Annotated in this window: 41 protein-coding genes (1 of these 41 only partly in view); 18 read left to right on the top strand and 23 right to left on the bottom strand. The window is 54.5% G+C overall.

Annotated features, from left to right (window positions below):
- Positions 1 to 203 precede the first annotated feature (203 nt).
- From ACAW75_RS20405 to ACAW75_RS20375, 7 genes are all read left to right on the top strand, one after another.
- Complete coding sequence (locus ACAW75_RS20405; protein ID WP_370730595.1) at positions 204 to 542, top strand: MerR family transcriptional regulator; 339 nt, start codon at positions 204 to 206, stop codon at positions 540 to 542.
- Positions 543 to 666: 124 nt separating this feature from the next.
- Positions 667 to 1,617: an aldo/keto reductase gene (locus ACAW75_RS20400; protein ID WP_370730594.1), complete on the top strand. Its 951-nt coding sequence runs from the start codon at positions 667 to 669 to the stop codon at positions 1,615 to 1,617.
- Between the two features lie 172 nt (positions 1,618 to 1,789).
- The gene (locus ACAW75_RS20395; RefSeq protein ID WP_370730593.1) at positions 1,790 to 2,635 is read left to right on the top strand and encodes a hypothetical protein; all 846 of its coding nucleotides are present in this window, start codon (positions 1,790 to 1,792) and stop codon (positions 2,633 to 2,635) included.
- 47 nt (positions 2,636 to 2,682) lie between these two features.
- Positions 2,683 to 3,372 (top strand): response regulator transcription factor, encoded by a 690-nt coding sequence (locus ACAW75_RS20390; RefSeq protein ID WP_370730592.1) that lies wholly within the window; start codon positions 2,683 to 2,685, stop codon positions 3,370 to 3,372.
- Positions 3,369 to 4,709 (top strand): sensor histidine kinase, encoded by a 1,341-nt coding sequence (locus ACAW75_RS20385; RefSeq protein WP_370730591.1) that lies wholly within the window; start codon positions 3,369 to 3,371, stop codon positions 4,707 to 4,709. Before ACAW75_RS20390 ends, ACAW75_RS20385 begins: the two co-directional genes overlap by 4 nt.
- A 34-nt stretch (positions 4,710 to 4,743) precedes the next feature.
- Positions 4,744 to 5,115: a DMT family protein gene (locus ACAW75_RS20380; protein ID WP_370730590.1), complete on the top strand. Its 372-nt coding sequence runs from the start codon at positions 4,744 to 4,746 to the stop codon at positions 5,113 to 5,115.
- Complete coding sequence (locus ACAW75_RS20375) at positions 5,109 to 6,368, top strand: MFS transporter (RefSeq protein WP_370730589.1); 1,260 nt, start codon at positions 5,109 to 5,111, stop codon at positions 6,366 to 6,368. Before ACAW75_RS20380 ends, ACAW75_RS20375 begins: the two co-directional genes overlap by 7 nt.
- A 120-nt stretch (positions 6,369 to 6,488) precedes the next feature.
- Here the strand turns inward: ACAW75_RS20375 and ACAW75_RS20370 are convergent, their stop codons facing one another.
- Positions 6,489 to 6,725: a GlsB/YeaQ/YmgE family stress response membrane protein gene (locus ACAW75_RS20370; RefSeq protein ID WP_370730588.1), complete on the bottom strand. Its 237-nt coding sequence runs from the start codon at positions 6,723 to 6,725 to the stop codon at positions 6,489 to 6,491.
- Between the two features lie 205 nt (positions 6,726 to 6,930).
- Between ACAW75_RS20370 and ACAW75_RS20365 the strand changes: the two genes are divergently transcribed.
- Positions 6,931 to 7,452: a hypothetical protein gene (locus ACAW75_RS20365; RefSeq protein ID WP_370730587.1), complete on the top strand. Its 522-nt coding sequence runs from the start codon at positions 6,931 to 6,933 to the stop codon at positions 7,450 to 7,452.
- A gap of 114 nt (positions 7,453 to 7,566) precedes the next feature.
- On the opposite strand, the gene ACAW75_RS20360 is transcribed toward ACAW75_RS20365, so the two are convergent.
- Positions 7,567 to 8,160, bottom strand: a complete 594-nt coding sequence (locus ACAW75_RS20360; RefSeq protein ID WP_370730586.1) for a fasciclin domain-containing protein — start codon at positions 8,158 to 8,160, stop codon at positions 7,567 to 7,569.
- Between the two features lie 209 nt (positions 8,161 to 8,369).
- Between ACAW75_RS20360 and dprA the strand changes: the two genes are divergently transcribed.
- Positions 8,370 to 9,491 carry a DNA-processing protein DprA gene (gene dprA / locus ACAW75_RS20355; protein WP_370730585.1) on the top strand — a complete coding sequence of 374 codons (1,122 nt, stop codon included), beginning with the start codon at positions 8,370 to 8,372 and terminating at the stop codon, positions 9,489 to 9,491.
- Between the two features lie 144 nt (positions 9,492 to 9,635).
- The gene (lysS, locus tag ACAW75_RS20350; protein WP_370730584.1) at positions 9,636 to 11,423 is read left to right on the top strand and encodes a lysine--tRNA ligase; all 1,788 of its coding nucleotides are present in this window, start codon (positions 9,636 to 9,638) and stop codon (positions 11,421 to 11,423) included.
- A gap of 157 nt (positions 11,424 to 11,580) precedes the next feature.
- Here lysS and ACAW75_RS20345 read toward each other — a convergent pair whose 3' ends face one another.
- On the bottom strand, positions 11,581 to 11,775 hold the full coding sequence (locus ACAW75_RS20345) for a cold-shock protein (protein ID WP_085410498.1): 195 nt from the start codon (positions 11,773 to 11,775) through the stop codon (positions 11,581 to 11,583).
- 177 nt (positions 11,776 to 11,952) lie between these two features.
- On the opposite strand from ACAW75_RS20345, the gene ACAW75_RS20340 reads away from it, so the two are divergent.
- Positions 11,953 to 12,216, top strand: coding sequence for a PspC domain-containing protein (locus ACAW75_RS20340; protein ID WP_370730583.1), 264 nt, complete (start codon positions 11,953 to 11,955; stop codon positions 12,214 to 12,216).
- A 16-nt stretch (positions 12,217 to 12,232) separates the two neighbouring features.
- Here the strand turns inward: ACAW75_RS20340 and ACAW75_RS20335 are convergent, their stop codons facing one another.
- Positions 12,233 to 12,745, bottom strand: a complete 513-nt coding sequence (locus tag ACAW75_RS20335; RefSeq protein ID WP_370730582.1) for a DUF2480 family protein — start codon at positions 12,743 to 12,745, stop codon at positions 12,233 to 12,235.
- A 121-nt stretch (positions 12,746 to 12,866) separates the two neighbouring features.
- Entirely contained in the window at positions 12,867 to 13,298 is a 432-nt protein-coding gene (locus tag ACAW75_RS20330) for a DUF2141 domain-containing protein (RefSeq protein ID WP_370730581.1), read from the bottom strand.
- Between the two features lie 155 nt (positions 13,299 to 13,453).
- Between ACAW75_RS20330 and ACAW75_RS20325 the strand changes: the two genes are divergently transcribed.
- The 5 genes from ACAW75_RS20325 to ACAW75_RS20305 all read left to right on the top strand — a co-directional run bounded on the left by ACAW75_RS20325 (position 13,454) and on the right by ACAW75_RS20305 (position 17,633).
- Positions 13,454 to 15,178: a GMC oxidoreductase gene (locus tag ACAW75_RS20325; protein WP_370730580.1), complete on the top strand. Its 1,725-nt coding sequence runs from the start codon at positions 13,454 to 13,456 to the stop codon at positions 15,176 to 15,178.
- Complete coding sequence (locus tag ACAW75_RS20320) at positions 15,175 to 15,765, top strand: gluconate 2-dehydrogenase subunit 3 family protein (RefSeq protein ID WP_370730579.1); 591 nt, start codon at positions 15,175 to 15,177, stop codon at positions 15,763 to 15,765. The genes ACAW75_RS20325 and ACAW75_RS20320 overlap by 4 nt, the downstream gene beginning before the upstream one ends.
- Positions 15,766 to 15,835: 70 nt before the next feature.
- Positions 15,836 to 16,765, top strand: coding sequence for a helix-turn-helix domain-containing protein (locus ACAW75_RS20315; protein ID WP_370730578.1), 930 nt, complete (start codon positions 15,836 to 15,838; stop codon positions 16,763 to 16,765).
- A 53-nt stretch (positions 16,766 to 16,818) separates the two neighbouring features.
- Positions 16,819 to 17,286, top strand: coding sequence for a hypothetical protein (locus ACAW75_RS20310; protein ID WP_370730577.1), 468 nt, complete (start codon positions 16,819 to 16,821; stop codon positions 17,284 to 17,286).
- Between the two features lie 35 nt (positions 17,287 to 17,321).
- Positions 17,322 to 17,633, top strand: a complete 312-nt coding sequence (locus ACAW75_RS20305) for a DUF3817 domain-containing protein (protein WP_370730576.1) — start codon at positions 17,322 to 17,324, stop codon at positions 17,631 to 17,633.
- Positions 17,634 to 17,686: 53 nt separating this feature from the next.
- Here ACAW75_RS20305 and tsaB read toward each other — a convergent pair whose 3' ends face one another.
- The 4 genes from tsaB to rpmH all read right to left on the bottom strand — a co-directional run bounded on the left by tsaB (position 17,687) and on the right by rpmH (position 21,152).
- Positions 17,687 to 18,406 (bottom strand): tRNA (adenosine(37)-N6)-threonylcarbamoyltransferase complex dimerization subunit type 1 TsaB, encoded by a 720-nt coding sequence (tsaB, locus tag ACAW75_RS20300; protein ID WP_370730575.1) that lies wholly within the window; start codon positions 18,404 to 18,406, stop codon positions 17,687 to 17,689.
- A 158-nt stretch (positions 18,407 to 18,564) separates the two neighbouring features.
- Positions 18,565 to 20,220 (bottom strand): S41 family peptidase, encoded by a 1,656-nt coding sequence (locus tag ACAW75_RS20295; protein ID WP_370730574.1) that lies wholly within the window; start codon positions 20,218 to 20,220, stop codon positions 18,565 to 18,567.
- Positions 20,221 to 20,298: 78 nt separating this feature from the next.
- Positions 20,299 to 20,856: a ribonuclease P protein component gene (locus ACAW75_RS20290; RefSeq protein ID WP_370730573.1), complete on the bottom strand. Its 558-nt coding sequence runs from the start codon at positions 20,854 to 20,856 to the stop codon at positions 20,299 to 20,301.
- Positions 20,857 to 20,984: 128 nt separating this feature from the next.
- Positions 20,985 to 21,152, bottom strand: a complete 168-nt coding sequence (gene rpmH / locus ACAW75_RS20285) for a 50S ribosomal protein L34 (protein ID WP_207328580.1) — start codon at positions 21,150 to 21,152, stop codon at positions 20,985 to 20,987.
- A gap of 216 nt (positions 21,153 to 21,368) precedes the next feature.
- Here rpmH and pyk point away from each other — a divergent pair, with 216 nt between their 5' ends.
- A complete protein-coding gene (gene pyk, locus ACAW75_RS20280; protein WP_370730572.1) occupies positions 21,369 to 22,808 on the top strand; it encodes a pyruvate kinase in 1,440 nt (479 codons plus the stop codon).
- A gap of 5 nt (positions 22,809 to 22,813) precedes the next feature.
- Here the strand turns inward: pyk and ACAW75_RS20275 are convergent, their stop codons facing one another.
- From ACAW75_RS20275 to ACAW75_RS20215, 13 genes are all read right to left on the bottom strand, one after another.
- Positions 22,814 to 23,191, bottom strand: a complete 378-nt coding sequence (locus ACAW75_RS20275) for a LytR/AlgR family response regulator transcription factor (protein ID WP_370730571.1) — start codon at positions 23,189 to 23,191, stop codon at positions 22,814 to 22,816.
- Positions 23,192 to 23,422: 231 nt separating this feature from the next.
- Positions 23,423 to 24,934 carry a DUF1593 domain-containing protein gene (locus ACAW75_RS20270; RefSeq protein WP_370730570.1) on the bottom strand — a complete coding sequence of 504 codons (1,512 nt, stop codon included), beginning with the start codon at positions 24,932 to 24,934 and terminating at the stop codon, positions 23,423 to 23,425.
- Between the two features lie 13 nt (positions 24,935 to 24,947).
- Positions 24,948 to 26,411 carry a nucleoside hydrolase-like domain-containing protein gene (locus ACAW75_RS20265; protein ID WP_370730569.1) on the bottom strand — a complete coding sequence of 488 codons (1,464 nt, stop codon included), beginning with the start codon at positions 26,409 to 26,411 and terminating at the stop codon, positions 24,948 to 24,950.
- A 114-nt stretch (positions 26,412 to 26,525) separates the two neighbouring features.
- Positions 26,526 to 28,016: an FGGY family carbohydrate kinase gene (locus ACAW75_RS20260; RefSeq protein ID WP_370730568.1), complete on the bottom strand. Its 1,491-nt coding sequence runs from the start codon at positions 28,014 to 28,016 to the stop codon at positions 26,526 to 26,528.
- A gap of 90 nt (positions 28,017 to 28,106) precedes the next feature.
- Positions 28,107 to 29,087 carry an ABC transporter permease gene (locus ACAW75_RS20255; RefSeq protein WP_370730567.1) on the bottom strand — a complete coding sequence of 327 codons (981 nt, stop codon included), beginning with the start codon at positions 29,085 to 29,087 and terminating at the stop codon, positions 28,107 to 28,109.
- Between the two features lie 133 nt (positions 29,088 to 29,220).
- Positions 29,221 to 30,768 (bottom strand): sugar ABC transporter ATP-binding protein, encoded by a 1,548-nt coding sequence (locus ACAW75_RS20250; RefSeq protein ID WP_370730566.1) that lies wholly within the window; start codon positions 30,766 to 30,768, stop codon positions 29,221 to 29,223.
- 65 nt (positions 30,769 to 30,833) lie between these two features.
- Positions 30,834 to 31,508, bottom strand: coding sequence for a DUF2291 domain-containing protein (locus ACAW75_RS20245; RefSeq protein WP_370730565.1), 675 nt, complete (start codon positions 31,506 to 31,508; stop codon positions 30,834 to 30,836).
- The gene (locus ACAW75_RS20240) at positions 31,505 to 32,494 is read right to left on the bottom strand and encodes a D-ribose ABC transporter substrate-binding protein (RefSeq protein ID WP_370730564.1); all 990 of its coding nucleotides are present in this window, start codon (positions 32,492 to 32,494) and stop codon (positions 31,505 to 31,507) included. The genes ACAW75_RS20245 and ACAW75_RS20240 overlap by 4 nt, the downstream gene beginning before the upstream one ends.
- A gap of 51 nt (positions 32,495 to 32,545) precedes the next feature.
- Positions 32,546 to 33,964, bottom strand: coding sequence for a DUF1593 domain-containing protein (locus tag ACAW75_RS20235; protein WP_370730563.1), 1,419 nt, complete (start codon positions 33,962 to 33,964; stop codon positions 32,546 to 32,548).
- Between the two features lie 8 nt (positions 33,965 to 33,972).
- A complete protein-coding gene (locus ACAW75_RS20230; RefSeq protein ID WP_370730562.1) occupies positions 33,973 to 34,938 on the bottom strand; it encodes a transketolase family protein in 966 nt (321 codons plus the stop codon).
- A 123-nt stretch (positions 34,939 to 35,061) separates the two neighbouring features.
- Entirely contained in the window at positions 35,062 to 35,871 is an 810-nt protein-coding gene (locus ACAW75_RS20225) for a transketolase (RefSeq protein ID WP_370730561.1), read from the bottom strand.
- A 179-nt stretch (positions 35,872 to 36,050) separates the two neighbouring features.
- Positions 36,051 to 36,938: an alpha/beta hydrolase gene (locus ACAW75_RS20220; RefSeq protein WP_370730560.1), complete on the bottom strand. Its 888-nt coding sequence runs from the start codon at positions 36,936 to 36,938 to the stop codon at positions 36,051 to 36,053.
- Positions 36,939 to 36,947: 9 nt separating this feature from the next.
- Positions 36,948 to 38,369, bottom strand: coding sequence for an L-fucose/L-arabinose isomerase family protein (locus ACAW75_RS20215; protein WP_370730559.1), 1,422 nt, complete (start codon positions 38,367 to 38,369; stop codon positions 36,948 to 36,950).
- A gap of 380 nt (positions 38,370 to 38,749) precedes the next feature.
- On the opposite strand from ACAW75_RS20215, the gene ACAW75_RS20210 reads away from it, so the two are divergent.
- Entirely contained in the window at positions 38,750 to 39,148 is a 399-nt protein-coding gene (locus ACAW75_RS20210) for a response regulator (protein ID WP_370730558.1), read from the top strand.
- Between the two features lie 167 nt (positions 39,149 to 39,315).
- On the opposite strand, the gene ACAW75_RS20205 is transcribed toward ACAW75_RS20210, so the two are convergent.
- A protein-coding gene (locus ACAW75_RS20205) for a family 78 glycoside hydrolase catalytic domain (protein WP_370730557.1) crosses the window boundary here: on the bottom strand, positions 39,316 to 41,224 show its 3' portion. The gene runs 1,712 nt beyond the window's last position; the window shows 1,909 of its 3,621 coding nt (coding positions 1,713-3,621); the start codon falls outside the window, past its right edge — the gene reads right to left on this strand; the stop codon is at positions 39,316 to 39,318.

Raw genomic sequence — 41,224 nt, 5'->3', positions numbered from 1 at the left:
GCCGCCCGGTCTTCTGTTACGCTGCTTATCAGGACCCATTGGCCTTAGCAGCGCAACAGAAGACCGGGCGGCGTTCCGCGAAGACAGAGGACTGACTAACTAAAGTGAGGTCCTGCAAAATTACGTTATTTTCGCCGTTGGGTTGGTATTTGCAGCGCACATTCGTGGGCCACATCGGCCTTAAACCACATTGTAACGTCACTATGGAATCGGGCGAAAAGCGATATTACAGCATTCGGGAAGTGGCTGATCTGTTCAACGTGAACATATCGAAACTGCGTTACTACGAGAAGGAATTCCCCACGCTTAGTCCAAAAAAGAACCGTTCCGGCGATCGGGTATACACCAAAGCTGAAGTCGATCACCTGCGCGAAATCCTTGATCTGGTCGAAAATCGGGGCTTCAAACTGCAGGGCGCCCGCGAATACCTGAACAGGAAACAGACGGCCCAAAGCGACACCGCCAAGATGATCGATAGGCTCCGCGAGATCCGTCAGTTCATGGTCGAGTTGCGGGATAAAATAGACACTTCTGCTGAATAGAAGTTGGGCAAAAACGCCAAACAGCTGTATGGCGGCAGGTAACTTTCTCTAAACTGTTCGTTGTTCCAGCCGGTTTTGACGGTGAGCAGCCCGCCGATTTGTGCTGCCGGTTAACAACAACCTCATGGAACAACGTACCATTGGCAGCTCGTCGCTGTCTGTAGCACCGCTCGCTTTTGGCGGTAACGTATTCGGCTGGACGGCCGACGAAGCCACTTCTTTTCAACTGCTGGATGCCTTTGTCGATGCCGGATTCAACCTCATCGACACGGCCGACGTGTATTCGCACTGGGTGCCGGGCAACCAGGGCGGCGAATCGGAAACGATCATTGGTAACTGGCTGAAGAAAACCGGCAAACGCGATCAGGTTGTGCTGGCTACCAAGCTAGGCTCCAAAATGGCGCCGGATAAAAAAGGGCTCTCAAAAGCCTATATGCAACAGGCCGTCGAAGACTCGCTCCGCCGATTACAAACCGACTATATCGACCTGTACCAATCGCACTACGACGACCTGGATACGCCGATTGAAGAGACGCTCGAAAGTTTTAGTCAGCTGATCCAGGCCGGGAAAGTGCGGTTCATTGGCGCGTCGAATTTCACGCCCGAACGCCTCCGGGAATCGATGGAGGTCAGCGCCAAACAGGGCTACCCAGCTTACCAAAGTTTGCAACCCGAGTACAATCTGTATGACCGCGAGAAGTACGAACAGCAGTACGAGCCTATTGTGATGCAATACGGCCTGGGCGTGATCAACTATTACGCGCTGGCCAGTGGTTTCCTGACGGGCAAGTACCGGTCGGAAGCCGATCTGTCGAAGAGTCCGCGCGGGCAGGGCGTGAGGAAGTACCTGGATGATCGGGGTTTCCGCGTCCTGAACGCCCTTGATGAAATAGCCGAGCAGTATTCAGCCACACCCGCCCAGGTGTCGCTGGCCTGGCTCATGGCGCACCGGGGCATTACGGCACCTATTGCCAGCGCTACCAGTGTTGAGCAACTGCACGACATTGCCAAAGCCGCCGAGTTGAGGCTGGATAATGAAGCAATCGATAAACTGACAACGGCCAGCGAGGCGTAAATAATTTTGCTTCGCTCTGTAGGTTGCTAACGCGTGGCCCTTCGACTAGGCGTAAGCAACCTACAGAGCCAGGCCAATCCAACATGAAGAAAAATTAATGTTGGCTTCAGATCGGCCTTAACTGGCGCAGGTAGCTTTGTTTCACAATCAACCAGTAAAACAAACGCTATCAATGAAAACGAATCTCATCATCACCTCACTCCTGCTGGCCGGACTAGCCACCGCCCACGCACAAACCAGCAATACACCGCCGCCACCACCGCCCGTCAATCCCCAGGTGGCAGATGGACCGGGAACAGGCGTTCGTGGCTTCGCCAAAGGCGACCGGAAAGGCATGAGGAAATACAAAGGCGACCGCCTGCGCGACGGTTTTGGGCCACAGGATGGGCCGGGTCAGGGTGGGCCGGGGCGACCAGGGAAAATAGGCCGTAAAGGCGGTCCAAATGGTCGTGAAACAGGTCTGCTTCCGCTTACCACCGTAACCGGTTCCGTTGGTGAACTGACGGGCAATGATGACTACATCCTGAACGGCTTTACCCTCACAGGCGGCAGCAAACCAATGACCGTACAGTTTGCGCCACATCTGGGCAAGCAGGTTCAGCAAACCATAAAAGCCGGTAGTTCGGTCAGTGTAACGGGCTTTGCAGATACCCGGCCAGATGGCGAATCGCGCTTTCACATGACCAGCCTGACAGCCGGTAAAACAACCATTACCGATGCACCGCCCGCCACACCGCCAGCGCCCGTTGCGCCTGTCATGAGCACCATAACGGGTAAGATCACCGACTATAAGCTGGACCGCAGTGGCCGGGTTAACGGGCTGGTTATCAATGACAACCTTGTTCATGTTCCGCCGCACATTGCTTACCAACTGACGAATCTGGCCAAGAAGGGCACCGACATAACCGTACAAGGCTACACCCGTACACTGGGCGAAGGACAGGTACAGCTCCAGAAAGCGAATATCCTGCGCGCCTCGGTCCTGACAATCAACGGACAGCAGTACCTTGTTCGCTAATCGTTAATCAGTTGGCCCTCCTCCTGCGTGAGGGGGGCTTTTGCCACATGAAAATTTTAGTCATTGAAGATGAGCGTAAACTGGCCCGGTTCATTCGGCAGGGGCTGGAACAGGTAGGGCATGTGGCCGATCTGGCCTATTCCGGTTCGGCAGGACTCGATCAGTTGGCGGGTGGGCTCTACGATCTGGTGCTGCTCGATTTGATGCTACCCGGCCAAACCGGTTTCGATGTGCTGAAGAACATGCGCGCTTATGGGCTGAACGTACCTGTGGTCATCCTGTCGGCCCTGAGCGATGCCCCTACCATAGTGCAGGGGCTGGACCTGGGCGCGGTCGACTACCTGCGTAAACCGTTCGACTTCGAGGAGCTGCTGGCGCGAATCAGGGTGTGGCAACGCAAAACTACCACGGGCGACGCCGTAGTGCTGCGGGTGGCCGACCTGGAAATGCGATTGACCAGCCGGGAAGTGCTACGAAACGGCACCAAACTCGACCTCACGAACCGCGAATTTGCCCTGCTCGAACTGCTCATGCGCCAGGCGGGGCGCGTGGTAACCCGTACCGAAATTGCCGAGAAAGTGTGGGCCGTCGACTATGACCGGGGTAGCAACGTCATTGACGTACACATGTATCAGCTTCGCAAAAAGCTCGATGCGGCTGCACCAACGGACGCCGGCAAAGAACCGGAATTGATTGAAACGCTGATTGGGCAGGGGTACCGGCTCCGTACCGCATGAGCCTGCGCAGCCGCATTGTACTGGCTGTGGCAGCCGTGTTTGCCCTGGTGAGTGCCGCCACTGGTAGTTTGATGCTTGGCCGGGCCGAGCAGAGCCTGCAAACGGCGTTTGACCGAGCCACCCAAACCCGCGCCAACTGGTTGCTCTCGATGGTCAGCATCGACCCGGTTGTACTCCCGTTGCCCGGCCTTCGCGAACAGATGCGCCTCACGGCCTCATCGGCCTACTTCCCCACGCGTGAACTGTTTAAAAGCCCTGATTTTCCGAACGACGATGGCTCCCCACGGCAACGACGCTTTAAACAGCCAGGTACGTTGCCACCCGTCGCCAGCAACTACCGTTTGGTCACCGTTGAGTCATCAGCCGATCAGTTCATCGACAGTCAGGTTCGTCTCACGCTGGCCATGCCTGATGGGAGTCTACAACGCGACATTCAGGAGCTCAGGTGGGTTTTCGGACTGGGCTGGCTCTCAAGTCTGCTGTTGGCGCTGGCAGCGGGCTACGGCGCGGCAGGCTGGTTACTACGGCCCATTAAAAGCCTGGTGGCTCAGGCAGCTCAAATTGGTAAGGCAACCCGGATAGAACCGCTCACACCACCTAAAAGCCGCGACGAGCTCTACACACTGACCGTAGCCCTGAACCAGATGCTGGAGCGTATTCAAACGAGTATTGATACGCAACGGCATTTCTTCGGGGCCGCCGCCCACGAGCTACGTACCCCGCTGGCCGTTATGAAAACCGGATTGGAGGTTACGCTCAGTGGGGGTCAGGCCGGAAACGGATTGCGCCCTTTTCTGGATGGGCAACTAGACGAAGTACGTCGCCTGAGCCGACTCATCGACGAATTTCTCACGCTGAGCCGACCAGACGAATCAGCGCCCCTGCTTCAGCTATCGTCGGTGAAAGTAGATGCACAAGTGAGCCGTTGCCTGCAGCAGTTAACAGCAATTGCCGCCGATTATGAGGTAGCTACTCAGCTGGCTATTCAGCCGGGGCCAGGGCTGGACCTGACTACCGATGCCGTGAAGCTGGATCATATCCTGCTTAACCTGATCGAAAATGCCATAAAGTATGGGGTAGCTGACAGCACCGTTACCGTAACCATCGACGGCACGAACCCTGCACTGGCAGTCGTACAGGTTCAGAACAGAACCTCGCGTGAGAGCGGACCTACGCTTGAACTGACCGAGCCTTATTTTCAGGCCGACCCACTGAAAGAGGGGCATGGACTGGGCCTGTGGATAAGCCACCGCCTAACAAGCTTACTGGGCGGTCAGTTATCCCTTAGCTGGCAGGCTTTTACGTTTACCAGCACGCTTCATATTCCCATACGATAGCCAACACACCCGGCAAGGGCCACTCAACGAACGAATGAAATCGCTTTACTGCATCTTGTTGCTTACGCTCTCCAATATCTTTATGACGCTGGCCTGGTATGGCCACCTTCAGTTGAAACAGTACCCACTGATTGCCAAACTGTCCCTGTTTGGCGTCATCATGCTCAGTTGGGGCCTGGCCTTTTTCGAATACATTTTTCAGGTGCCCGCCAATCGCATTGGCTCTACCGAAACGGGTGGTCCTTTTTCACTTTTTGAGCTAAAAACCATTCAGGAAGCTGTCTCACTGACGGTCTTCACCCTGATTACCGTCTACGTCTTCAGGACCGATAAGCTAGCCTGGAACCATCTTGTCGGTTTTGCCTTCATGGTCGTGGCGGTCTTTTTTATTTTCAAAAAATGGTAGCGGCATCGGCTCGCTCCACTGATCGCCAGCCATCGGCAGCCAGTTTGCGGGCTCTCGACCGGGCCAATTTTTTCCTGGCCGACGTGCGTGATGGTCTGGGGCCATACCTCGCCATTTACCTGCTCACCACCCGCCACTGGCAGGCGCAGGATATTGGCCTGGCCATGTCGGTAATGGGGATAGCAACGGTGGCCAGCCAGACCCCCGCCGGGGCGCTGGTCGATCGAACGCGGCGCAAACGGCTCTACTCGATCGTGGCGTCGCTCTTGATTGCCACCGCCTCATTGGGCACAGTATTGCTCCCTACCTTTTCGGTTATCATCGGTGGCCAGGTGCTAATGGGTCTGGCGGCGGCCTGGTTTACGCCCGCCTTAGCGGCCATTACCCTGGGATTGGTAGGCCACAAGGCCCTCGACGGACGCATTGGGCGCAATGAAACCGCCAACCACGGCGGCAATGTGTTTGCGGCCTGTATGGCGGGGCTCATCGGCTATTACGTCAGCACCGAGGGCATCTTTGTCCTGCTTGCAGCCATGTCGGTCCTCAGCAGCCTGGCTATCTGGCGCATTCGCGAATCGGAAATTGACCATGAACGCGCGCGGGGCGACGGCGACAAACCAACTGACGATGGCCACCAGCAAACAGGCTGGCGGGCACTGGCAGCCAACCGGGATATCCTGTTTTTTGCGCTGGCCTGCGTGCTCTTTCATTTTGCCAACGCCGCCATGTTACCGCTCCTTGGGCAGCAATTGGCCAAAGGAAACGGCGCAGGTACGTCGTCGGCCTATATATCGGCCTGTATTATTGTGGCGCAATTAGTCATGATTCCCGTTAGTTACTGGGCCGGGCAACTGGCCCCACGAGGGCGTAAACGCCTGTTGCTGATTGGGTTCGCCGTTTTACCAGTAAGGGGCCTGTTATACACGCTAACCGACGACCCGATAAGGCTGGTCAGCATCCAGATTCTTGATGGTGTAGGGGCTGGTCTTTTCGGGGTTTTGTCGGTCCTGATCGTTGCGGATCTCACGCAGGGCAGCGGCTTGTTCAACACCACGCAAGGTGCCATTGCCACCGCCGTGGGGCTGGGGGCTTCATTAAGCAGTGCCTTTGCCGGGGCCATTGTGCAACAGGCGGGGTACACGTATGCTTTCCTTATTCTGGCTGGTATTGCGGTAGCAGCACTGGGCGTGTTTGGGCTGCTGGTGCCCGAAACACGCAACTACAAGCCAGCAGACCGGCGGCAAATAAACTGACCTAATGCACAGGCGTAATGGTGGGTTGCTGCCCAGGTACGTTGTTGATCCGGCCCTTTATAGCAAAAGCCCGACCAGTGCTAGCTGAGTCGGGCTTTTGCTACAGTCTTCTGTTGTGCGCTAGAACAATCGCCCCAGGAAGATCAGGACGATGGCGCCACCAACCGAAATCAGCAGATTCATGACCAGACCGTCATTTTCAGGATCGTTGCCGAGGCGCTTAGCAATGAAACCGCCAACCAGACCACCCACGATGCCCAAAATAATATTGATCAGCGCGCTGTTGTGGCTCCCCATAAAGGTACTGGCCAGATAGCCAGCAATGCCACCGATGATAATTGAATACAGGAAACCCATAGCTGTTAGTAGTTAAGTGAAAAGGATGATTGTTTAAGTAATAACGCCCAAGGTAGAAATTAAGGCAGACAATATCGAGTGAATGGCCCGTCTTAAACCAGTGACCGTTCAGAATTAGCCAGTCATTACAATATGCTGCTGGTGACTCAATAGAGATTGATTCTGCTCCGTTTACTCATAAGCTTGCCTACATAGATACTCTCGTATGAAGACGAAAATCTGGTCTCCTGTCATTCAGGCGACCCTATTGCTCATGCTATTGCTGGGCTGCAAAAAAACGGTCGACCCCGTAACGCCACCTTCGGCCGTGGGTAATTGGAAAATCACGGCCCTCACATTCGATCCTGTTTGGGCGGCACCATCCGGCGCCACTACCATCAACGTACCTGATTGGGTTCCCTACCTGAAAGCCAATGGGGAAACCTGCCTCTCTGATGTGACACTCACCTTTGGCGCCGACGGCACCGCCACCACCAATGCCGCCAGCACTGCCACGTGCACAAGTGCCAGCAATTCGCGCGGCTTTCTCGATTTCCTGTTCGAGCCAGGTGGTACGTTTACGGAAACCGATACGCAACTGATACTCTATGGCAAAGACAAGCTGGCAGCGCTCCCACTAACCAAATCGGGAGCGGGCAATACGATGAACATTGCCTTTCAGGACGATGTAGATTTCAGCAACCGCCCCATCAAAACCACCTATACCCTTAAACTGGTGAAGCAATAGGCTTTTATCAGTCCGGTTCTCCCAAACAGACACAGTCCTGCGGGCCCACAGTCATTTTTATAACGACTATGGCCCCGCAGGACTGTGTCTGTTTGGGAGAACCGGACTCTCCGTTTATTTCGGCATCAACACGCTGTCAATGGCGTGTACGGTTCCGTTGGTCGCCTGAATATCAGGCGTTGTCACCATAGCCGAACCCCCTTTAGCATCCGTCAGCATCACGGCGTTGCCCTGCTTGCGAACAGTTAAAGTGCCCCCGCCCACTGTCTTCAGCGTCTGACCGTCTTTCAAGTCCGATGCCATCACGTTACCCGATACGACGTGGTAGGCCAAAATACCGGCCAGCTTACTCTTATTGGCGGGTTGGGTCAGGCTCTGCAACGTACCGGCCGGCAGTTTGCTGAACGCAGCATTAGATGGCGCAAAAACGGTGTACGGGCCGGGTGTCTTCGCCTGGTCGGCGAGCCCAGAGGCTACCAGTGCCGTTTGGAGGGTTGAAAAGTCGCTGGCCCCGGCCAGATTAGCCGCCAAATCTTTATCGGTTGCTTTTGACGTACCCCCGCCCGTTGGTCGGGTGACCGATGATGACCCCATCGTTGTGGGTGCTGTTCCTGCCGAGGCTGGGCGGGCAGACGTGTCTACCTGCGCATAGGCGCTACCTCCCACCGCTAGTAAAGCCAGCAGCGTGTGTGTCAATTGGATTTTCATACGAAAGGTATTTAAAATCTATTAGTTAAATAGACTTAACCCAGAATCCACCTGATTGTTAGTTACCTTCTCATTAAATTCAATAATCCTTTCTTAACTGATAACCAGGCTTTTCTACTAAGATTTTCTAGAGTGCATACTTATCAGCCGCCTTCTAGTAATTCTTATTGGAAATCCATATGATTGTGGCTAAGCCTTTCTGATTGCCTGTGCCCACCGCTACGCCTGAACAACTCCATCAAATTGCCCTTTCGCTCGTGCCAGGCGTCGGGGGAATCCTTATCCGGCAACTCATCAGTTATGGCGGCTCGGCCGAAGCTGTTCTTGCCGCGCCGCCGGCCAAACTCCTGAAGATTCCAGGCGTAGGCGAGGTTACAGCCCGCGCTATTCGGCAGCCCCACGTGTTAAGTGCCGCCGAAGCGGTCCTGCGTCGGCTCGAAAGACTAGGCGCCTCGGCTCTTTTCTATACCGATGAGGCGTATCCAGCCCGACTCAAAACGCTCTACGACGCGCCGGCTTTGCTATACCAACTGGGCAACGCGGATCTGAACGCCCCCCGTACGCTGGCCTTGGTGGGAACCCGGCAGGCAACCGAATACGGTCGACGCATGACGGAAGAAATCGTACAGGCCATGCAGCCCTATGGCATTTCGATCATCAGCGGACTGGCCTACGGCATCGACATCGCGGCCCATCGGGCCAGCCTCCAGGTTGGGTTACCGACCGTGGGCGTTATGGCCAGTGGCCTAGACATTATTTATCCATCGGTACACAGCCGCACCGCACAGGATATGCAGGCCCTGGGCGGCCTACTCACGGAGCACATACCGGGCACCAAACCCGATCCGCGCTATTTTCCGGCCCGAAACCGCATCATCGCGGGCCTTAGCGACGCCGTAGTGATTGTGGAAGCCGCCGCTAAAGGGGGGGCGCTCATCTCGGCCGAGTACGCCAACAACTACAACCGCGAGGTGTTTGCCGTGCCTGGGCAGGTGTCACAACAGTTTTCGGCGGGCTGCAACAAGCTCATCCGCGAGAACAAAGCACAGATATACACCAGCCCTACCGACCTCATCGAAGCCATGAACTGGGATCAGGACCCGGCCGGCATGGCGGCAGGTAAATCGTCGGCTTCGGTTCCGATTCCGCTCGATTTCACAGCCCAGGAAAGCCAGGTCGTGGCCTTGCTGCGCCAGAAGCCGGGGTTGCACATCGATGAACTAAGCTGGCAATCGCAGATCAACATGGGTGCGCTGGCTTCACTCCTGCTCAGCCTGGAATTTCGTGGGTACGTCCGGTCGCTTCCCGGAAAGCGGTATGAGGTTGCGTAAGTGCGTGACACATCCATGATTCTGCCGTACTTTTGCCGCTCGATTTCCCCAGGCGATCAACGCCTGTAGCTCCTTTCAATCCTGTAAAATTCCGACGGTCCGCCGCTGGCCACCCTGGTCAAGGCAAAACGTTGCGGTTCAGCTATGTTAAGTGAACAAGAAGTAAACAGACGTCAGAAACGTGAAGAACTGATGCGGATGGGCATTGACCCCTACCCCGCCGAGCTATTCGACGTTACGCACACCATCACCACCCTTCGCGATGCCTTTGCCGACAAGGCAGGACAGGAGACGCAGGGAGGCTACGAGCCGCACCTCGATTTTGCCGGTGACGCTACCTATGGGCAGGTACGTCTGGCAGGCCGAATGATGGGCTTCCGTATTTCGGGGGCGGCCTCATTCGCCGAAATGCAGGACAGCACCGGCCGCATGCAGCTTTATTTCCGCCGCGACGACATCTGCCCCGGTGAGGATAAAACGATGTACAACACGGTGTTCAAGAAGTTGCTCGACATTGGCGACATCGTGGGCGTGGAAGGCAACATCTTTACCACGCAAACGGGTGAGCTGTCGCTCTACGTCCGGTCGTTCAAACTGCTGACCAAGTCGCTACGGCCTCTGCCAGTGGTAAAAGAGGTGGTGAACGAGCAGACGGGCGAAAAAGAAACCTATGATGCCTTCACTGATCCGGAACTGCGGTACCGTCAGCGCTACGTCGATCTGATCGTGAATCCTCAGGTACGCGAGGTGTTCATCAAGCGCAGCAAGCTGGTGAATTCGATTCGGCAATATTTGAGCGGAAAAGGGTATCTGGAAGTTGAAACGCCCATTCTTCAGCCCATTCACGGAGGCGCTACAGCCCGGCCCTTCCAGACGCACCATAACACGCTCGACATGGCGCTGTATCTGCGGATTGCCAACGAGCTGTACCTGAAACGGCTGATCGTAGGCGGTTACGACGGTGTGTTCGAGTTCGCGAAAGATTTCCGCAATGAAGGCATGGACCGGACGCATAACCCCGAGTTCACGCAGGTGGAATTCTACGTGGCCTACAAAGACTACAACTGGATGATGGACACCATTGAAGAGATGGTGGAGAAAGTAGCCATCGATGTGGCCGGTACAACCAAGGTGACGGTGGGTGAGAACATCATCGACTTCAAACGCCCCTGGAAACGCCTGACCATGTTTGAGGCCATTCAGGAATACACGGGTGTCGATGTGTCGGAAATGGGTGAAGAGGCGCTGCGTCAGACTGCCGAAAGCCGGGGTATCAAAACCGACCAGTCGATGGGCAAATCAAAGCTGATCGACGAGTTGTTTGGTGAAGCCTGCGAGCCGAACCTGATTCAGCCGACGTTTATCACGGATTACCCCGTCGAAATGTCGCCGCTGACCAAGAAGCACCGCAGCAAACCGGGGTTGGTCGAACGGTTCGAGGCGATCTGCAACGGTAAAGAGATTGCCAACGCTTATTCGGAACTGAACGACCCGCTCGATCAGCGGGCTCGCTTTGAGGAGCAGCTCGAACTGGCCAAACGCGGCGACGACGAAGCCATGGCGATGGATGAAGACTTCCTGCGGGCCCTGGAATATGGTATGCCCCCTACGGCGGGTGTTGGCCTGGGTATCGACCGGCTGGCGATGATCATGACCAACCAGCCAAGTATACAGGAGGTGCTTTTCTTCCCGCAGATGCGGCCTGAAAAGAAAGAAGAAATTTCGACTGAAGCCGATTTTGTCGACGCTGGCGTACCGGCAATTTGGGTACCGGCGCTCCAGAAACTAGGTTATTTGACCATCAGTCAACTGCACGCGGCCAGCCCCAACAAACTATTCAATGATCTGGGTGGCGTTCGCAAAAAGTTAAAGATGAACGACGTACCCATGCCATCCATTGCCGATGTGCATAGCTGGACGGGACATGTTTAGTTTACTGTTTTCAGTTTACTGTTGCGCTGCTAATCAGCGAGCTCTTTCATCAGCAGCGCAACAGTAAACTGAAAACAGTAAACTTTAAAAAACAAAATGCCCCGGCTTTTCAGCCGGGGCATTTTGTTTTTTTCTATCGGACCAACGGTCTGACGAATTAGATCTTGCTGACCTTAACGGCGTTGAGGCCTTTTTTGCCATCAACTACTTCGAACTGAACCCGGTCATTCTCACGAATCGTCACACCGTTCAAGCCGGTAATATGAACGAAAATTTCACGACCATTGGCGTCATCAACGATAAAGCCGAAGCCTTTGCTTTCGTTGAAAAACTTAACCACACCTGTTTGCATAAAATTGGTATAAATTAGATAGGCGGCTGACCTGTTGTAGGTTACCACCCTGCATGAAACGCAAAGTACGTGAATTAGTTTCAGAAGACAGGCAGGTCTGGCAGTAAAAGCCTCCGTTAGCTATGAATTTTGTGTAAATGGTTCGTAGAAGCGGAACAAAGCTCAATTATTAGCGTTATGTTTACTCTTCTTCAGGACAACAGACATATGGACCAGAGTCTTAACAAACTGAAATATTTCGTTGAGCAACAAGCGTTTGGCGTTTGCGCCCGGCTTGGCGAGCGAATGAACATTTCGGCCAGCAGCATCCGGTTGTATTTCATCTATACCTCCTGTCTGACGCTCGGTTCGCCCATTATTTTGTATCTGATCGCCGCTTTCTGGCTCGAGCTACGCACGCACATACGCCGCAACGCCAACCCGACTTTTTGGGAACTCTAGCGTTGACGCATTCACATTACTGCTTTCTTTTAAATAGCGGCACCGTGCTACAAGGCTCGCCAAACAGCAGGCTTTGCACCACCGGAGCAAGCAGGCGAGTCAGTTCGACATAGGCAGCGGTAGGCACTGGCACCTTACTACATCCTTTCACCACTACTTTAGCCCCCCGATACTCGTCAGGGTCAATCGTTTTGATGGCATCGAAATACAGTTTCTCGTTCAGATCCTGTATGGTGCCGTACACAACCGTATTCGCATAGGGTTGCAGTTGCAGTGTCAGCAACATATACGCCCAGGTTGGAATGATGGCATCTTCGGTGCAGGTGATGGCCACATTCTTTCCGGCATATTGACTCCAGTCATGCTCCTTCAGAAAGGCCCGAAAGTCTTTTTCTTTGAGAATCAGGCCCATAAACAGGTTATCTTTCAGATCATAGACGACCCGTTCGCCGGGATGATAATACTCTTCCAGATCAAGCGTGACAAGCCCGCTGCCGGCCACCCGGTTTACAATAACATCCGTTTCCATACCGAAAGAACGGAAGGGAGAAGGTTCAAGTTTCAAGTGTCAGGTTTCAGGTGCGCTGCCTTGTTACTAACCCGTTACCCAAGCAGCACACCTGAAACTTGACACCTGACACCTGATTTCCCTACAAACTGATCAGGCTAATTTTCATCGCGGTGTCTTCAGCCAGTAGAAAGGAAGCCTCGTCGAACGAAGGTGGCCCCATCAGCATACTTATTTTAGAAAAGCCGAACGGCTCCTCTGGCCTGCCATTCTGTATATCCATCTGCTTGTTATCGTTCAGATCCTGATACAAGCGGGCGGCATACGTACCTGCGGGCAGGTTAATGAAGGTAATCACCAGAGGCCCCTCGGCAGGTACGGCAAGAACGGTATCCATGTCGGCCTTACCCATAAAATTTTCCGCTCTCGTGATCAGCCCAACCCGGACGGTGCCCTTCCGTTCCACGAGGTTCCCAACGGTTATGGTCAGTGTGTAGGTTTTCGTTTGGGCCTGAGCAGCAACGGTTAAGCCGAGTGAAACAAACAGCGTAGCGGCGAATGCAAGCGTTTTCATGGTGTTTAATGCGTTTGGTTTTGACTGGGTTAAATGTAGATCAAATCGTCGGCGGCAACCAGGTCGGTGGGACAAACAGCACGATTTTGGGGCGAATGGAAACGTATTGAGTAGATTTCCGCCGACACCCTATATTTACCTAAAGACCAAACAGAATGGCAAACCTAAATACCACCGTAAATCAGACACACCGGTACGACGCCATTGTTGTCGGCTCAGGCATGAGCGGCGGCTGGGCCGCTAAAGAGCTTTGTGAGAAAGGCCTGAAAACACTGGTGCTGGAGAAAGGGCGCCTGGTAAACCATGTTGAAGACTACCCGACCATGATGCAGGATCATTGGGACATGGAGCACCGTGGCGGCCTGAATTATGACGATCAGCAGAAGTACCATATCCAGACTCGAAGCGGATTTGTTGGCGAGAGTACGAAGCATTTTTTCACGAATGATCTCGAAGACCCATACATCGAAACCAAACGGTTCGACTGGATTCGGGGGAATCACGTTGGTGGCCGCTCACTCACCTGGGGCAAGCACTGCTACCGCTGGAGCGATCTCGATTTTACGGCCAATGCCCGCGAAGGCATCGCCGTTGACTGGCCCATCCGCTACAAAGACATTGCGCCCTGGTATTCATACGTGGAGAAATTCGTTGGCATCAGCGGCGAAAAGCTGGGGCTCGACCACCTGCCCGACGGAGAATTTCTGCCACCGATGGACCTGAATTGCCTGGAGAAGCATTTCAAGCAGGAGGTGATGAAAAAATACGGCACCCGAGCTGTCACCTGCGGTCGCGTTGCCCACCTGACCGAGCCGCAACCCTGGCACCTTGAACTGGGGCGTGGGCAATGCCAGAACCGCAACCGCTGCTCACGCGGGTGCCCCTACGGCGCTTATTTCAGCAGTAATGCCGCCACGCTGCCCGCTGCCAACCGCACAAATAACCTGGCCGTCCGGCCTAATTCAGTGGTGCATTCGCTGATTTACGATGAAAAAACAGGGCGGGTCACCGGGGTACGCGTCGTGGATTCGGAAACGAAGGAGATGACGGAGTTTTACGCTACCCTGTTTTTTTGCTGCGCTTCCGCGATGGCCACGACGCAGATTTTATTGAACTCAACCTCAACCCGATTCCCGGATGGGCTGGGTAACGATAGCGGCGAACTGGGGCATAACATCATGGATCACCATTACCACGTGGGGGCTATGGGTACGTATGATGGGTTCGAAGACCAGTATTACAAAGGCCGTAAACCTGCCGGACTGTTTATTCCCAGGTACGTTAATCTCGATGAGAAAACGAAGAACCCAAACTTCCTGCGCGGGTACGATTACCAGGGAGCCGGTGCCGGACGTAGCAACTGGAGCAGCGGGGTCAGTCAGCCGGGGGTTGGGGCCGCGTTTAAAGAATCGCTGTTCAAACCGGGTGGCTGGAGCATGGGCCTGATGGGTTTCGGCGAAGTGCTTCCTTACCACGACAACAAGGTGACGCTCCACCCCGATAAAAAAGACCAGTGGGGCCTGCCCGTATTGGTGTTCGACGCCGAATTCAAGCAGAATGAACTGAGTATGCGCAAGCAGATCATGGCCGATGCCGCCGATATGCTCGAAGTGGCCGGTATGAAAAACATTACCACCTTCGATCATTCGGGGGGTATTGGCGTAGGAGTTCACGAAATGGGTACGGCGCGCATGGGCCGCGACCCCAACACATCGGTACTCAACGGCAACAACCAGCTTCACAACGTACCCAACGTATTTGTTACCGATGGTGCCTGTATGACCTCATCGTCGTGTGTGAACCCGTCGATAACGTACATGGCGTTAACTGCCCGTGCCGTTGATTTTGCCACCAGTTCATTGAACAAAAAAGCGCTATGAACCGTAGAGATGCCTTAAAACAGTCGGCCCTTTTCATGGGCTACACGGTCTCCGTAGCCGCGCTGACCGACACCTTCGTTGCGTGCACAAAAGAAGCACACCTCGATTGGAAACCCCTGTTTTTGACCAACGACCAGGCAAACACGATCGCCGAAATCACCGAAACAATCTTGCCCAAAACCAGCACGCCGGGCGCGAAAGAACTGGGTGTGCCGCAGTTTGTTGATCAGATGTTGAACGAACTGCTCAGCGAAGCCGATCAGAACGATTTCCTTGCCGGGTTGGAAACCCTGGAAGAACGGTGCGAAAAAGAGAATGGCCAATCGTTTGTCGCCTGCACGCCCACCCAACGCGAAGCATTCCTGTTAACACTGGATAAAGAAGCAGCGCCGTTCCCGCCTTCGCTTTGGGGTATCACGCTGAAACCAGCCGGCCCACCCGCCTTCTTCCGGCGCCTGAAAAGCCTCACGTTATTGGGCTATTATACCAGCGAGAAAATTGGCAGAGAAGTGCTGGCCTACGACCCTGTTCCGGGTCCATTTATCGCCTGTATGCCATTGAAAGGGCAGAATGCATGGAATGAGTAGGTTTTGACTAGCTTATCTCTGATTTTGGCTTGGTGGAAACAGTAAGCCAGAATTTATTCTCAGGTACGTTATGAACAACAATGACAGTTTCCCGTCTATCAGCCCCAGCATCGCGAGCGAGCGTTTTCTGGAGAAAGATGACGCCTGGGAGCAACGATTTCGACCCAATTTCAACCAGTTCATCATTGCGCCACTCGAGTTTGCCCGACCAGTTATTAAACTCCCCGTGCCGCCCGGGCGAACAGAAAATCACGTGTTGTTCGTGCTGACCAGCGGCCAGATTGAGCTGACGATCGGACATCAATCCTGTACGGTTACCAGTCAGCAACTGGTTGTCATTCCGGCGTCGCAAATCTTCTCGATCAACGCCATTCAGGAAGAAACAACCGGGTTCATGAGCCTCTTTAGTCAGGAATTACTGATAAGCACCATTCATGAGACCAGTTTCGACTTCCTAAAACTGAGTAACAACCCACTGACTGACTTGTCGGCTCAACAAACGGGTTTTCTGAGCAGTCTGCTGAATCGGTTGCTGGTTGAATACACCGAATCGGGGGCCAGTCGAACGGATATCATTCGGCCTTACCTTCTGGCGGCATTAAGCGAAATAAATCGGGCCTACGCCGGAAAAACGCCCAGTCAAACGGATGCAGGCGACCGGCTCGTTCAGCGATTTATGCGCCTGCTCGATGACCATATCCGGCAACTGAATCAGGTAACCCAGTATGCCGACCGGCTGCACATCAGCGCCAATCACCTGAACAAAGTAGTTAAAGCCCGAACAGGCCATTCACCGTCGGTCTGGATCGATCAGCGTCGGGTACTTGAAGCCAAAGTCTTACTTTTCCAGTCGAAAATGGCTATTGGCCAAATCGCTGCCGAACTTGGCTTTACCGACCAGTCAGGTTTTGGAAAGCTGTTTCGTAAGTATGCCGGCGTTAGCCCGGTTAATTTTCGAAAAATGATTGATTCTGACCAATTTCTGCCGGGAATGGCCTAGCTAAAAGGCAACGGGATTGCAGAACTTTGTGCCCGTACCTGCGATTGCCTTTCATGCTTTACCCATATATCCTTCTGATTCACAGCAGCCTGCGCTGGCTGGTAGTACTTAGTCTGCTAGCTACCCTAGTCAGTGCGTATAGCGGCCTGCTTCAGGCACGTGCCTACAAGCCAGTTGACCAGACGATACGTATCGCCGCTACGTCGATTGTGCATACCCAGTTTCTCGTTGGGTTCTACCTCTACATTATTAGTCCGCTTATTCGTTACTACTGGCAGACCCGCCCTGCTTTCAGCGAAGCACCAGCGCTCTCTTTTTTCGCCCTTATTCATAGTGGCCTGATGATAACAGCCGTTATCGTCATGACCATCGGATCGAGTAAAGCCAAGCGGCAAACCGATGGCCGGCAACGCTTTAAAACCACCGCCATTTATTTCACGGCCGGGCTACTGTTAATCCTGCTGGCTATTCCCTGGCCGTTCTCTCCCCTGGCTGATCGCCCCTGGATCCGCACCTTTTAAAAAACAACTTGACTAACGTTACCTGACAAAAAGCAATGAACCTGTTCAATTCGCCCAAAATTCGCCTACGGCTGATCGGATTAGCTGAGGGCCTATCCCTGCTGCTCCTTGTTTTCATTGCCGTTCCATTGAAACGCATCGGCGGACATCCGGAAGCCGTACAACTGATTGGCCCCATTCATGGATTACTCTTTCTTCTTTACGTTCTGACGATCATTCAGGCAAAGACGGAATACAACTGGCCCTTAGGCAAAACCATGCTGGCGCTGCTGGCGTCATTCATTCCGGGAGGTACCTTTTACGCTGATCACAAAGTTTTCCGTCACCTCCGAACGTTGCCCGACTGAGGCGAAATTGAAATAGGGGCAGGAGCTCTAGGCCCAATAGAGTCCCTATCAGCTTATTGACTTACCTTCTGCTTTGGCGTAGTGGTCATGAATTCTTTGAGATAATACGGTTCGAAAGTGACCAGGTCTTCGAAGTCGCCCGCCACATATGCTTTTGCCGCCAGCGTACCTACCGTACGCGCTGAAGGGCGTACCTGAACCGGTGGGAAATGAGCATTGGCATGCGTCAGGGCAGGCTGCGCTTTGGCGGCACCATCGCCAAAAAAGACAACCCGATGGGAGTCTAGTAAGTCAGCAAATGAGGCTTCATCGAGCACCGTGGCCGAGGTAGCCCGCACCTCGCCCCCGTTCTGGTCGTAGAACGCGCAGTACACCTCCATGCGTCGCGCGTCGATCATGGGGCAAAACAACGTACCCAGCCGGTCTGCCGAGGCGGTGGATTTGCCTGGTTGATAAAACGGGCGTACCTGCTCAGTCATGGCAGCCAGCGTATTAATACCGATCAGCGGTTTATCGAGCGCCATGCACAGACCCTTGGCGGTAGACACGCCAATACGCAGGCCCGTATAGGAGCCTGGCCCTTTGGCCACAGCAATAGCTGAAACAGCCGCAAGGGCGTGGCCTGTGTGCGCCACAACCTCCTGTACCAGCGTAGTCAGCCGCGACGAGGCGGTGCGTTCGGTAAACAGTTCATAACAGCCCAGCAGTGTGCCATCAAGCTGATGCAGTGCTACCGAGCAAACGGTGGTAGACGTGTCGAGGGAAAGGATCATTTTAAAAAAGGAGGAAGGGGAGGAAAGGAGGAAAGGAGGAGAGGGGGAAAGGGGGAAGGGGGAAGAAAGGTTACTGACGCGAGAGCAGATACACTGGCGTCAGCAACCTTTCCTCCTTTCCTCCCTTCCCCCTTTCCTCCTTTCCTCCTTTCCTCCCCTTATTTCCCTGCTTTCAATATCCGTTCATATTTGCCCATATCCTTGAACAAATCGAGAGCAGTCTTAATGTCGGTATCCGTACTGAACGAGGCTTCTTTAATGCCTTTCTGCAGGTAATAATGACCGGCAATCTCCTGTTCAAGCAGCGCCCGAATTTCGGTCTGGAACGTCTTCATGTCGGCATCTTTACTGTGCGACATCTTTGACTTCAGGGCCTGTAACTGGTTTTGGATCTGATCAAAGTATTTTTCCTTCTTGGCCGACGCTTCCAGCACACCCAGGTCTTTTTCCACCTGCGTGGTGTAGTCGTACTCTTTATCGCCCGCCCACTTCACAAATTCCTGGTATTCGGCGTCGGTCAGTTTGAATTCACGGGCCGGTTTTATGGTCGGATGATCATGCCGGTACTTGACCGCATAATCGAAGATCAGGCCCTTGTTGGTCAGGCTCAACGCCAGTGGAGATGGCGTTTGCGCTTCTGTCTGGATATCGGGCGTTACGCCTCCACCATCATAGACTGTCCGCCCCGCCTTTGTTTTAAAGGCCGTACGCAGCGAATCAGCAATTTTACCGACGCTACCATCGGCGTTGCGGTGGCTGTAGTCGATCGCCTGAATACAGCGGCCGCTCGGAATGTAATACTTGGCCGTCGTGATCTTCATCCGTGTCCCGAACGAAAGCGGGCGGGTGGTTTGCACCAGTCCTTTACCGAAGCTGCGCTGTCCAATCAGTACGCCCCGGTCGTAGTCCTGAATAACGCCCGACACGATTTCTGCGGCCGAAGCCGAGTGGTTATTCGTCAGCACAACCACCGGCATTTCGGTGTCCAGTGCGGGCGAGAGCGCCGAGTATGTCTTGTTCCACTCCGTCACTTTGCCTTTGGTTGTAACCACCTCAGCACCGCGCGGAATGAAAATATTGGAGATATCAATCGACTGGTCGAGTAATCCGCCGGGGTTTTCGCGGAGGTCAAGCACCAGCTTTTTCATGCCTTTCCCCTTCAACTCCTGGTAAGCGGCACGTACCTCACGACCAGCCGCCGCCATAAAATCTTTCAGATCGATATAGCCGACTTCGTCATTCAACATCCCGTAGTAAGGCACGTTGGTCATTTTCACCACGTCGCGCATCACCGAAATGTCGACCGGTTCTTTCTGACCGAACCGCTTCACGGTTAGCTTTACAGCCGTACCCGTCTGGCCCCGTAGCAGCTTACCAGGATCGGCATCGCGGCGGGTTTTAATGTCAACACCGTCGATCTTCAGAATCTCGTCGCCAATCAGCAGACCCGATTTTTCGGCGGGTGTTCCTTCATACAGCATCATCACGATGCTTTTTTCCTGCCGCGTACCGATGGTTGCCCCAATGCCGTTGTAGCGGCCGGTAGTCATGGTCATGTAATCTTCGATGTCGTCTTCGGCATAGAAGTTGGTGTACGGATCGAGCGACTTCAGCATCGCATCGATACTCGTTTTCACCATGCGGTTGGGATTCACTTCATCCACATAATACATGTTCAGTTCCTTGAACATGGTAGCGTAGATGTCGAGGTTCCGGGCGATCTCGAAAAACCGATCATCGCGCGTAAAGGCGGTCAGCCCACCCGCAACAAGCAGGGCCGATGTGCCAAGTATCAGTTTCTTATAAAGACGCATAGGGGGAGGAGTTTCAAGTGTCAGGTGCCAGGTACTTCGCATGTCTGGCCAGCTCTGAAGAGCCAACGCCAGTTGAAACTACTGAACCTTGGCACCGGCCACTTTTTTCAAGGCTAATTTCATGCCTTTTTCTATCTCTTCAAACGAAATTTTTGTCTTCGCGGTATAGAGGAACACAATCTGCGCCACCGGCCCAATAAGTGGCTGTGCCTTTTGCCCCAACGGGTTGATTTGTAGGGGCGGGCCGTCCTGTCCGCCCGCGCCCGGACCGACAGGGCCGCTGAGTTCCCGGCTCGTAACCGCATGACCACCAACCAGCAGCCGATGCTTATGCAACCGGTAAGCTTCCCGCACTCGACGCCGAACGGCATTTCGGTCAACAGCCTTTTTAAATGCCCGTTTGGGTACGCTAAAGAGCACTTGTGGCAACGTACCCGGCCCACCCGCTGGTCGCTCAGGTACGTTGTCGGGGGCATGCCGAAAATAAAGTACCCTGAATGGAAAATGGTAGAACGTCAGCGGGGCGTCACCAGGCGGTTTTTCAGTCGGTGGGGCGCCGGGCTTCTCCCGGTGAAAAAGCCGGTCAATGACCTTCTGACTGGTCAGCCGTTCTGTTTTGGGGAAGGTGTGGCGCATGGTTCCTTCGGAAGTCAGAAGAAGTCGTAAGGGGTTGTAAGTCGTAAGGGGCGTTGCTAAGCCACTAGTTTGTGACTCGGCAACGCCCCTTACAGGCAACTGTCGGAAAATTGACTGTTGGCTGGTAATTACATTTTGAAACGAGCGCCTTTTTTCTCGTCAGAAACGGTCAGTTTCCAGCGGCCTTTGGCGCGACGACGAGCAATTACATTCTGCCCGTTGGGCGTTGACATCCGCTCACGGAATCCGTGTTTATTCCGACGCTTGCGGTTCGACGGTTGGTAGGTTCTTTTCATTGTATACTTGTGACTAAAATGCCTGTTCCTGAATTGAGTCCGCAAAAATAGCAGAATCATTTGGAACGGCAAAATGGAAGTTACAAGTTTCAAGTCTCAGGTTTCAAGTGGCTTCGCTATTATGTCGACCCACTTGAAACTTGACACTTGAATCCTGAAACTACCTGCTATTTTTGCACCCGATACCTCCTGCTTCAGTTATTCTTCAGTTACCCCATGTTCAAAAGAACCAAGATTGTTGCCACCGTTGGCCCTGCCTCTGAAACCAAAGAACAGTTACTGGCATTAGCCCACGCGGGTGTCAACGTGTTCCGACTCAATTTCTCGCACGGTACCCACGAAGATCACCTCGTGCGCCTGAATCGCATCCGAGAAATCAATGCCGAGTACAACATGAACCTGTGTGTCCTCCAGGATTTACAGGGGCCCAAAATTCGGATTGGTGCCGTTGAAGATCCTAAAAACGGGGTTCAGATCATTGCTGGTCAGCAATTGGTGTTCACCAATGAAGAAATGATCGGTACGGCCAACCGGGTCAGTACGCCTTACAAAGGCATGTACCGCGACGTGCGGCCGGGTGAGCGTATCCTGCTCGACGATGGTAAACTGGAAGTGAAAGTTATGGGTGTGGATGGCACCGACGTCGTAACCGAAGTAGTTTACGGCGGACCCATGAAGTCGAAAAAAGGCGTGAACCTGCCCAACACGAAAGTATCGATGCCATCAGTAACCGATAAAGACTGGGCCGATCTCGACTTTGGCCTAGAACACGACGTGGAGTGGATCGCCCTCTCGTTTGTACGGGAAGCGCAGGAAATTCTGGAAATTAAAGATTATATCAAGTCGAAAGGCAAATTGGCCCGCGTGGTGGCCAAGATTGAAAAGCCCGAAGCCATCGTGAACATCGACGCGATCATTGAAGCGACCGACGCGATCATGGTAGCCCGGGGCGACCTTGGGGTTGAACTCCCCGCTGAAGAGGTGCCGATGATTCAGAAAATGCTGGTCGAGAAGTGTAACCGCGCCGCCAAACCGGTGATCGTGGCTACGCAGATGCTCGAAAGTATGATCGATGCCCCCCGCCCCACCCGCGCCGAAATCAACGACGTAGCCAATTCGGTGATGGATGGTGCCGATGCTGTGATGCTCTCGGCCGAAACCGCGTCGGGAAGCTATCCGGTGCTGGCCGTTGAAAACATGTCGGCAACGATCCGCAACGTAGAAGCCAATACCGACAAGATTTATTACCGCTACCACACGCAGGTAAACGACCACCCCAGCGAGAACGTCCTGAACGATAACGTGGTGATGAGCGCCTGCCGCCTGGCCCGCGATACGCACGCTAAAGCAGTTATTGGCATCACTACATCGGGGTATACGGCCGTTCGGTTGTCGCATCACCGACCCAAGGCGTCGATCTACGTGTTCTCGCCCGATGCCCGCCTGCGTAATGTGCTGGGCTTGTACTGGGGCGTTCAGGTGATTCCGTTCGAGCCTGATACCGAGATTACGGTTGACCAGACTGTTGAAGCCATTAAGCAGACGCTGATTGCCCGTGGTTCGCTCGAATCGGGCGATATTTTTGTGAATACGCTGAGTATGCCGCTATCACAACAACGCAAAACCAACACGGTGAAACTCAGTGTGGTAGACTAAAGCCTTTAGTGAGCACGCATAAAAGAGGGTGAGTCGGCGAAAACCGGTTCATCCTCTTTTTTTTGGATGTTTTTTGCTGTCAGCAGGCTGAACACTTCCGGCACGCGCCGTCTGGCAATCAGTAGTTGAGCATCATCACGCATCACCACCCGGTTCGATTCGCCAACGGCATAATACTGCACGTAGTTTACGTTGATCAACGCGCTTTTATGCAGCCGTAGGAACGTAGGCCACTGATCTTCAAACCATTTCAGGTTTCGGCAGGATAGCACCACCTCACCACTGATCAGATGAACGTGGGAGTAGTTAGACTCTCCGATCAGATAAGCAACGTTTTTAGCCTCAAACGTTTGTTCGCCGCGCTTGTAGGGAATCCGTTTCATTAATTTACTGGCACACAGTGCGTTATAGACTTACTCATATCTATACCACAGTCTAAAATGATGCCAAAATGAACGGCTGGCCCGGCTACTGTTTAAAAACCTCAGAATATGTTAACTGAACAACCCTACTTAGTTTACTAGAACCAAATTTGAGGTCATCGACTAATAAATTTCCATTGAAAAAGCGGCGATGGTGAGGAATATGGCACGGTATAATTACCGGCCGTTCACTTAATCAGCAATAGTAGCAATCACCCGCTGGTAGCGCGTCAGGGCGGGCGTTCCCTGATCGGTCACTTCCAGAATGAGATGGATTGTCTGACCGGCCACGGCATTGCCAGGTACCTTGAACGACGTTTTTGCCTGATCGGCTTGCTTGAACTCAACCTTACCGGGGTACGTGCCGGCTTCTTCGTACTGCCACCAGCGGTACGAGACGTTGTTGTTATCGGGATCGGTAGCAGACCCGCTGAGCGATACCAGCTGCCCAGGCTTTACCCGAAGATCACGGGCGTGATTAAGCGTAACGGCGGGTGCATGATTGGCTTCTTTATACGGTTTCACACACCAGTCGGCGCGGGCGGCAAAATCATTTTGTAATACCGGAATCCAGCGTGTTTGTGGGTAGGCGGTCTCTTGTTTTCTGGTGTACGGGTCATAGTCGGTCACTGTCTTGCCATCTTCCCAACGGAACGGATTCGCTGGCGATTTCACCATACGACCGCCCCAGCCGCCATACGATACATCCTCCAGGCTGCGCAGGCCAACGTCGATCAGGTAAAAGTAGGCCGGGGAGTCGCCTTCCGAAATAAAGTCATACTGGCCCAGGTTATATTTTTTGGCCTCGGCCGGGTCGCCATGCGTATGTTCGGGGTCACCGGCAATTTTCTGGCCATCGCCCCATAAAAAATAGGACGATAGTAACGGACCGTGACCGAACTTGATATGCCCGGAAAACCACGATCCTTTCAGGTACGTTTGCAACTCGGCCGGCACCACGCGGGGCCACAGGTAGGCAAAGCTCCAGAACTGGTCTGAATTATAAAGCACCCGGATACGAGGCCAGTGGGGCGCCACATATTTCTGATAGGTTGCGTCCTGATCCAGCACGGCGTAGATAATGGCCTTGTCAGACACTTTTTTCTGGATAGACGCCCACTCTGGCTTGCCTTCGTACTGATCTTCAATGGATTTCAGCGCTCTTGCCACCGTGTTGGTTCCACCCCATATTTGCAGGAACACCGGGCCTGGGTCGCTATCGAGCAGGATTTTTTTAATGAAATTCGAGCCTTCGGTGTCGTGGTCCATCTCGCCCTCGAAGTCGATATTCCCTATCCGCACCAGGCTTTTCAGGTACGTTGGCGTGGGGTAACCGCTGGCGTGTTTGATGAGGTTGGGATACACCTGCGCGTACTTGTCGATGTATGTTTCCATCCAGGTAGTGCCGGGCCAGCGCAGGTCGGTCCGTTCGCCGTACCGTTTGGCCGTACTGGCCATTTCGGACGTAAACGTTGTGCCCTTACCGTCGCCCCTGTAGTGCCATTGCGAACTACTGTATACCAGCCCGACAAGGTTAAACTCATTGCTATACAGCAACATACGTATAAACGTGTCCACATCATCCACCTCGCCGTCGGTTGTTACAATGGTACGTGCCTTCGTCGGCGATGGTGTTTTTTTCTGAGCGAAAATCGGTTGCCCCAACAGTGTCAGGAGGCTGGCTGTATACAGAAGTAGCTTCATGGGGAGCAGCAGGTTAGTTGGGAAGTACATGCACAATCACGCGTTTGTATCGGGTCAAGGCCGGTGTGCCTTTGTCGGTTACTTTCAGGATAAACTGAATGGTCTGCGGCGCTGTGACGGTGGGTGCCATGACGGGCAGATCGTACAAATTAGACGCGTAGGGCCGGAAGCTAATGCGGCCTGGGTACGTGCCCGCTTCCGGATAGTGATACCAAAGATAACTCATTGAATCACCGTCGGGGTCAGTTGTTCCCGCAGCGTTCAGGTGGAACAGTTCACCCGAGTGGACCGTCAGGTTATCGGGATGCGCCAGCGCGGGTTTGGGTGGATGATTGGCTTCGGCGTATGATTTTGTGCACCAGTCCATCCGGGCGGCGAAATCGTGCTGGAAGTCGGCCCGCCAGCGCCATATGGTGGCAAAAATGCTCTTGGCTCCCGGCCTATCAGCAGGTTCGGCATACGATCTTCGGGGCAATGCATCGGTGTAAACCGAATCGGCGGCGTTGGTCCAGATGGGGCGGGTCTCGGGTTCATCGGCCGGAAAGTCGGGACGGGCAAACCGCCCGCGCGGCGGCAATGTGGTTGGTTGATACAACGTGTACCGGCCGCCCCAGCCGCCGTAGTCCGGGTGTTCAGGTACGTTCAGCCCGTTTGGAATCAGACCCAGAAAGGTGGGGGTATCCCCTTCCATGCCATAGGCTACATCCGGGTACAGGGCTCCCATTGGCCCGTGCCCCTGCTGTATGTGTTTAGCCAGCCATTCGTTACTGATCAGCTCGGCATGAGTGCCCGCCTCGGTGGTGTTGATACCGCGCCAGGTGGCCTGTTCGTAGCCATAACCGGGACTACAGATAAAGAAGATACCCGGAAATGTTTTCCGAATCCAGGGGCCGGAATCGTCCTGATCGGAAACCGTATAGACCCGTAGCTTGCGGTATAGTTTTTCGGCCTTGTCGGCTGGATACGTCTTCCTGATCGTCCAGAGGGCCTGCGCCAGCGTATTGGGCCCGCCCCAAACGGATACCCATAGCGGACGCTCATCGGGCTTTTCCAATGCCTTGATGATCCAGTTCGACCCTTCCGAATCGTGGCCCTCCCCTACGCCGGCCATTCCGTAGACTGGCAGGCCTTTCCTGATTTTGGCGGCTAGTGTCTGCGCCGTTGGATAACCGGGTTCGTGTTTCAGCAGATTGGGCTGCACTTTCCCGTAGGCGGCGACAAGGGCCTGAATGGTTTCGGGAGCAACCCGCGTTTTCTGGTGAATGGATGTCGTGGCGATCAACCCCTCAATATCCCATTGGTTGGCATAGGTCAGCAATCGCACTAACGATTGTGAATCGTCGGGGTCGGCTTCAATATCGGTCAGCACCAGCACGCGGAGCCGCTCAGGTACGTTCGGTTTCGGCTGTGCAACAAGCGAAAGTGAGCTGAAAATACTCAGCAAAGTGAGGCACCGTTTGATGGAAAGAGGGGTCATGGTGGTACGTTGGCTACTTATCGTGTGTGCGATTGCTTCGCGCTGTAGGTTGCTTTCGCTAGGCCCTTCGACCACCGCGCGAAGCAATTTTTTAAACTAGGTCTGCGAAGCGCATCAATACGCTTTAGCGACAGCGTTTTGCCAACCTTCATACCCCCTGACAGCGGCCATAGCGGTCGTTGGCAAGACAGTTGATTTTTGGGTGACAATACGCTCTAAATGGGCTAAATCCTGAAAAATCCCCGCCTGGAGACCAGCCAGGTAGGCGGCTCCCTGCGCCGATACGTCGGGCATTCCTTTGTTTATCACCGGTTTTCCCAGCAAATCAGCCAGGAATTGAAGCACGAAGCCATTGCTCGTCAGGCCGCCGTTGACCATCAGTTCGGCCAGTGGAATACCCGTGTCCTCCTCCATGGCCACCACTACATCCTTGATCTGAAAGGGAATTGATTCGAGCGCCGCCCGAACAAGGTGGTTTTTGGTCGTACCGAAGGTCATACCGGAGATCGACGCCTTCCGGTCCATTTGCCAGTGCGGTGCGCCCAGGCCGCTGAAGGCCGGAATGAGGTACACGCCGCCGTTGTCAGGTACGTTCAGCGCCAGCGCCTCTGTCTCCCGGCTCTCAGCGACTAATTCCAGGCTATTTTTCAGCCATTCGATGGTGGCTCCGCAGGTGACGATAACGCCCTCCAGCGCATAATCGACCCGCTCTTCGGTGCTCCAGCAGATCGTAGACACCATACCGTGGCCCGATTCTTTCAGGTCAGGACCAATGTTCATGATAAGGGAGCAACCAGTTCCCAGCGTGGCCTTGGCAGTTCCCGTCGAAAAACAGCCTTCGCCAAACGCCGCCGCGTGCGAGTCGCCGATCATCGCCGTCAGCTGAACCGCATGATCGAACAGGCCGTTGAAGGTCGATTCGCCAAAATGAGCTGACGATGGTTTCGGTTCGGGTAAATTCAGGTTCGACAGGCCAAAACGAGCCAGCAGTTCCTGATCCCAACGGAGGGTTTGCAGGTTAAAAAACAGCGTCCGCGAGGCATTGGTGTAGTCGGTCAGGTAACAGGCTCCGTTGGTCAGCCGATACAACAGCCAGGTATCGACCGTGCCGAAGAATGCGTTGCCCGATTGGATGGCCTGTTGCACCGATTCAACGTTTTCGTTCAGCCAGATGAGTTTGGTACCCGAAAAGTAAGGGTCGATAAAGAGGCCCGTTTTCTGGCGAACTGTTGGTTCCAGCCCCTCCCCTTTCAGGCGTTCGCAGATGGCGATGGAGCGTTTGCATTGCCAGACAATGGCCTGGTGCAACGGTTCGCCAGCCCGGTTCCAGACCACAAACGTTTCGCGCTGGTTCGAGATGCCCCCAACAGAAATGCTAGGCAGATTACCGCCCGATGCCGCAAAATCGCCCAGGCATTTACCCACTGACGTCAGTACGTTACGGTAAATTTCTTCGGGGTCCTGCTCAACGTACCCATCCCCCCGATACTGCGTTTTCAGTGGCTCCGACGCACGGGCAACAACCTGACCATCGCCGTTGAAAATCAACGTTTTGGTACTGCTCGTTCCCTGATCGATGGCAAGAATGTAAGGCTGCTCAGTCATAGTTTAGGTAGAGTTGGGATGGGGTGCGGTAGAGTTGTTTTTTACCGTAGCGTATGGCTTCGCGTGCATCGTGCTTCGCGAAGCAAAACCTTACTCGTTTTTTGCATTCGATTTATCGATGATGACGGCCAGCAGGATCACGACCCCTTTCACCACTTGCTGCCAGAACGGCGACACGTTGAGCAGCACCAGGCCATTGTTCAGCACACCGATGATGAGCGCGCCCTGCACCGTGCCCAGAATGCTGCCCCTCCCCCCCGACAAGGAAGTACCGCCAATGACCACGGCCGCAATAGAATCCAGTTCGTAGCTGGTACCGGCATTGGGTTGCGCCGAATCGAGCCGCGAGGTGACCAGCAACCCACCCACCGCCGCCAGTGCCCCGGCGATCGTGTAGACCGCGACCTTGATACGCTCGACGTTCACACCCGACAGTCGCGCCGCGCTTTCGCTCCCCCCAATGGCGTAGATGTAGCGGCCCAGCCGGGTTTTATCGGTAACTAGTACGGCCGCCCCAACGATGATCGCCGACAGCCAGACCGGCACCGGAATGCCCAGCAGCCAGCCCGTTCCCAGGTACGTGAAGGAGTCGCCCAGGCCCGTAATCGGGAAGCCTTCGGTCCAGAGCATGGTCAGGCCGCGCGCCATGGTGAGCATGGCCAGCGTAGCCACGAAGGGCGGCAGTTTGAACCGGGTGATGGTCCAGCCATTGAACCAGCCCAATGCCGAGCCTGTGGTCATGCCGGCCAGCATTGCCCCCAGCACAGTAAAACCGATGTACAGATTGGCGCCCGGCAGTTGAATCCCAGTACGCAGCAATCCCGCCGTGATGGCGCCCGACAGGGCCAGTACCGACCCGACCGACAGGTCGATACCGGCGGTGAGTACCACGAGCGTCATGCCGGTGGAAAGGCAGACGTTGACCGAAATCTGTCGCATTACGTTCCAGAAGTTAGCGCCCGTCAGGAACTTATCGGAGAGCAGACTGATGCCCAGGCACAAGATAAAGAGGGCAATCAGCGATTGAAATTTGACCAGGACGGGTCGATAGGGTTGCAGGCTGAAGGGCATAAGAAGGAGGAAAGGGAGTGTGGGCGAAAGGAGGAATGGAGGGATGGTAGATCGAAGGGTAAGTGACGGCTTGATAAACCGGGTGATTATGCGACGCCCCGTCCTCCTTTCTTCCTTTTCTCCTGTCCTGCATTCATGTCGATATGGCAGCTTTCAGAATGACCTCTTCGGTGGCGTCGGCAATGGGCAGTTCGGCGGTGAGGCAGCCTTCACACATGACCAGAATGCGATCGGCAATGGTTAGCAGTTCGGGAATCTCCGACGATACCACGATGATGCCCATGCCGTTGGCGGCCAGTTGCTCAATGAGTTTATAGAGTTCGTTCTTGGCATTGATGTCTATGCCGCGTGTGGGTTCGTCGAGCATCAGCAGGCGAGGGTGCGTGGCCAGCCATTTCGACAGCACCACCTTCTGCTGGTTGCCCCCGCTCAGGTGTCGGGCCAACTGCTTTTCCGACGATGTTTTGATACGAAGGTCAGTCATGTATTTCCGGGCCAGGGTTGTCTCTCTGGCGTTGTTCAGCAAGCCACCGCGTTCAACCTGTTCCAGCGCGGTAAGGCTGATATTCTCCTGCACAGCCATACCCAGCACCAGCCCGTCGCGTTTACGATCTTCAGGAACAAGCGCCATACCTGCCTCGATAGCGCTGGCGGGATCTTGTATCGATACCCGTTCGCCATCCAGTCGGACAGTGCCCCGGGTACGTCGTGGATGCAGGCCAAACAGTGTTTCAAGCAGTTCGGTACGCCCGGCTCCCATCAAACCAAAGATGCCCACGATCTCCCCCGCGCCGACCGTAAACGATAGGTTCTTAAGTTGTAATTCGCCAGGTCTCAGTGGATGCGTCAGGCAAATATGGTCGACCGAAAGCAGTGGCTGACGAGCTGTTACCGGCGGAACAGCACCCACTGACCGGCGGATAAGCTGCACGTCACGACCAACCATTTTGCGAATGAGGCTATCGCGATCAATAGCCTTCATTTCGCCCGATTCAATGGATTTGCCATCGCGCAGCACCACGTAGCGATCGGCAATCATAAACAGCTCGTCCAGTTTGTGCGAGATGTAAACAATAGCTTTTCCCTGTTGCCGAAGCCCGTTGATAATACGAAACAGGACGGCCACTTCGCTTTCCGTGATGGCCGAAGTCGGTTCATCCATGATGATCACCTCCGATTCTTCGAGCAGGGCTTTGGCAATCTCAACCACCTGCTGCTGACCCACTTTCAAGCCGGCCATTAGCCTATCCGGGTCGAGCGGTAGCTTTAACTCGTCGAGCAGTTGCCGGGTACGTTGCCGCATGGCTTTCTGATCCAGTGTGCCCCAGCGTGTGGTCAGTTCACGGCCCAGAAAGATGTTTTCGGTGATGGTCAGGTACGGAATCAGGTTCAGTTCCTGGTGAATGATGCTGATACCACAAGCCTGCGCGTCGCGAACGGACGCAAACCGGACGGGCTGCCCTTTGTAGCGAATCTGCCCGTCGTAGTCGGCATAGACGCCCGACAGGATCTTCATCAGGGTTGATTTACCCGCCCCGTTTTCGCCGATCACGGCGGTCACCTGCCCCGCCTCGAACGCCAGACAGACATCATCGAGCGCCGTAACGCCCGCAAATCGTTTGGTGATATGATCAGCTATCAGCATGGGTTTAGGCTTGGCGATGGGTTGTGGGAAATGCACGAGTTGCTTCGCGATGCTTGTTTCTCCGTTGTCGCTTGCCTGTGGCGAGTGACAACGGTCTAGTATCAGCGCAACCCAACCTGAATCGGGATTATCGTCAGCTCATCCGTGTGCAGATGCGCCTGGTTCAGCTCCATAGCACCGATGAAACGCAACGGTTTGCCGGGTTTGGCGCTGGCTTTCAGGACGGGCACTACCTGCGCACGGATGATGCCATTCAGTTCAGCCGAGACGTTGTTCAGATAGGTCGTGTTATCGAACTCGATGATGTTGATCAGCCCCGATGCATCACGCGCAGCATTACCGAAGATGAACTCGGTGGCTAGCCGAACCGCCTCGCCAGTAGGTAACGCCACCGTCACCTCGTTGTCGCTAACAGCCGAGACCGTCCCTTCGCCTTTGACCAGGAAATAGCGGATGTTGCCGATGCCCATTGCGTGCGAATGCGCGCTGAATGCCCTGTCTTTATCCGTTTTCAGCTCGGTCAGCAACGTACCCAGGTCAGTGGCCATTCCGGGTGCGGCGGGCAGGAGCTTACCGGTCCAGAACGTGCGGGCGTATGGCGAAGCCTGGAACGTACCGGCGCCTGCCGTACCGGCAGCTTTCACTTCGTCGAGCTTTTTAAAATAGACCGACTTATAGATGACTAAAGCCAGCAGCGCCAGCCCGAACGTATAGAATAGCGGGCGGGGCATTACTGGCTTTCGGGCGGCTTTTCGACGATCAGCGGTTGGGTTCATGGCCGGGCGGGGGGTATATAATCCGCGATATTCTTCTGGGTGACCAGCTCAACGGCTACCGGCACGCGCTGGGCAAAATCACGCTTTCCCTTGATGTATTCGTTGGCATAGCGGGCGGCGGTTTGAGCCATTACCTGCGGCGACTGCATGCCCGTGGCTTTGATCTTCCGGTCGCGAATCGAATGCATCACATCGTCGGCCCCGTCGAAGCCGTATACCCCCACGTCATTGGCTTTTCCAGCCGCAACCAATGCCTGATATGCGCCCATAGCCATGGCATCGTTGCCGCAAAAGACCGCGTCGATATCCGGGTGCGCCTGCATCATGGATTCCAGCACGTCCATGGCTTTGTTGCGGTCGAAATCGGCGCTTTGCTGGGCAACCATTTTCAGGCCGGGGTACCGGTCAACAACGCTGTGAAAGCCTTTTGAGCGGTTCCAGGTATTGTTATCGCCCACCAGCCCCAGCATTTCAACGTAAGTTCCTTTCTTATTCAGTCCTTTCACGAAGGCCTCTCCGATCGCCACACAACCCGAATAATTATCGGACAGGATCTGCGCTGTTGCCGCGCCCGATGCGTTCACCTCCCGGTCCATGCAGAAGACGGGCAGCCCCGCTTCTTTCGCTTTCATCACGTTCACGATCGACCCGTCGGAATCGGTTGGGTTGAGCAGAATGGCGCTGAACCCCGACACGATGGCGTTTTCGAAGTGATCGGCTTCCAGGGCTGTGTTATTCTGGGAATCAAAAATCTTCGTTTCATAGCCGAGGGCTTTTGCCTCGGCAGCGGCTGATTCGGCCAGCACCACAAACCAGGGATTGTTGAGCGTTGAGACGATGACCGCCATCTTCTTCGGCGTAGTGGCCGGGTTGTTAGCCGAGTGGCAGGCGCCCATCAGCAGGGCGAAGCAGAGAAGCCCAGGTACCCTTGGGGGCGGCACCACCTTTCGAAGCGTCAGTTGCAGGAAGTCTAAGAAAGAGTTCATGTGTTTAGGAGTTGGGTTACTTCTTCTATTCTCTTCGGCTTAGCCCCCGCATTACGGATATACCGTCAGAATTACGCGTTGGTAGCGCGTTAGGGACGGTGTTCCGTTGTCGGTGACGGCCAGAATGAAATGCATCGTTTCAGGCCTGGTCACTTTAGGCGCGATCAGGGAAGCTACTTTCTGCTTTCGGTTTGTCACAACGGGCAACCGCGACCCCGAATAGGTACCCACTTCCGGGTAGTAGATCCAATCGTACGCGAGCTCGTTCCCATCAGGGTCAACCGAGCCGTCGCCGCTCAGCGTGGCCTTCTCGCCGCTTTTCGCCCGCAACTCGTTCGGGTGCGCCAGCTTGACAACGGGCGGGTGATTGGCCTCTTTGTACGGTTTGGTTGTCCAGTCGATGCGAGCGGCAAAATCATGCTGGTAGGCCTGTCGCCACCGCCAGATGGTGGCCTTGTTGCTCTCATACCAACCCCCATCAACTCCCTGCACCTGATCGTCGACGTCGGTCCAGATGGGGCGGGTTTCGGGTTCCATGAACCACTTGCGGGTGCGGGGCGTGTATAGCTCGTACCGCCCCCCCCAGCTTCCGTAATTTGGGTGCTCCGGGTCGCTCAGCCCGTTAGTAATCAGGCCAAAGAAGCTCGGCGTATCGCCTTCCATGATGTAATCCGTATGCGGATGCTCGGCCCCCAGTGGTCCGTGGTTTTTACGGATGTTAGCGTCGAGCCAGGCGTTATTGACGAGGTTGGAGTCGGGTCCGGCGAAACCAGGGGCGTAGGGAAATACATCGCCGCTGATCCCTCGCCAGGTGGAATGTTCGTACCCCCCTTTTTCATGAAAGCCGGGGCTGACAATATAGAACAGGTTGGGAAACGTTTTACGAAGCCAGGGACCCGTATCGTCTTGGTCAGAAATGGTGTAGACCCGCAGTTTGGCGACGAACTTGTCGACGTCGGCAGGAGTACGGGTTTGTCTTACTTTCCAAAGCGCCTGCGCCAGGCAGTTGGCGCCACCCCATACCGGTACCCAGATGGGGCGTTCGTCGGCCTTGTCGACGGTGGCAATAATATGTTCCGACCCTTCGGAATCGTTTGCCGGGCCAACGGCATCCATCCCATATTTAGGAATCGACGACTTGATCCGACTCAGTAGGTACGTTGTTTCGGGGTAACCTTTTTCATGCAGCAACAGGTTGGCGCGTACGTTACCGTAAGCTTCCACAATACGCCGAATGCGCTCGGGCGCAATCCGGTTTCGCTGATGAACAGATGTTGTGGCGATCAGGCCTTCCACATCCCATTGGTTGCAATAGGTCAGAAACCGCACCAGCGACTGCGCATCGTCGGGTTCATTTTCGATGTCGGTCAAGACCAGCACGCGCAATTTTTGGGTCGATGGCTGCGCCTGTGTGGCCAGTGCGACAACCGAGATGAGAAGCAGGCCGATAAACGAACGTGCTGTTTTCATGTGTCGCTCTAGTTGTTCAGCAAAGCCAGCGCCCTATCCGCAATACCCGCTTCCGATAGTCCGTAGTGATTCATGATCTCCGTCTGCGAACCGGTCACGGTATATTCGTCGGGAATCCCCATGATTCGGAATGGATTCCGGTAGCCGTTACTCATCAGGAACGACGCGCAGGCTTCGCCCAGACCACCGAAAATGCTGTGCTCTTCAATCGTTATAATCGGGCTACCTGTAGCGGCGACCGACGCCAGCAGGGCATAATCGAGCGGTTTGATCGTATGCATACTGACTACTGCCGCCCGAATACCATGCACAGTTTCGAGACGTTGGGCCGCCTGCAACGCCGGGTACACTGTTTCGCCGGTGCCAATCAACACGAGATCTGCCCCTTCACGCACCAGCCGGCCTTTACCCAGCTCGAACGGACAGTCAGCCTCGGTTAGCAAGGGCATTGGCTTTTTACCGAAGCGGATATAGATGGGCGTGTCGAGTTCGGCCGCCTGCCGGATAGCCTGTTCCGACTCAAAATTGTCGGCGGGGGCTACAATAGTGAGGTTGTTTACCGCCCGAAGTGCCGCGAAATCGTGCAGGCTGTGGTGCGTCGAACCCAGCGCGCCGTAGCTAACTCCCGCGCTGATACCCACCAACCGGACGGGATTATTGGAATAGGCCACATCGGTTTTGATCTGCTCGAACGACCGCGCCGTCAGGAAGCAGGCGGGCGAAACGGCAAATACGTTCTTACCCGTCGAGGCCAGCCCGGCCGCAACGCCCACCAGATTCTGCTCGGCAATGCCAATCTCGATGAGTTGTTTCGGGTATTGCTGCGCGAATGGAACAAGCTTGCCCGACCCGCGCGAATCGCTGGTGACAACGAGTAGGTGCCTATTTGTCGCGGCCAGTTCCTGCAACGTACCTGAAAAGACATCCAGATTCGCCAGGTACGTTGTTGGTATAGAGGTTATAACGTCTCCCATGCTTTTAGTAGTTGTTGGCGCCCTTAGCGTGTGTAATGCTGTGACGTGTTGCTTTTGCTCTGGGCGCGGAGCCCACAGCAAAAGCAACACGTCACAGCATTAAGTGGCTAAACTCACTCATTGTCACAGTCTCAATTCGCTCAATGCCTGTGCATATTGGGCAGGATTTGGCACGCCATGATGCCATTTTAGTTGGTTTTCCATGAAACTGACGCCCTTTCCTTTCACGGTATGGGCAATGATGAGGCTCGGCTTGTCGGCGGCAAATGGCAACGCATCGAACACCGCTTGCAGGGCCTCAAAATCATGCCCGTCAACGTGGCGCACTGCCCAGCCAAAGGCTTCGAACTTCTGGTCGAGCGGGTCGGTATTGCAGACATCGGCCGTGGGACCGGAGATCTGGAGCGTGTTCTTGTCGACAATGGCGCAGAGGTTATCCAGCCTGTAGTGCGACGCCAGCAGGGCTGCCTCCCAGTTCGACCCTTCGGGCAATTCACCATCGCCAAGGAGTGTAAACACCCGAAAATCAAGGTCGTCGAGTTTAGCCGAAATAGCCGTGCCAACGCTCAGCGACAGACCATGCCCCAGCGAACCGGTGTTCTGTTCCACGCCGTTGATCTTTTTGGTTGGGTGGCCGATGTAGTGCGACTTGTACTGGCAAAGTGTTTCCAGGTCCGATTCGGGAAAGAACCCCTGATCGGCCAGGACCACGTAGAGCGCCTCAACGGTGTGGCCCTTGCTCTGTATGTAGCGATCACGGGTGGGCGACTTCGCCGTTTCCGGGCTTACGTTCAACACGTTGTTATACAGCACAGTCAACACATCAATACAGGACAGGCTGCCGCCCGTATGACCGGCCTTGGCCCCCACAATGTATTTCAGAATTTTCCGCCGGTATTCCACCGATTTTTTAGCTAACTCGCTGGTATTCATAGGGTAATATTCCGAAGAAATAAGCTGGAATCAGGCATTTTGCCGTCAGAGTCAAGTAGTAAAAAGGCGCGTATCAGCTAAAAGTCAAGGCGCCTGTCCCGTCACGGGTATCTGTTTACCGTATGTAGTTGTGTCCATTTCCGCCGTACCTGTCTGGCTCGCCTGGCCTGTTGACCGATTTAGTGTTTAGCCTTCATAAATCCCTGAAGTTGCAGCCAATCGGCAAAGCGGTCGATCCAGCCGTCGGTGGGCAGGTTGTGTTTATCCATCCCAAACCCATGACCACCTTTCTCATACAAATGCAGCTCGGCGGGGCGTTTGGCAGCCAGCCATTGGCTATATAGTTCCACGCTGTGCGGAGCCAGGTTGAGCTGGTCATCTGATGCACAGGCAACAAACAGGGGCGGCGTATCGGCCGTTACCGTACCGCGCAGACTGGCAGGCATGTAGGCGTAAACAGGTGCCACAAAAGCCGGGCGGTTTTCGGGCGTATAGCCAAAAGCCGCTGAGGCCGTAACCGTGCCCCCCGCCGAAAAACCCATGATGCCAATCTTGTCGGGGGCAACACCCAACTCGGCGGCGTGTTTCCGAACATAAGCAATAGCGGCCTTTCCATCCGCCACCGACAGGGGGATGGTGGCTTTATTTTCGGCGTCCCATTCGGCTTTACGGGGGCCATTAATGCCCGCCATCATGTCGGCAAACGGGTCGTCGGTATTGATATGCGCGGTTCGGTATTTCAGTACGAACGCTGTGATGCCGCGTTTTGCCAACCAGGTAGCGGCATCATTCCCCTCACTGTTGATCGATAGAAAATGGAAGCCGCCGCCTGGACAAATAATGACCGATGCACCTGTGGCGAGGGCCGGGTCGGCCGGGAAAACGGTCAGCGTCGGGTTAACCACGTTGAAGACCGTCATCAGGTTGATGGCGTTTTTATTGTTTCGTTTTTCTTCCCATTTCCAGTCTTCCGAACCGGGGGCAGGCCCGTTGTAGAGCCGGATTTCGTTCTGTTGCGCCTGTGCCATTCCTGACAGCAGCACCAGTATACCAATCAATTTATTCATCTGCGTTTCCTATTCATGCTGATGTACCTCCCAGCCCATGTAATTTTCCATGGCTTCTTTCAGCACATCGGCCGTTTTCGAGGCATTCATCACCACATGGTGTTCAAAGCCATTGCGGCACACGTATTGCATCAGGCCCTGCAGGTTGTCGATCTGCGCCACAGCCCGGTTGCCAAACGTATTCAGCGCGTCGTCGGTCAGGCGGCCTTCGCCGATATAGGCTTTCATAATACCCTTCGTATCATCGGTGCTGATACGCCCGTAGGTGAGCGGGCTGGCCGGGGTACGTCCCGCCAGGGCACCGTAGGTGTTCTCTTCGCCGACCGTGGTGCCCAGAATCGGAGCGGTACTGATCTCAATGTCGGGCAGGAATGATTTGGCCCAGTTACCGCAGTGGAACAGCACGCACTTGTCTTCGTCGTCGGCATAATTGTTATTCCAGTCGACGAGTGCGCTTGGCGAACCTGAGGCCAGTTGCATGGCGTACATGCTCAGCGTACCAGTCACGTCTACCTCGCAGGCGCTCGGCAGCATGTTTTCGCTCATGAGGCTCATGCTCGTGCAGACATTGCAGCCGTAGTTCTGTTGCAACGAGGTCCAGCACTGAATAGCCGTGGCGTCGAGGGCGTGTTCCAGCATAAAGTCGTTCAGCACCACATCGAGCTTGGCGATCTGCACCAGTTTATCGTCGGGCGTGCGGCCGGTGGGCGTGTAGGTCCGAATGGCATCGAGCCGGTCTTTTACCGACTGGTCGGCGGCGGTCAGTTTATTGGCTACACCCAGGATATGCGACAGATCGACCGTGACGACCGAAATACCGTTGCGTTGCAGGATTTTCTCGCTGTACCGAACCGTGTTGAACGCGCCCGGCCGAGCCCCGATGGCGCCAATCCGGACGTTGCGCAGCCCTTTCACGACCCGGCAAACGCCCATGAAATTTTTAAGGTCGGCCGCAAAGCTGGGGTCCGACGGATGAACGACGTGTTTGGTAGTCAGCGAATACCTGATACCGAACTGATAGAGGTTGTTGCAGACCGAAATTTTGCCGCACCATGCATCGCGCCGCCGCGCCACATCCATGCGGTTCAGATCGTCGGGGTAAGCCTGAATCAGCACAGGTACGTCCAGACGAGCCAGTTTCAGGGTTTCGGCCACACCTTTTTCGTCGCCGAAATTGGGGAGCACCACGAGTATGCCCATGATCTCATCGGCATGCTGGCGGAAGAGTTCGGCGCATTTCTGTGCTTCCTGAAACGTTTCAACACCGCCCAGCTTCGTGGCTGACTCGTCCAGCATGATGGGCTGGATGCCCACTTTTCCGAAGGCGTCGAGCAGATCGGAGCGGCATTCGCCAACCAGTTTATCAGGAAAGAAATCGCGGTTACCAATGATGACCCCCATCGTGACAGGGCCCGTTGTTTTCACATTCATATACTAGATCGAGTCTACTTCCCGGTTTCGGATAGCCACCGAATTAAGCCTGTGTATTTCGTTTGCTTTCACAAAACACGTTATATACGCCTATGACGAATTATCATCCACCCGTTACAGGCCAATAGGCAGCATAAATACAGTTATTTCATTGCAAATGTAAAGTTTTATCTAAAAAATGAAAGAAAATGAAATAAATAGAAAATAATAAAAAGCTTCTCACTGTTGATTTTAAAAACCATACTGGCCAATTAGCAGAAAGCGGGTGGTCTGTCATTGGTGTTGGCAGTTTATAGAGAATTAGCTTTCAGATGTACGACAGATTGGCTTCAGGTGAACGGAACGACAAAGTGGCTTGTTGCTAAATCAAGCCACTTACTATGTCTCAAAGCAACCCAAAACATATCTTTCTGGTAGACGATGATGAAGATGACCAGTTTCTGGTGCAGCAGGTCATTAAGCAGTATAGCCCCGAATCAACTGTCGAGGTGTTAGATAATGGGGAGCAATTGATTTGCGCCCTGAAGCATACATCCACCCTGCCATCGCTGGTTTTATTAGACCTCAATATGCCCCGAATGAATGGCCTGGAGGCACTTAGGCATGTACGGGCCGATCAATCTTACAATGACGTTCCTATCGTCATTCTGACTACATCAGACAATGATGGGGATCGCCAGCAGGCGTTACGTTTACAGGCGACGGATTATCTGGTCAAGCCTGGTACGGCCGAACAAATGGGGCATCTGGTGGCTGTTATCACGCAAAACTGGCTGTAGCCAGGTACGTTGACAGGCCTGAAGGCAACGTACCTGGCTACAGCCAGTTTATAGTATAAGATAAATACACTGTTTGGTATGGTCCGGGCGTTTCAGCCACTCCGCCGGTTGGTAGGCTTACAGGCTGAAACGCTTCCTGTTCGTTTGCCGTCGCTGAGGCAGCTGCTTTAGTCGCTGACCGTAAACGTGTAGCTTCCCGATCCTAACGGAATCAGCACCTGCCCATTCAGCTGGCTTACGCCTTTCCAAGCCGTAATTGATTGACCTGTTTCGGTAATCTGGCCGACGTTCTGAGCGGGCAAATAGAGCGTAGCGGTCGTGTTGGCGGGCACGGTTGTTTTGTACGTCCATCGAGTTCCCTCGCGTTTCCATTCGCTGCTGATTCGCCCATACACTGAATCGTAATACCCTTTGGCGAACGTCATTTTTCGAGTTGGGTCGGGGGTTGGTTGCAATACGATCTCTTTGAAACCAGCCGACTCGGGATGTCGCTGAATACCAAGCGAGTAATTGTACATCCAGGCGGCCACGGCTCCGAACGAATAGTGGTTGAAGGAGTTCATACTGTTATTGCCCCCAAATCCATTTTCGACCGTATACGAGTTCAGCCGTTCCCAGATTGATGTGGCTCCGTTGACTACCGAATACAGCCAGGACGGGTAATCCTGCTGCTGCAACAGCCGGTAGGCCGTAGCCGGGTGTCCATTCTCCGAGAGCGCCTCGGTGATCGAAGCTGTCCCGATGAAACCTGTCATCAACGAATAAGCAGGCCGCTCAACACCGCCATCGTCTTTGTTTTTCCGCTCGATCGACTCGTTCAAGTACCGAACAGCCAATGGCTTGTTGGCCTCGTTGAACAGCCCCAGCGCCAGCGGGATGGCATACGACGCCTGTGTGTCAATGAGTTGGCCTTTATCTGACTGCTGTGCTTGTTGCTGCTGGTTTGGCGGACCCATAAAGCCCGTTTTCACGCCCGATTTCACGGTTTTGTGCGTTGCTTTGTCTACGTAGACCTCGTTCCAGGTGGCTTTCAATTCAGCCTGCCGTTTTCTGAAGCGGGTGGCCTCATCGGGTTTGCCCAGCACCGTGGCCACTTCGCCCATCACACCCAGGTCATAGGCATAATACGCCATCCAGAACAGGGTATTATCATTTTTATTCCCTTCCGGACTTAGCCAGTCACCCAGCGGGCCTTCGTTCAGGATGCCGGTCTTCGGTTCCACTTTCGTCTCCAGGAACTGCATATACCGCTTCATGGCGTCGTAGTGTTCGCGCAGCAACGCCAGGTCTCCGTATTGCCGATACGTTTCCCAGGCCACCACGATCCCGGCACTTCCCCAGAGCGTCCCGCCGAACCCACCTCCCATCGGCGCTACATCGGTGAACCGACCACTTTCGGCCTGTACGTCGCGCATCGCCAGCAGGTGCCGGCGCAGGAACGGATCGGCGTTGGTCAGGTACGTTGCGCTGCGCGAGAAAACCGAGATATCGCCGCTCCAGCCCATGCGTTCGTTACGGGCCGGCGTGTCGGTGGGAATAGACAGAAAGTTGCTACGCAGCGACCAGGTAATGTTTTGCCACAGTTTATTGACTAGTGCGTTCGATGTTTCGTACTGCGACGACAGCGCGTTTATCGAACTGATAACGAGCCCCTTCACGTCGGTTACCGGCACCGCTTTCTCCAGGCCGGTCAGTTCCAGATAGCGATACCCGTGAAACGTGAAACGGGGCTGGATCACTTCATCGCCGCCTTTTAGCACGTATATGTCCTGCGTCAGGGCGGCCCGAATATTTTCCATCATCACCATGCCCGTATTTTCTTTATACTCGGCCAGTTTCGGGTATTTCACCTCCGCATAGCGCAGGGTGATGACCTGCCCTTTTTTGCCCTTTCTGATCTGGATTTTTGGAAAGCCCACCATATTCTGCCCCATATCGTAGACAAACACCTTCGGCCGAACCTCTTCGACGCTTAACGCGGGCATCGTCTTCACCTGACTTGCGTTCTCGCCGATCTGGCCGATGAGTTTGGCGTCGGCATACGTCAACGCTGACCTACGGCCCATCACATCCGTG

Source organism: Fibrella arboris (genome assembly GCF_041321095.1).
In the GTDB taxonomy this organism is placed as follows: Bacteria; Bacteroidota; Bacteroidia; order Cytophagales; family Spirosomataceae; genus Fibrella; species Fibrella arboris.
This window is presented reverse-complemented; position numbering and strand designations above follow the sequence as displayed.

Excerpts from the sequence above, each read along its gene's own strand:
- ACAW75_RS20405 (WP_370730595.1), top strand. The coding sequence starts at position 204 with ATGGAATCGGGCGAAAAGCGATATTACAGCATTCGGGAAGTGGCTGAT.
- ACAW75_RS20400 (WP_370730594.1), top strand. The coding sequence starts at position 667 with ATGGAACAACGTACCATTGGCAGCTCGTCGCTGTCTGTAGCACCGCTC.
- ACAW75_RS20395 (WP_370730593.1), top strand. The coding sequence starts at position 1,790 with ATGAAAACGAATCTCATCATCACCTCACTCCTGCTGGCCGGACTAGCC.
- ACAW75_RS20390 (WP_370730592.1), top strand. The coding sequence starts at position 2,683 with ATGAAAATTTTAGTCATTGAAGATGAGCGTAAACTGGCCCGGTTCATT.
- ACAW75_RS20385 (WP_370730591.1), top strand. The coding sequence starts at position 3,369 with ATGAGCCTGCGCAGCCGCATTGTACTGGCTGTGGCAGCCGTGTTTGCC.
- ACAW75_RS20380 (WP_370730590.1), top strand. The coding sequence starts at position 4,744 with ATGAAATCGCTTTACTGCATCTTGTTGCTTACGCTCTCCAATATCTTT.
- ACAW75_RS20375 (WP_370730589.1), top strand. The coding sequence starts at position 5,109 with ATGGTAGCGGCATCGGCTCGCTCCACTGATCGCCAGCCATCGGCAGCC.
- ACAW75_RS20370 (WP_370730588.1), bottom strand. The coding sequence starts at position 6,725 with ATGGGTTTCCTGTATTCAATTATCATCGGTGGCATTGCTGGCTATCTG.
- ACAW75_RS20365 (WP_370730587.1), top strand. The coding sequence starts at position 6,931 with ATGAAGACGAAAATCTGGTCTCCTGTCATTCAGGCGACCCTATTGCTC.
- ACAW75_RS20360 (WP_370730586.1), bottom strand. The coding sequence starts at position 8,160 with ATGAAAATCCAATTGACACACACGCTGCTGGCTTTACTAGCGGTGGGA.
- lysS (WP_370730584.1), top strand. The coding sequence starts at position 9,636 with ATGTTAAGTGAACAAGAAGTAAACAGACGTCAGAAACGTGAAGAACTG.
- ACAW75_RS20345 (WP_085410498.1), bottom strand. The coding sequence starts at position 11,775 with ATGCAAACAGGTGTGGTTAAGTTTTTCAACGAAAGCAAAGGCTTCGGC.
- ACAW75_RS20340 (WP_370730583.1), top strand. The coding sequence starts at position 11,953 with ATGTTTACTCTTCTTCAGGACAACAGACATATGGACCAGAGTCTTAAC.
- ACAW75_RS20335 (WP_370730582.1), bottom strand. The coding sequence starts at position 12,745 with ATGGAAACGGATGTTATTGTAAACCGGGTGGCCGGCAGCGGGCTTGTC.
- ACAW75_RS20330 (WP_370730581.1), bottom strand. The coding sequence starts at position 13,298 with ATGAAAACGCTTGCATTCGCCGCTACGCTGTTTGTTTCACTCGGCTTA.
- ACAW75_RS20325 (WP_370730580.1), top strand. The coding sequence starts at position 13,454 with ATGGCAAACCTAAATACCACCGTAAATCAGACACACCGGTACGACGCC.
- ACAW75_RS20320 (WP_370730579.1), top strand. The coding sequence starts at position 15,175 with ATGAACCGTAGAGATGCCTTAAAACAGTCGGCCCTTTTCATGGGCTAC.
- ACAW75_RS20315 (WP_370730578.1), top strand. The coding sequence starts at position 15,836 with ATGAACAACAATGACAGTTTCCCGTCTATCAGCCCCAGCATCGCGAGC.
- ACAW75_RS20310 (WP_370730577.1), top strand. The coding sequence starts at position 16,819 with ATGCTTTACCCATATATCCTTCTGATTCACAGCAGCCTGCGCTGGCTG.
- ACAW75_RS20305 (WP_370730576.1), top strand. The coding sequence starts at position 17,322 with ATGAACCTGTTCAATTCGCCCAAAATTCGCCTACGGCTGATCGGATTA.
- tsaB (WP_370730575.1), bottom strand. The coding sequence starts at position 18,406 with ATGATCCTTTCCCTCGACACGTCTACCACCGTTTGCTCGGTAGCACTG.
- ACAW75_RS20295 (WP_370730574.1), bottom strand. The coding sequence starts at position 20,220 with ATGCGTCTTTATAAGAAACTGATACTTGGCACATCGGCCCTGCTTGTT.
- ACAW75_RS20290 (WP_370730573.1), bottom strand. The coding sequence starts at position 20,856 with ATGCGCCACACCTTCCCCAAAACAGAACGGCTGACCAGTCAGAAGGTC.
- rpmH (WP_207328580.1), bottom strand. The coding sequence starts at position 21,152 with ATGAAAAGAACCTACCAACCGTCGAACCGCAAGCGTCGGAATAAACAC.
- pyk (WP_370730572.1), top strand. The coding sequence starts at position 21,369 with ATGTTCAAAAGAACCAAGATTGTTGCCACCGTTGGCCCTGCCTCTGAA.
- ACAW75_RS20275 (WP_370730571.1), bottom strand. The coding sequence starts at position 23,191 with ATGAAACGGATTCCCTACAAGCGCGGCGAACAAACGTTTGAGGCTAAA.
- ACAW75_RS20270 (WP_370730570.1), bottom strand. The coding sequence starts at position 24,934 with ATGAAGCTACTTCTGTATACAGCCAGCCTCCTGACACTGTTGGGGCAA.
- ACAW75_RS20265 (WP_370730569.1), bottom strand. The coding sequence starts at position 26,411 with ATGACCCCTCTTTCCATCAAACGGTGCCTCACTTTGCTGAGTATTTTC.
- ACAW75_RS20260 (WP_370730568.1), bottom strand. The coding sequence starts at position 28,016 with ATGACTGAGCAGCCTTACATTCTTGCCATCGATCAGGGAACGAGCAGT.
- ACAW75_RS20255 (WP_370730567.1), bottom strand. The coding sequence starts at position 29,087 with ATGCCCTTCAGCCTGCAACCCTATCGACCCGTCCTGGTCAAATTTCAA.
- ACAW75_RS20245 (WP_370730565.1), bottom strand. The coding sequence starts at position 31,508 with ATGAACCCAACCGCTGATCGTCGAAAAGCCGCCCGAAAGCCAGTAATG.
- ACAW75_RS20240 (WP_370730564.1), bottom strand. The coding sequence starts at position 32,494 with ATGAACTCTTTCTTAGACTTCCTGCAACTGACGCTTCGAAAGGTGGTG.
- ACAW75_RS20235 (WP_370730563.1), bottom strand. The coding sequence starts at position 33,964 with ATGAAAACAGCACGTTCGTTTATCGGCCTGCTTCTCATCTCGGTTGTC.
- ACAW75_RS20230 (WP_370730562.1), bottom strand. The coding sequence starts at position 34,938 with ATGGGAGACGTTATAACCTCTATACCAACAACGTACCTGGCGAATCTG.
- ACAW75_RS20225 (WP_370730561.1), bottom strand. The coding sequence starts at position 35,871 with ATGAATACCAGCGAGTTAGCTAAAAAATCGGTGGAATACCGGCGGAAA.
- ACAW75_RS20220 (WP_370730560.1), bottom strand. The coding sequence starts at position 36,938 with ATGAATAAATTGATTGGTATACTGGTGCTGCTGTCAGGAATGGCACAG.
- ACAW75_RS20215 (WP_370730559.1), bottom strand. The coding sequence starts at position 38,369 with ATGAATGTGAAAACAACGGGCCCTGTCACGATGGGGGTCATCATTGGT.
- ACAW75_RS20210 (WP_370730558.1), top strand. The coding sequence starts at position 38,750 with ATGTCTCAAAGCAACCCAAAACATATCTTTCTGGTAGACGATGATGAA.